We start from the raw sequence: 50,657 nt of genomic DNA, 5'->3' as shown, positions 1-50,657 counted from the left end.
GAACAACTCACCGCGCGCCACCTGCTGAGCGAACATGAACAAGGGGCTGGCGCAGTTCCCGCGGGCGGCGTCCTCGGTGTCCGCGTTCCAGAACATGACAGACGTCCCGGACACGGTCGGTAAACAAGCCCAGGACGTACTGGTCACAGTCCCAGACGGACATCACGGGCAGGACTACGGGCGGTCGGTAAAGTCGACGTCCACCAGTAGCAGGGGTTTTGTGTCCGTCATCGCCCGTCCTCCTCCGCCGCGGTCGTCTCCTCTGCGGCGTCCTCGACGGCCAGGTCGACGGTCAGTTCTGCGCCTTCCTCGGGCCGCAGGAGTTCGGCGAGTGTACCGAGGGCGGCCGACAGTACGTCGTCGTCCAGATCGGCGGTCGTGGAGGTGTCGCCATTCTCGTCGTGCAGCGTCACGTCGTGGACGCTGTAGTCGGCGTGCCCCATGCCGAGCTTGGAGTCGCGGGCGTCGAAGACCGCGCAGGTCCATCGAGGGGCGGCCGGCGTGAGGAGCCGGACCTGGCGGGCGATCACGTCGCGCAGCGCGGCCTCCTCGGCGTCGGCGGCGGTCTCCCGCAGTTCGGTCAGCATCGCCGGGCCCATGGCGTCTAGGAGACCGCGCAGCGCGGTCTTGCGGGCCTGCCTGCGGGCGTGGTCGGCGGCGACCTGGGCGCAGCACTGCGCGCGCCAGCACACGCACCGGTGGCAGTCGGCGCAGGTCTGGGTACGGTCGCAGCCGCACCGGCAGTCGAAGGGGCGGCAGTAGGCGCCGTGTTCCTTGCGCGGCGTGGAGGGGACGGCGGCCAGGGAGCGGGACAGCTCGGTGACGTCGCGGTCTTCCTCCACGAGATCGGCGGCCAGGGTCTGGCCGTCGGCGCGGAGCATCGCGGCGAGACGGTCGCAGGTCTGCCGGTCGACCGCGAGGGCGTACGCCTCGACCTGGGCGCCGATGAGCAGCGGGAAGGAAGCGGTGGCGTCGGGCGCGTTGCCGGGGGTGGTCATGGTTGTCTCCGGTCGGGAATCGCGGGTCGGGATCATGGCGTGGCGGGGCCGGGGAGGATGAACTCCCCCTCGAAGAAAGCGCCGAGAGCGAGGCGCTCTCAGACCTGCATCGAGCGGCTGCCTTCATCAGGCCATGGGCACCACCCCGTGACGACGCCTCCCGGCGTTTCGGCATTGCGTGTTACGGCTTGTCGACCTTGGTCATGCTGTGCCAGTCCCAGGACTCGCCCACCGGGACGTCCGGACCGTCCAGCACGACGCCCGTCGGGCACAGTTCGGACCCCCAGTACGTCGGACTAATCTCCTTGATGACGGCGCGAAAGGTATCTGCGTTCTCGCCCATCGGACCGATCTTCTGCACGTCCACCGTGTCTCCCACGGACAGGGTGTTGCCGCCGTACGTGAACCTCGGGACGGCGCCTATCTGCGACTCGTCGTCGGTGTAGTACATCGACTCCTTCAGGGCCGCCCGGACCGTCACTGGTCCACGCTCCGCCTCCAGCCACGCCGACATGGCGGCGATGGCATGACCGATGAGCTGTTCGTCGTAGAACGGGCCCAGGCTGGACATGCAGCGCGGCTCTCGCATCAGCCCCAGGCTCTCGGCGAACTGCACCAGAGCGGCACCCCTCGAATACAGCGTCGTGGGATGGGACTCCGCCCTGTCGGCGGTCGTCCAGTCGGACCACGTCGGCATCTTGATGCCAAGCACGTTGGGGTCGACCAGGTAGTAACCCAGGCAACCGACCGCTACGCTGGAGCCGACCATCACGTGATCGCCCGCATCGGAGGGAACGACGTGCTCGTCGCACTCCGTGCAGACAGGCGTCAGGTATCGCTCGATGAGCCGGAAGGGCGCCTGACGAATCGCAGTCAGGTACGCCTCGACGTTGCTGTCCATAACTTTCCTCTCTCATAACTGACTTCAGCGGCTGCCTTCATCAGGCCGTGGGTACCACCGGGTGCCAGCCGGGGCCGGGGGATCGCCACCTCGCCCGTTACAGATAAACTATTCTCTGAACAGTTGCTATTCAATACTTGCCGCTGTTCGCCCTTGCCTCCGCCGGTGCAGTGCCCTCGGCCGCAGCTCACGCGCAGAGAGCAGGCCAGCAGCAGCCCCGCCGACCGCTCCCCTCCCTTCCTTCCCGCTGACGCGTTCCGAGACGGCCGGCGTGCCCCCGGTCGATGCCGAGTCACGCGCCGGAAGCGTCCCTCCCGCACCGGGGTCCGAAGCACTGCGGCGGGACGTACACAGGCGGGGCGGGGCCGGGGCGCACCGGCCGCGTCTGGCTCCTCTCGCCTGGCGCAGCGGCTCGGCGGGGCACCAGACGCGGCACGCGGCGGAGAGGGCTTCGTTACCTAGGGCGGCGGCTCGGCCGGCTGCGGACGGCCTGCTCGTCACGTATGGCCATGGGCAGCATGGCGGCGGCCTGCGACCGGTAGGCCTCCAGAGCCTGGGCATACGTTCCGGCCGAAGTGATCCAGCCGAACCGAGCGGCGTGCAGGCGGCCTGCCCGGAACGTGTAGCCGATCAGTCGGCCGTGTTCGGTTCGCTCGGCCTGAAACGCCTCGGCGTGCGGGTAGGTAACGGCCACGCGGGTCCGGGCCTGGTCCTCGCTCATCTCCCCCGGCCGGGGACGGTCGCACAGGCCGCAGGTGCGGGTGTTGGGCACGCCGTCCACCGCCTCGTCCACCTCCATGACCACATACACACTGCACCAACGGCACGGCACGTCCACGCGGCGCACGCGTCGGCGGTACTCCAATCTGTCCTCCAGGGTGAAGCGCAGCGGTCCAGCGCTCACCCCGTCCAGGACCAGCCACACGTGGGCATTGGTGGTCTTGTCCACCTGGAGGCCTTTGACCTCCATCGGCTGGCCGTCGACCACCACCAGGTCGCCAGTCTTGGCGTGGCAGGCCAGGCCCTGGGGACGCAGCGGGTTGGAGAAGACGGCCGTGGTGTCGCGCATGGTCAGCTCCTCGCGGCTGCCGCGAGCGGGGTGACAGCTCCCCGAGCACACGCACATGACGCCCTGCTGGCGGTCGTGCCGGGCGAGCTTGCCGGAGGGCAGCAGGGACGCGGTGTGGCTGTCGTAGCCGCACAGGCCGCTCGGGCCGTCGTATCCGGCCGGGCCGTGGAAGGGCATCTCCAGGCGTCGGCGCACCTCGGTGGCGGCGGCCTGGGTCACCCGGCTGTCCGCGCCCGTGTACGCCTCAGCGCGCACAACTCCACGGCGGCCCTCGGCCTTCCAGTCCTCATCGACCCGCTCGGCGGTCTCCAGCACCTGGGTGACCGGTATGCCTAGCTCCCCGGCGATCTGCGCGACCTCCACAGGCCACGCCTGGGCCACCGCGTCCTTGGCGGCGTCCAGGTCGTGGTGGAACCCGGCCTTTCCGCCTCGGTGCCCCCCGTAGGGGGACCAGGCGGCGTAACGGCCGCGGCGCATGCGGGCGCCCTCGTCGTGGACGGTGCCCAGGAAGGTGCCGCCGCGCACGACGGCCCAGCGGCCGGCGCCGTCCGGTTCCAGGCGCACGGTGGCCGGGTCCAGGGCTGCGGCCATGCGCTCGAGGGTCTCGGTGGGCTCGGCGGTCACCAGGGCGATGTGCTTGGCCATTGCGGCTTCGTCCAGGCCGGTGCGACGGGCGAGGCGGGCGGCCTGGTCGGCCTGCCACCGGTACTCGTAGCCGTCGCCCCGGCCGATGACGTTGCGGACGGATACCCAGCGGTAGCGGGCGCGGGCGCCGTGGTCGGCGCGGAACGTCCAGGCGATGCGCTCGCCGTCCGGCAGATCGACCGGCTGGAACGCGTGGGCGGTGATGTGGGAGCCCTGGACGAAGATGCGCGCGGCGACCTCGGTCACCAGCTCCTTGCGGCGGTCCTCGGCGACCTGATGGGCGCGGCGGCGGGGGGCCACCAGGTCGGCGGCCACGGTGTCCTCCGCCGGGGCAACTGAGGCCTGCTCGGCAATGTTGCGGGCGGGGGCCTCGCTCTCGGCCGACGGCTCGGCGGGGTTGGCGGCCGGGGCATCGCGCTTCGGGTCTGGCTGGATGTGGGGCATGAGGGAAGTCCTTCCGGTGGAGGGGCGTGGCCGGGGTGCCACACCCGCTTTAACTGCAAACTATTTCGTCCGGGAAAGCCATTCAATTGATTCAGGTGTGGCCGTCCTGCTGAAGCCCCAAGGTGGTGGAGGTCAGCTAGCGGCGGCTGCTGCTGGGCGCATCATGCGGTGCTCGAAGTCGGGGTGCTGGTCCTCGCGGAAGCCGTGGCGTGCGTACCAGGCGGCGAGCACGGCGCTACTAAGGCCGGCGTCGAACTGTTCGCAGCTCAGGGCGAAGTCACCGCTGTAGGCGTCGAGTACAGCCGTGAGGAGTTGACCTCCGTAACCGTTGCCCTGGTGTTCGCGGCCAACGCGGATCTCGTATATCCAGTACACGTCGCCACAGTCGGCGACAGTGGCATGGCCGATGTACTCGCCCTCTAGACGGAGTTCGAAGACCTCTTCGTTCTCGGAGTCGTTGTGCCACCGCGCAATGACCGGGGCATCGGTGGCGGCCGGCGCGGTCAGGAACGTCTGCTCGGGCACGTGGGGTCCTTTCGCAAAGTCATGGCGGACCGTGCCCCGGACCGACGGTGCACGCCGGGTCGGACCGCGATTCGTGCAGCAGCCCGGAGCGAAGCGTGCCGGGCGGGGGTAGCAGGGGCACTTCAGGCTGCGTTGGGCGGATCGGCCCGCAGCAGTTCCCGGGTCTGCGTCAGGGCGAAGCCCAGCAAGTTCAGGCCCCGCCAGCGCGCCGGATCCGCGCAGCACGGGTCCTGCGCCGCCCGTCCGATCCCCCAGATACGGTCGTAGGGGCTGGCCTCCACGAGTAGGGCGTCGCCGGTGCCGAGCAGGATCTCCCGCAGGTCGGGGTGCTGAGTGAACTTCAGGCGCGTGCCTGTCAGGACGATGCCGTACCGTTCACGGCTCCAGACCTGCTCGTTGAAGCCCCGCACCGCTCGCCCGGCCTGTTTGGCCGTCACGGGGGAGTCGTCGGCGAGCACCGTGCGCTCAGCGTCCGCGTCTCCGAACAGCCTGGCTTTGGCCACCATCATCCAGTGCTCGGCGCTGGCGTAGTACACGCCTTCATGGGTGAACGGCGCTGGCCACCACTGGCTCAGACATCCGGGTCCCGGAGTGCCGTCGGACTGTTTCCGGTGTCCGTAGAAGGGCAGCACACGGGGACGTACGTCCTCACACCAGCTCACATCCCCGGCCCACTGCGGAAGGCGTCCCTTCCAGGACCGCCTGTTCCCTTCGCAACTCGCCCCGGCGGGCCGGGCACTGGCGCCGTCCCGGGCTTCGGGGGCTCCGGGGCCAAGCTGTGGAGTGACGGCAATCGGCCTGGTCGCGGCCGTAGTCGGGGTCATGACGGGGCCTTTCATGGAGGCGGAGATGGGCGGGGCGCGGCGGAGTTGAAGTCGGAAGCCGGGCGCGGCGGCCCGGGGCCGAGGGGTGGCGCGGTGGGCGCGCGGCCCGGTGGCGGGGGCGGGTCGTGTTGGTCCCGCCCCCCGCCGGGAGCGATCATCCCTTCCAGAGAATCTTCCGGCCGCCGAACAGGTAGGACTCGATGCCGGTGTCGTCCAGGACGTGCGCGTCCCGTGCGGCCTGGGCATACCCCCATCCGGCGGCAAGCTCCTTGGCCGCTTCGACGGCCTGCTCGTCGGTGGTGAAGTCGGTGTACTTCTCCGAGGTCAGCGTGGCGCGGCTCTCACCGTTGCGGCCCTGTACCTCGTAGCGGTGGGTGACCCTTGCATCCAGGGACACCGGAGCGAAGCGGGTCCAGAAGGGCGGCATGTAGCGGTTGTCGGCGTGCTGGACCTCACCGCCAATGCTGCGGGCGGCGTCCCGGGCCTCCTCGAAGAGACGGAACGAGTTCGGGACGCGGCCCTCGCCGGCGAAGATGTAGAACCTGCCCGGCGCGGCGGTTGGTGCCCACGCCACGTGAGTGGCGACGATGGCGTCGCTGTAAATCACGCCGTCGCTGCCGGTATAGAGACCGGCCTCGCCGAGGGTGATCGCACCGCCAAAGGGGTGGGCGTAGTCGCCCAGAATCTGCGCCATCGGGGACGGGCCACCGGTGGTGATTCGCACCGGCATCAGCTTCCCCGCCGCCCGCATATGCCTGGCGACCTCCGAGTGGCCGATGCGCATCAGGACGGTGTCCCCGGGCTCGACGGTGGTCTTGCGGTTCAGGAGCGAAACGGGCATGACAGCCTCCGATAGGTGCCTCGACATGAAGCGGCGGACTTCACTGCGGGGACCTCTCGGCACCCCCTCCGCACACCTGCAAACTATGCTTCTATACGCTCTCATTCAATAGAGGCATTCCGGGATGGACGATCCACAACCGCGCAACAGACCCTCCAGCCACACCGGCGGCGACACACGGACGGGCGAGAGTGACATCCAGCGCAGACCAGAACCACAGACGAACAAGCAAAGAAGGGCGGCGCCCGCCCCTACCCGCCCCCGTCCTGGTGCGTCGTGTCCTCTCGAACACCGACCACCGGCAGGCAGAAGGGCAGAAGGGGTGGGGAGGACTGACCGACAGGCAACGCCCCAGGGCCGCCCGCCGCGTGATGGCCGGGAGTTCCCGGTTACCACCTGATGCGAAGTCCCCAGGCGGCTATTCGAGGAGCGTGCTCAGCAGCTCGCGTACCTGCATCTGCGAGCCTCCGACCTGGACGAGGCTGGCGCGGAGTTGGGCCGAATCCTTCCCGGGCATCGACTCAGGCTTTGCGATGGATGCAATCGCTGCGACTTGGCGAGATGCATCCTTGTAGGTCGCTCCGCACAGGTCGATCGAGGCAAGTCGATCCCCGTCCAGGTTCTCCGTCGCACAGGTCCACGCCGGCCACGGGTAAAGGTGCAGTCCGCGGGCGCCATCCAACGGAACGTAGACAGCCCAGCAGTCGCCGCCCGTGGGTCGGGTGTCGGCCTGGACGCCAACAGCGTCCAGTTCGGCAACCATCAGCTCGCATGCGGCCCGCTCAGACAAGGTCTCGTCGTCAAGGCGAAAGCCATCCATCACAACTCCAGAAATAGGGGTCGGCGGGTCCGCCGACGGATCGGTGCGCCCCGGGTAGCGCCCGGAGCGGCATTGCGGGCCGCTCTGGGCCCGACGTGTGCTGGGGTCAGCGCGTGCGGTGCTCTCCCCTGCGATGTGTGCGCCCGCCGTCCAGCAGGAATCGGCTAGACGGCGGGCAAGGGTGGCACGCGGGAATCGAGCCGACGCTCAGGTCGTCGGGTAAGTGAACTCGGGCTCATCACCTTCCGGTTGGTATCCACCCCCGACGACATCTGTCCAGGAGTAGCCGCCCGGCCCGCGGGCGGCGTCGATGCAAAGCCGGTCCGGGTCGAAGGGCAGATTCACGGTGCCACGCACCCGCACCGTGTGCCCGGACCCATTACACCGGTCAAGCACGAGTAGTTCCGGGTCGGTCCACTGAACGGTGATCACCGGCGCGGAATCACTCCCCCGCACCCTCTCCACGGCGTCGTAAATGGGCTTGATGTCGCCGCGCCACAGGACGTGCAGGTCACCGCCGTAGCTGGCGTTCGCCACCAGCTCCCGCAGCGCCGCACAGTTCTCCCAGAAGTCGAGGCTGGCCGCAGCCGCCAGACCGCGGGCAACGCTGGTCAGCTCAGCGTCTGAGAACTTCCAGGCGCCCGGCTCGGCCTGCCCCTCGAGGCGGTATCGGAACAGCTTCGAGCCGGTGCCGCGCATGAGATCGCGGATCGGCTGCGACGCGTCGCGCTCCTCGATCGCCTCACGCAACTGGTCCAAAGCCGCGTACTCGTCAAGGAAATCGCGGTCATCCTGATTCAGCAAAGCGTCCAGGACGGCATTCACACCGTGCCACCTATTCTCGCTCACCCAGTCCTCGTCCAGGACTTCTTCGTCACCGGCGATCAGTTTCTGAACCTGCTCATCGGTCAGGCGGTCGCCGTGATCGACGTAGACCAGCTCGTACTCATCATCAAGTCGAGAGATGATCAACTCGACCGCAGCCTGCGCGAGATCAGCCGTCAAGACCTTAGCCATGGGATTCCTTTCCTCAATGCCGTGCAATTACCTGCAAACTACTTTTTCACTACTACAGATTCAATGCTCTGGTGCAGCGAAAGGTCCGGTGTGCTTGACCTAGGCGACTCTGGCGATCGCCGACCAGCGCGACGGTTCCTTGCCGGCAGCCCGACGCGGGGCGGCCGGCGCGTCTCTGCGGCGGGGCCAGGGGTGACAGTGTGCGCGCCTTCAGAGAAGGACCTCGCGCGGGCAGAAGCAGGCTGTCGCGTCGTGAGGACACGGACGCAAGCGGGAGCCATCAGGGCTGCACCGACAGCACATCATGGGTACGTTCAACATCCCTCCCGTCGAGCCAGCCAGCCGACGGACTGAGGGAGAAGGTCTGGCCGCTCCCTGGCGGAGACAGGGCCTCGATGAGACGGGGCGTACAGATCGCGTAGAGGCGAGTTGCGGCCAGGAGCGCGGAAGGCGCGAGCGGGCTGGAGCGCTGCCAGATTCGTGCGCGGGCGGCGAACCTGAGGCTCGTCGCCCGCGCACGCAGTGTGATGGTCAGTCTTCGGCAAGGAATGCTGTGTCGCTGAGAAATCGACGGGCGGCCTCCTGTCCGTGGTGGGCCTCCACTTGATTCAGACCGGCCTGGAGAGTCTTCGCCTGCTTGAGCCAGCGGTCCTTGCTGACTCGGGTTGCCACGATGCGCTCGGTGACCTGGGCGTCGGTGTAGTCGCAGTTGCCGTTCCCGTCGAGGAGCAGGGCGGCGTGGTAGATGGCGTAGAGAGCGCGGGTGGCGATGAAGTTGTCGTGGTGCTGGATGTCGAGGTCGAGGGGCCGGTTGGCAGCGAGGTCGGCCAGCCGCTCGCGTGCTGCCTCGAATGCGGCGTGGGCCTTCTTGGCGTATATGCGCGTGTTGGCTGCTGCGCCGTTCGTGTACGGGGACATGAGGTGATGCCTTTCGTGGGTGGAGGGGCCGCCGTGTGGCGGCGGGTCGGGTGCTCGCGCAATTCCGGGCGCCACTGAGGGCGGCGCCCGGAATTGTGATCAGGGGAGGCAAAGCCCGGTGTGGTCAACGGGCTGGGAGCATCCGTCAGCGCACTGGTGCCCGGCCTGGGCCTCCTGTGTGCGGAGCGTCTCGTGGCAGGCGATGCAGAACGCGGGACTGCCAGTCCACTGGGTGGCGCGTGCGAGGAAGTCGGTGCTCCAGCAGCGCTGGCACGCGTCGCCTGTCAGCGGCGGCCAGTAGACGCCGAGGTAGGTGTAGACCGTCTCGACGGCGGGGGTCCCGGTCGTACCGACATGGGGGGAGGCTGCCAACTCGGGAAGGCGTATGGCTGGGACGATGACGTGGTGCAAACGTCGGTCGCCGTACGGAGCGACAGGGGTGAGGTTGAGGGTGCCTACGATGCGCCGGATGTCGTCGCTGGCGCGCATGTTGCCGGGGTAGACGACGGCGGCCTCGGCGAGGCGAGGCACGTAGCGGTGCCCTGCGGCGGTGGTCCACACACCGCGGTCGTCGCGCCAGAAGGTGCTCGGCTCGGCGGGTTCGCGGGCGTCATGCCAGCCGGCCACGATGAACCGCATCGCCGTGGCGCTAATCCCGTATGTGCCGCTGCGTCGGGAGCCGTTCACGAGGAGATCGTGGGTGATGCCCCATGCTCGGCGGGCCTCCCAAGCTCCGGCCCCGGAAAAGTCGCCGTCTGCGAGGCTGTATGCAGCCGCGTACGCCACCTCCCATTCGATGCTGGGCGCACCGTCGGCAAGCTGATCCAGCGCGGCGACGATCTGCTCAGGCAGGATGCCCTCGTCGAACAGTCCGGCGGCGTCTTGCTCGGAGATTCCGAGGGCTTCGCGTGCGGCGTCGGCGACGTCGCGGATCTGTCCGTCCTTGCGGGCGGTGAAGCCGGACTCGGCATCGTTCACCAGGGTGTGCCCGCTGAAGTGAGCGGCCCATCCGGCAGTGCACAGAGTGGTGTCGGAGTCGGGTTCGCTGTCGGGGGCAAGCCGGAAGTCAGGGCCGGTCATCCAGTACTTCTGGTCGTGGGTGGAGGGTTGGTTGATGATCTGATCGCGGGTGCGGCGGGCGAGGGCTGCGTTCGGCAAGGGGGGTTCCTCCGTGGAGTGGAAAAATGCGCGGGCTGCGCAGGGCGGCAGTCGGGACGTGTCACCGACTGCCGCCCTGAATGCATGCAAACTATGTAGCCAGGTTGATTCATTCAATACTTGGGGGCGGCAATCCGCGACACCGCTAAGGGCGAGTGGTGACCGACCGGTGAGTTCCGCACCTGGGGCGAGGCGTGTTCAGCCTCTCGGAACGTCCGTTGATGTGCGGTGGCACCGGTGGCACCGGTGGCGCTCCGGCGGAGTGCGCGGGCTGCGGACTGGGGGCCGGCTCAGGCGACAATGACGCCGCGCGAATCCTTCATGTGCTTCACCAGGCGCGCGGCGCCGGTCGTGTTCGTCGAGGGCCAGTAACCCACGTCGATCTGTTCGCCGTCAGAGTGCAGGGTCCAGCTCCACGGCTCATCTTGGGGGTGGAACACCTCGAGGTGGAGCCGCGGGGAGAGATGCACTACGGCCACCCAGCAGTTGGAGCCGGTGTTCGCGGTGTCTGCTTCGACGCCGATCCGGCGCAGTTGCCGGGCCATCTCTTCGGCCTGTTCCTTCTCTCCGACGGTGCGGCCACACTCGGCACCGTCTTCGTCGTCAGCAACCGGTTCGCTGCGGAGCCAGTCGAGGAGAGCCGGGGTGTGGCGTGCGTGGAGGGTGACGGTGAGATCGGGGTCGACTGTGGTGCCGGTGGGCAGCTCCTCCGCGGGGCCGCAGGCGTCGAGGAGGAACGTCGAGACGAAGGCGAGGAGTTGGCCGACGGCGCGCCCGGTCGCGGAGAGCGTGAGGCCGAAGCGTTCGCTTTCCTCGTCTCGGTGAGCATCGATGCGACATCCGGGGATCTGGTGGTGCAGGTTGTCGGCGAGCGTGTCGAAGTCCGCGATCGCCGCGCGCTGCGCGACGGCTTGGTCTCCGATCTCGGCCAGGCCTGCGAAGTAGTCATTCACGAGCGCCTGTGCGGCCGCGCGCTGCCGGGCGGGGACAGCGCCAAGGCTGCCGTAGACGTGCGCAGCGGTCGGCTCCTCGTGGTATCGGGCCTGAAGGAAGTCACTGCTGTCGTCGTGCCGGGCAAAGGCGGTCAAGCCGAAGACGGTGCGGGTGTGGATCGTCCAGCCCTCCGGAAGGATCCGGTCAGCGGGCTGGTGGGCGTCGTGGGTGGGTGACACGGGTTGCTCCTCGCGGGCCGGGGCGGCCCCGTGGGCCGCCCCGGCGGATAGTTGCATCGGCAGGTGGTGGGAGAGGAGAGGTGCGGCGCCCTCCTCGTATACAGGTCTGGTCAGGCGAAGTGGCGTTCGGCAGCAGCAGCCGTCAGGTACATGCCTGTCCTGGGCATTTCACTGTCGGCGAGTTCGAGTGGGTCGCACCGGATGCGGCCCTGCGCGGTCACCCACCGGCCCCGGTCGACAGCCTGGGTGTACACCTGCGTGCGGCCGCGCAGCACGCGGGAGACATGCCCGGTGTGTGGGTCGTAGGCGATCCGCAAGAGGTAGCCGGCGGCGATGAGCCAGCGCGTGAGGGCTTCGGCCTCCTCGATCGTGATGCCGAACGTGCAGGTCAGAGCCCCTTCGATCGCGTTGCGGCCAGGAAAGGCGTCCCAGGAGAAGGTTCCGTTGAGGTAGCGCATGGCCTCCGCGTCTGTGGGCAATCCGCTCGGTGTGTGTACGACGGCGATGCTGTCAGCGTCAGCATCGTGGGACTGAGGGTGAGTCTGGACGTCCTGGCCTTTGATGGGCACGCGGGACTCCTTCCTTCGATGGGGAGAAAGTGGAACTTCAGCTACCCGCAAACTAGTTACATAGATCGGCACATTCAATAGTGGACGTGGCGGGAGGGTGCGACACAGCGCCTGTTCGGCCGGGCCTCCGCGGGTCCAACGGCCGGTGATGTAGTGGATGGCACGGGACACGCTTAGCGATCATGTCCAGGCCGTCGCGAGAGCCGACGCCCAGCAGGTACACCCCTATGTCGAGCGGGAGATGTGGTCGTGCTCGTTGCTGACGTGTGGGCTGGCCGAGGTCAACGGGTCTCGGCGAGCATGCTGGCCAGCGCTCGGTCCAGGCTTGCGAGGAATCCCGGTGCTTCTTCCTCGCGTCCGTAGGGGACCAACTTGGCGGTGCTCCGGAGGAAGTCGCCGAGAGCCTGCCGCGGGAGCCTGAACTCAGCGCTCCCGCCGGGAGAGTAGAGGCCAAGCAGGAGCGTGCGGGACTCCGGAGCGGTGAGGCCTATCTGCGCATCGCCCATCCCCGCGGGCGCGCTGAGTCCGTCCCTCAGCAGATCCCGTCCGAGGGTCCAGGTGACGGGGGCAAATTCTTCTCCGAGGTCGAAGATGATCTCGACGACGAGAGGGGTAGCCGGCGAGTAGCGCAGGCGTGCCCTAACGCGGGCGGGTGCCGGGGAGACAAGGCGCATGTCGAACTGCGTTTCCATTGGGTACTCCAAAGGTACTGGTCAGCCGCCAAGGCATGGCCAGAGAGGTGCCTCGGGCGCCTTCGCGCGGGCGGAGTTGAGGGCTAGGTGCAGCCGCCTCGTGCCCTCCGACGGACTACAGGGGGCAGGTGGACTTGTCCATGTCACGGGTCGGGTTCCGCCAGCTCCTGCGGCAGAACAGCTTGGCGCGGCGGAGCCCGGCACTCGCGTCGGCGCGGGTGCTGACACTCGGCACGGGTGTGCGACGGTGGGCCGCTCCTCGGTGCTGCCCGTAGGCCGCACCGAGGAGCGAATTGCCGCGTTCAGAGCAGACGCGGCCTGGTGTTGCGTCAGGAAGTCACCCAGTGGATACGGGGGTGAGCGTGACCTTGGCAGGGTCCACGCGGTCATCCCAGACGAGGTCCTGCTGACCGTTCAGCCAGATGTCGTGCCCATCGTGGGTCCGCGTACGGAAGAGGGTGCCGCCCTCGTAGGTCGCAACATCGCCGGGCTTCCAGCCGGGAGCCAGCACGGTAAGGTCGCTCAGGGCCTCGTGCCCGGGCAGTTGGGTACCGTTGTCGAGCGTGATGCTGCCGCCGTAGTTGCTTTTGACGCGGGCCGTGAAGTTCACGCGGATGAGCGCGCCTGCCGCGAGTTCGTCGCGGGTGCTCTTGGCAGGGTGTCCGAGGAGCTCCTCGTCATAGTGTGCGGGGCGCATGAGTTGGTCATGGGTCCACGGGCTGCTCGTGATGAGTTGAGCAAGGATGGGGTCACGCTCCGCATCCCAGTCCAGGACCGCGTTCCAGTCGATGCGGGGCTCCCCTTGGGCGAGCTGGTGGAGAGCGTCGAGTACGACGTAGGTGGCGAGGTCGGGCCGGAAGAGAGCGTTCGCCTGCAAATTGTCCAGGTCCAGCGCGCTGGCGGCGGCCAGGTAGACGTCCGTGATATCGCCCTCGTCGTTTTCGGCCAGCACGGAGGCCTGACTGATCCGGGCGTAGCCGCCCCACCGGTTGTTCAAGAGGGTGTGGCCGCCAAGGAAGGCGGCCCATCCTGCGACGCCGAGCCGGGTGATGCCTTCGGCCGGGTCGCTCTCAGGCATCTCGCCCGGAGCGAGCTGGGCGTGGGGGCCGTTCATCGCGGCGCCGGTTTCGTAGTTGATGGGGTGGTCCAAGATGTGGTCGCGGACTTGCCGGGCGAGGTCGGCGTTCGGTTGCATGCGTCCAGGTCCCTTCGGGTAGCTGCTATCGATTGCGCCTTGCAATCGATGGAGGCTTCTTAGATGCAAATTATTCTGTTCGCGCCACTCATTCAATGTTTTGCGTGAAGCGGAGGGCGCGTCAGGGCTGGCCGCAGGCAGCGGGGCAGGAGGGGTGGTTCGGGCAGTTGCAGTCGGGGGCGAACTCGTTCTCGCTGCAGCCACACGAAGGGCACCGCTCTTCGCTGTTCTCCGGGTGGTCCACGCCGACATCCCGCTGACGGTCCTTCTGCGCCTGCTCTGAGGCGTCGAGGGCGCTCATGACCTCTGCGGTAGCGTGCGGCCCGATCTGGTCGATCAGCACCGTCTGGAGGAGGACGGGGTCGACGGGGCGGAGGGACTTCTGCATGGACATTCTGGGCCTTTCAGGGGTAGGTCTCAGCCCCGCGTAGGGCGGCCGGTACATCATCTGACTGCACCAATGGGCTGAGTCAGCGACTTCAGTTGGAGATCCGGCCCCCAGCCGTCGCCGCCTCGGCGGTGCCTCCGAGGGACAGGTCCGGGTAGGTGCTGGCCCGGAGCAGGGCGGCGCAGGCCCCTGCGGCAGCAAGGCCTCGTCCCGCTACGGCTGCTTTGCCGACCGCGTGTTCTGCCTCTCCGCCTCAGCCGGGGGACGGTCGCAGGTACCTACTGCAAGCACGAACCAGACACAGGCGGCGATCAGTTCCAACGCGGAGTTCCGCCGGAATGCCAAGCCGGCGAGGCCAGCGATGGTGAAGGCAGCCGAGGTGGCAAGGAGCCAGCGGCGGGCGGACTTGGGGCCCCACACTGCGAAGGTCACGAGGGACAGGCCGAGAAGTGCGCCGGTTAGTAGAAGGATCTGGGCGGTTGTCATCGATGCCCTGTTCATGTGCGGTCGTCGGATTGAGAAGCAAGCGCATCGGCCTGCGGGCTGACCCACGGGCCCGCTGAGGATCCTCAGCGGGCCCGTGGGCCGCGCTCGTCAGGAAGCAGGGTGCGCGACGATGTTGGGGCAGGAGTTGCCGTCAGAAGTCCCGCTGCCCCCGCAGTGGGCGCACTCCTTGGCCAGTTGGACCTGGTGCAGGGCGCAGAGGCTGGTGAGGGCAGCGGCGTACCCGGAGGCGGATCGGTCGTACCGCCGGTTGATCGCATCGCCGAGAAGGCCAGCGGCTTCGAGGGCCAGCGAGTAGGTAGCGGCGGCTGACGTAGGCTGGGCGGTTTCCTTGGTGGCCACAGAGATCTCCTCTTGGGGTGGGTGCATGGGTGAGCAGCCCTGCTCACAACTGCAATCTATGGATGCACCGTCTTCCATTCAAGAGCACTCTGTTGCGGCTTCCTCGACTTCTTGGGAGCCCGCCGCGTCTGTGCATCCGAGGCCGAGGCATCGGGTGTCGAGCAGGCGCAGCAGGGCAGTGGCAACCGCGCCCTTCTTGCCGCTCTTTGTCAGCAGGCGATGAAGGACTCGCGGCTGCCGGCCTTCGGCGGCGCCGTCCTCCGGGTTCGAAATCGGACCAACCGGTGGCTGTCGACAGGTATGCCTGGGTCGAAAGACGATGCCGCGCCGAGAGCGTTCACTTCGTCGACGTGGCCTGACTCATCCAGGGGCGGGTGGGCGTCCGCCGCCTCTGTCCATGTCAATCTATTCGAGACGCCGTTCACTCTGGTCGCCCGATGCTTCGGAGCGCAGCTCAGGTACTTGCCGCTGCAGTGCAAGAGGCATCCATTCCATAGGGGTCGAGGATGGCGTCCCAGTCGATGGCATCGGCTCCGTTAGCCAACTGGCTGAGGGCTTCGAGGGTGGCAGCGCGTGTGAGGCCGGGCGAGAAGAGCTGGGTCGCGTCGAGCGGATCGAGGCTCAGCGCCTGGCTGGCATGCTGCGAGGTCGCCATGGTGTGCCCGTCGTCGGCCTGGCCGTCGAGAGAGTGCGCCTCGCGGACGGTCGCCTGGGCAAGATCATCCGTTTCAGCGAGGGCGTCGTGGAGGCGGGCGTGGATGCGTCGTGCAAGGTTGGTGTTCGGCATGGCGGGCTCCTCTGATGCGTCGGTTGGTGCTGGTGGTGGTTCGAGGTCAGGATCTGTCAGCTCACAGACTCACGGGGCTGGTCTCACGGAGGGGTCTGGGTGTGGAGGCGGGGGCTGCTGGGGCTGGATGGGCCGCTCGAGCGTCACCTGGGGCAGAGCGAGCCGCGCAGCTGCACGTTCGTATGCCTCGGCTCACTTGCGGGGGCCGACAGCCAGCGGCTGAAGCCGCGGTCGGCGGGTTGCGGGAGCGGATGACGATTCGGGGATTCTGCCTATTCGGTGGTGTGCTCAGAATGGGATGAACGTCGAGCAGTTCACACCAGTGAGCCTGTGCTCGTGGTGCAGGTGGGCTTCGCAGCCAGCGCACCTGCCGTCGGGCAGGTTGTCGGGCGCGCCGCAGGATGATGCGTCACATACTGCGCAGGCCAGGTTTGCTGGGTTCAGCGGCGACATGCTGATGAGGAGGCGGCCGGCGATCATCTCCGCCCCGACCTCGGTCAGGCCGATGAGGGTGGCATTGAACGCGCGGGTCTGCTCGGCATTCAGGGTCAGGGTGCGGGTGGCTCCACTGTCGTAGTGGAGCACTACATGTCGGGGCCGGTCAGGCTGGACCAGTGCACGTCTCAGGCCGCCCTGGGGAGGGTGGGGTGGCTGGAGGAGATCGCGCAGTGCCCTCGCGGCGGCCGCCTGTCGGCGTGAGGCAAGTATCTGGGTGACGTATGCCCTGATGGTGGCAAGTTCGGTGTCGCTTCGGCTTTCGAGGTCTCGCAGTTCGGCTTTCGCGAGTGCGTCGGCGGTGGCGTCGAGTGGTGGCGTCGAGGGGTCCATTTGGTGGTTCCTTTAGACGGGCCCGGGCGTCGTGGTTGCGCGCCCGGGCTGTGAGTTGGTTCGGTGTGCTTGCGGCGGGGCTTCACTCACGGAGCGGGATTGGTCAGGTGTCCAGGCGGTGAGCCCGTGCCTCTTGGCTGATGAGCGTCTCCCACTGGTTGCCGGTGAGGGAAGCCAGGTTGACGGCCTCGCCTGCAGCGGCCCGTCGGAGCAGGTCTTCGACGGTGGTGGGGCAGAGCCACACGTGCCCATCCTCGTCACAGGACAGAGTGCGGTGACGCTCTGGGAATGACCCGAGGTCCGGGTGGTAGAGGTTGAGCTCGCCCATGAGATGATGTCCATCGGCGGAGCCGATGCCGCTCCAGAAGCGCCAGGACGCCCCCGGCGCGCAGGTCATCAGCTTGTCCACCATGCTCGTGTGGGCGAACTCCCCCTCCCCCGCAGGCTCGTCGGTCCCGACGGGGAAGGAGTCGCAGGTGTACAGGGAGTCGTCGCGAAGTTGTGGTGGCATCGAAGTTGCCGGGGCCTCTCGGAATCCGCGGCTGGTCAGCAGGGTGTGCAGTGGCTGCTGCTGGCCGGCTGGGCAGGACGCCAGGTGCAGGTATGCGCGGCGGGTTTCATTTCCCATGGGTCAAGTCCTTGCGTGAGGTTCGAGTGCGGCATGTGTACAGAGGTGCAGGTGAAAGAGGGGCGAGGAGAACGTAGGGAGGCAGTCGGGCGCATTCAAGAGCCTGCGGCGCCTTCTCTCCGATCTGGCCCGATCAGGCAGCCGCCCGCTGTGGTGTAAAGGGCTCGCCCGCGGTCGGTGCGGGGGCGAGCCCTGGCTGGCTGCGCTTAGCAGCGGGCGTCACAGGGGGCGCTCGGTTCGGTCAGCAGGGGGAGGCGAGGTCGGTTCAGGGTGGCTCGGTCGATCTCTTTGCGGGGCGGGCGGGAGAGAGCTGCTCGCACGGCCTTCTCCATCGCCTCGAACTCGGGGGTTTCGTCATTGAGGACGACCCCTGGGTCTGGCCCTCCCTTCTGCTGTGATAGCTCGATGAGGTCATGCATCGACCGCCCGGCTTGGAAGGTGTCACCGCGGACCGCCTCGACGAGGGCAATGAGGGTGGCGAGTCTGGGGCGGCGCCGAACTGCGATGATCAGGTCACGCTTGGAGCTCAGGACGCAGAAACTGCAGGAGCAGCGGCTGGTTCCTTCCCAGTCCCCCGCGCCGGGGTACGAGTCGTAGGTCCAGTGGTGTTGGAATCCAGAGGCAGCATGGAAATCCTTGACGTCCTGGGTTGTCCAGTCCTTGGCCGGGCACCATTCGTCGGTGTGCCGAATTGAGTTGCTGCTGATGTTGCGGTACGCGGGGCGTTCCGCTCGGTCGCGGGATTCGTCGCTGCGCAGCCCGAGCACCTTGAGGCGGCGAATCGGGCGGTCGATTTTGCGGGCGGTCGGTGTGGAGGCCAGGCCAAGGGTCACCTTCAGCTGGTTGATGATCGGCGTCATGGCGGTCTCTTCAAGCTGCTCCTTGTATGCCTTGGTGCAGAAGCGTGTGCCGAGGCGGGGGAAGCGGCCGTAGGCGGCAACGTAGGTGAGCAGGTCGTAGACCGTAGGCGTGTCGTCTTGGGTCATCTTGGTGCTCTCCAGGTGGCGGTCTGCCGGTAGGCCAGATGCGCTGCTCTGGAGGGCTGCGAGGGTGCTGACGCTGGGGAACATTTCGGTGCCGACTTGGACGGAGGGCCATTCGAGAGCTCCCAGGGTTGCGTGGAAGCTGTACACGCGTTCTTCCACGTCTGCTTCGCGCGCTTCCTGCATCGCGAGGCAGGCCATGAGCCAGCTGTCCTTGCCGCCACTCAGGTTGTTCGTGATTACGTCGTACTGGGTCAGGTCAGGGGCGGGGCCCTCGGTGATGGTTCTGCCCTGTTCCAGTGTGGGGCTGTAGAGCGTCTCTGATGCCACGGGTGCTCCAGCGAGTAGTGGGTGGACGGCCGCCTCAGCGACCTATTAGCGTCAATCTATGTTCACCATTATTTACATTCAATGAATGTTGTCCCTGACCTCGGAAAGCCTGGCCTCCGTCAGGCCACCACGGCCTTGGAGGTCCTTCCCATCAGGCGGGACCGGTGGAATGAGCCTTCCCGCCTCACAGGAGCTGCCCAAGTTTCGGACTGCGGGACCTTGTTGCCCCCAGGCCATTTGGGGAGCGTCGACTACCGCGCTCTCCGACCTCCGGTCCAGGGCGGCCTACGCCCAGCCCGTTGCAGCCCGAGGTAAGGAGTTGACGTGAGCAGACCGGACCACCATGACCGTCATCGGAGTCGTACCGCAAAACCCTCCGACGTCAGCTATCTGCGTCTGCTTCGCGGGCCCTACGCGGCACGACTGCTGTTCTCCACCCTGGTGGGTCGCCTGCCGAATGCAATGGCCCCGGTAAGCCTGCTCCTCGCAGCCCGAGCCGAGCATGGCTCACTCGCCTTCGGTGGAACGCTCTCCGCTGTATATCTGGTGGCGTTCGCCGTCGGGCAACCGGTCCTGGGACGCATAGCGGACCGGATGGGCCCGACCCTCCCCATCGTCGCCGGCACCATTACCGCATCCAGCGCCCTTGGGACGCTGGCCTTCATCGGGACCGGCAGTCCGGCTTCCAGCGTGCTGCTGGCCATCGTGACCGGCCTCTCGAACCCGCCTCTGGAGTCCAGCCTTCGCACACTATGGCCAAGAGTTCTGCCCACCCACCCTGAATATCTTCGCGCCGCGTATGCCCTGAACAACGGCTCCCAAGAGGCCGTCTACGTGACGGGCCCCTGGCGGCCGCGCTGCTTGAGGCCGTCTCCCCTGGGGCCGCGCTGGCGGCGACCGCGGTCGTCGGACTGGTCGGAGGCCTGTCTCTTGGGCTGTCTCGACCTGCTCGAGAACTTCGCCCTCTCACCGTGGCGTCGCGTCACTGGCTCGGCCCACTGAACAGCCCGAATGTGCTCATCCTCCTGGGCGCCCTCGTGTGCGCAGGCGGTGCAGTCGGCGCGGTGCGGGTCTGTGCTGCCGCTCAGGGCGAGGCCTTGGGCGTAGCGTGGTTCGCCGGCGCTCTGCCCGCCGTCATGTCCTTCGGGGGCCTGGTCGGGGGGGCTCGCCTACGGTGCGCGGGGCTGGCCTGGCGGCCCGTTGACCCATCTCGTGCTGCTGGCCGTCTGCCACGTGGTCGCATGGGTGCCGATGCTGTGGGGGTTGGGGGCGGCACCGTCGGCGGTTCTCGTGGTGCTTCCTGGGGTCTGCTTCTCGACCCTGGAGTGTGTAGCTTGTCTCGTTGTCAACTCGGTCGCGCCGACCGGCACGGCCACGGAGGCGTTCGGTTGGCTGATAGCCGCGATCAACTTGGGGATCGCAGCTAGGTCAGCTGCAGCTGGTTGGACTGACGACCACTACGGTGTAGCGCTCGGTGCCTCAGCCGCGGCCGCACTGGTCTTGGTCCTCGCTCGCAATCGGCTTCGCGTCCACGCGACCGCTGGTCCAGCGGCCATTGCGGTGCCGCCTCCTGTGCCCGACCGGCGGCGCGATGCGGTCGCGCCGGCCTGACGAGGGTGTCCCGCCTCCACGGAGGTGGCAGGGGCCGGTCGTAGTCCCCTGCCACCTCCTGTCCGCTCGCTAAGCGGCCAGATCAAGCCGAACGATCGGGACGGGCCCGTTGAGGCGCTCGCTCGCAGTGGGGGCGTAGTCCCGCAGGGGCGGGTACCAGGGCCCCGGGCGTCCGGTCGCCTTCAGCCACTTCTCCTGGAACCCCGGGCGCTCCTTATCAGCGACTCCCACGGGGGCCGCCACGAGGTACGCCTCGGTACACGGGTAGCTGCTGCCCCGGCGGAGGTAGTGGGCGCGCTCGATGCCAGAGGTCGCTCCGTGGTCCAGTTCGGCTCCGCGGCGAGCCGCGAACTTCCGCACCAGGGCTTCTGCTTCTCCCTGCGGGCCTTCGAAGAGGGTCCGCACCGACCGCCAGGCGATCCCCTTCTTTGCCTGGCCCCGGCACTGCTCGGGGCCCTCGCACCACGGCGGATCGAACCGCAGGTGCGGGACGCCCTGGCCGTCGTGTCCGACGACGTGTTCCAGAGGGGGGTGGTCCCGTCGGCAGGTTTCGGTGCGGGGCTCGTGGCACCACCACCGGGGGCTGCCGCACTTCTTCCCGTGGTGCTGGCGGCAGTCATCCGTGCGCGCGGCGTCGTAGATTCGGCGCACCTCGTAGACGGCGTGCGGCGCCGCCTCAAGGGATCGGCGGTAGGTCTCGATGATGGCTTCGTTCGCGGGGTCCTCCAGCAGTCGGCTGAGGAGTGTGGCGGTCGCGTACAGCGAGGAATTCTCGTTGAGCGCGAGCGAGGCCTGTTCCATCCTAAGGACGTACGCGGCATATTCCGGGTATTGTCGCAACCTCGCCTCATGACGCTCTCTGGATGCCGCTACGCCCGAGAATGGGCACATCCAGCAATATGACTTCTTGACTGCAACCCCCGCATTCTCGTACACGTACCGTTCCACGCCTGCACGCCCCATTTCATCATTAATGAGCGGATAGTACGGGGTGCAGATTATTCGCCCAGCTGCCTCGTTCACCTGATTTTGAATCTGAGTGTCCTTGAGCATCCGGGGGATCTCGTCGTGGTTGTATCCGATCGCGCGGCGACATTCCTCCCCGCCAAGGACGTGGTCAAGGATGTTATCCAGTACCCATCCCTTCGAACGTATCGAGCAGGTCCGGCGTCCGTTGGCCACCTGGGGAACCGTTCCGGCCCGAGTGAGCCAGTCCGACAGACGCCACGGGCCCTGCTGGAACACCTTACGCGGCTGCCGGGTATCGGAGAGGATAGCAATCCCATCCCGGTCGGAAGAACTCATCCGACTAACCTGAATCATCCGCACATTGGCTTCCCGAAGGCGCGGCATCAGGTACTTCTCTGCGGTTCCCAGAGTGTCTGGAAACTCGTTGCCCGTGACCGCATGGACGAGTACCAAGTCCGAGAGGTCTGGCTGTAGCCCATACCTTTCCGGGTTTTCGAGAAACTTGAGCGTGATGGCCCAGCTATCCGCTCCGAGCCCGGTCGTCTGTACCGTCTTCACTGCGAATTCCTCTCTAATATCCCGCAAGTCCTTACAGTTCGAAAGATATCCACAGAGGCGTCGCCATTCAATAAAATGGGCACCATCCACGCGACACTCCAAGGCGCGAATCTTCGCGCGCACCTCACCTCTTCTTGTAGCATCCCTCCGCTTTCTACCCCCCGGTCCGAGGCATTCGAATGCGTCGATCTTGGGACAAGGGAAGCTATTCTTCAGCACGGGTTGCTGACGCTTGGAGGGGCGCAGCCGGAGGGCGTACCGGTGATTTCCGTGGTGCCGAATTTTCGTTGCACCGATTTGCGGGAGGATCTCATCCAGCCAGCGGTTCCCCGGCTCTCACAGATTTCGTGGACGCGCACCTAGAATCTGGAGACGCTTTTCCGCGCCAGTGTGGCCCGAGTGATCTGCTTTAGTCTTGGCCAGAGTTCTTTCGGCAAGACCGGATCCATCCGGGAGTACGGTCAACGTGCGGGCTCGGGTTCGCTGCAAATATTGCGTGTTGAGGGCCTCATAGATGGCGCCAACGTGCCAGCGCCGGCTCGACAGTTCAGGTCGTTGCGGAGGCGGGAGCCCAAGTCGTTTGCTTGCAGCGTCCGTAGCTCGTTCTGAACCACGTGCAGGGTCCGTTGCAGGGCGGCGCTCTGTTCAGCAGGCGGCGGACGGATCAGGCCGTTGGGCGGCCGGGGCTATGCGGTAGCCCCGGCCGCGACGCGGTTGTGGCGGTGGGCTACATGAGTCGGTCGGTCTCTGCCTTGATGAGCGCGGTGACCGGTTCCAGCCACTTTCCCTCGGCGTCGTAGGGCGTTCGACCAGCGGCCATGGCCTCGATGGCGTCTGCCTGGGCGACGTACACGTCGCCCAGCTCGCGCAGATGGCGAACAGCGCTCTCGGCCCCTGTGGCGAGTGGCTGGCGCCAGGCCCGGTTATGATTGACCTGCCTTTTTCGGGTGTTGTAGAGGGGGCCCTCCACGGCGATGTGGGCCAGGTAAAAGACTGGTGGGTGGATACCCAGCAAGCGGCCGAGTGCTTCGGACTTGGCGTACTCGGGGAGCGTGGCGAATCCTCTGGCTCGCCGGTATCCGGCAGGGTGGGGACGGGTGATGAGCCCGAGGTGTGCGTTGGAGAGAGCCAGGGACTTCATGAGCTCCGACAGGGTCTTGCCGGTCTGCTGCCGGACGATCGCAAGACGCGCGACGGCAAGGTCGGCCAGCAGACGGCGCGGCTCGGGTGCCTGTGCCTTAGCGTGTTCGCGCCGCAAGGTGGCGGTGCTCACTGGTTTGGCTCCTAGCGGGGGGAGGGTGAGGTAGGACCCGACGGGCAGATCGTTCTCGTCCCAGACTTCGCGATCGACGAGTGGGATCATCCTCTGCTCGCGGCTGCCAAGCTGGGTAAGGGCGATAGACGCGGCGGTGCAGAGGGCCGTCTCGAAGTCCCGAGTGCGGTCGGCGTAGGTCTGGAAGCCGGGTGTACGGGCTGCGTGCCGGTGTCCGTACTCGTGGAACAAGGTCTGGAGGGTCTCACCGAGATCGTCCAGGACTTGGTCCTGTATGCCGACCTTGTCAGTAGTGGGCCAGTAGGCGCCGCGTGCCGAGCAGCCGTTTTGTCCCGCCTCGTGGTGGGTGAAGACTCCCAGGGTCCCAAGGCAGCCTCGCCCGAAGGTGGCTTCCATGATGCCTCGGGCTAGGTCCAGGTTTCGGCGGCGTGAAGGGCCGAGGTGGGTGACAGTCGTCCAGATGGTGGTGCGGGCGGGAGCTTCGCGGATGCGGGAGGCCGCCTCCGCCTGGGGCGGGTCTCCTACACCGAGCAGGTTCATCAGGGACCGGTGCTGGGTGGGGTTGAGTCCGCTGGTAACGCATTTCCACCCCCGGTCTTGCAGGCCGAGCTCGGCTTCCTGAGCGAGGTCACGGGCGTTGTGGTAGACCCGGCCATCGGGCCATCGGTTCTGTCCGATCTGGCGGAACGTCTGTCGGACCTCGTAAGAAGTCACGCTCGTGAAGAACGCCTCGGGCCCGGCGAGCCCACCATCGTTGAGGGCGTGGTCGACGAATTTCGTCAGAACTCTGAGGTCCGTGCATTGGGCGAGCGTGGCGTGGACGTGCCGTTCCAATGCCTGGCTGCTCACGATGGTGCGGTCGCGGTTCTGGTACTCCTTCGCGGTTGCGAGAGGGAGGTCGTAGCTGGCGATCAGGCGGGCGTCGGTGGTGACCAGGATCCCTCCGACCCAGATTCGTCCCGGCTCACCGTCGAGGACGATGGAAGCTCTGTCACAGGGCGGCGTGTAGTTCGGTTCGTTGAGGTAGCGAATCTCGGAGAGGAGTTCGTCGGCGAGCGGTTGGTCGCACTCCACTGTGATGCGTGTGCCTCGGGCGCGCTGGCTGTCCGAGAACGTGAGCGTCAGTACTCGCGTGTTGCTGGCGTTGCCGGACCCTCCGATGTTCTTGAGCAGGTCGCTGTGCTCCATTTCAGCCTTGAAGGCGTACCCCACGGTGTCCACTGCGACGGCACCAATCTGGGGGTCGCGAGCGAGTACGAGCAGGGCCAGCTTCTTGCCTTCGCCGAACTGTCCGATGTGACGGGAGTCTTTGGTCGATCCGCCGAACAGCAGCCCCTCGTAGGGAATGCCGGGTCCGTCGTCCTCGATCGTCAGGACGCCTTCTGACCAGATGACACTGTAGGTCGGAGACGCGTCGATCGCGTTGGAGACGAACTCCTTGAGGGCGCGGTTGGCGGTCCAGTCCTTCACGTAGTCAGACGCCATGGGGTACTTGAGCTTGCGCGCCTTATCGGGTGCAGGAGCAGCCGTGGTCGTGGGCATGGATTCTCCAGGTGGGAGTGACCAGGAGTTGGTTCGGTCCTGGTCCGATCCGTTCGGACTCCCCTAAACTATGTTTTTGAGGTTCTCCATTCGATACCTGGAGCGCGTGAATACCGCCCATCACGGTTGCAAGACGTCGAGGGACTCCGCCCTCATGATCGAATCAGGTCACCGGCGGCGCGGCTCGCGATGGCTGGTTCATCCTCTTGTTGAGACAAGACGCCTCTCGACGGAGCGCGCTGCAGCGAGGGAGGATGGCGTCCCCGACTGCGAGCCGACCCGGGGCGGCCGGCGCAGTTGAGCAGCCGACGGACCGCAGATCACCGCCATGACCCCCTGATCCCGGACTTTGGAGGGAGAGGGTCCGGATCAGCCGTGTGAGGGGCAGCGCAGGTGCGGTCCCCGGACGGACTGCTCGAAACCCTGCTCGTCTACTCCTTGATGGAGAACTCGCCCTTGAGCCACTCGACCACCGTGGTGGTGTCGTACTCGTAGGCACTGCGGCCTACCTTCAACTGCCGTCGCCCCAAGGGGGTAGGAGCGCCTTCGCTCTTGAGTCGTTTGGCGACCCAGTCGTCTGAGCGTCTCGCCACTTGGGCCATCTCGCTGCGGAGGCAGGTCGCACCGACCTGCTGCGCCCACTGGTCAAGGTGGGCTGCGGTGAGGGGGCCCATGTACTGGCTGCCTCCCTGGTGCTCACCCCGGTAGAAGCGTGCAACTTGAAGTGCGTCGTACTCGTACTCACCCTCCCCATGACCGTCCTCTACCGGGTCGTTCGCACGACCTTCGGCGGTCAGGCTGTAGGTAACCCTGGGGACCAGTTCCGCTGCACCTCGAGCAACCATGGCGGCAAAGTTGGTGCGGGAGACACCGACCTTGATGATGTCGTCGATGGGCAAGGAGTGCGGGTAGCAGCCCCTGAGCAAGGCCCAGGCGAGGTGCTGTTTGGTTCCGTCGCGTGGCGGATTCTGCCGCCCCGCCGGCGTGAGCCGGTAGCGGACTTCCCGGGTGCGCTCGAGCATTCCATCGTGGGCAAGCCGTTCAAGGCTGAGCTTCTTGACGCCGTGGTTGATCAGCGTCTCTTCAGGGACGGGCTCGGACTGGCTACCTTCGATGGCGGTCTTAACCGTCCGCCATACGCTGCGTACGCCAGTCGGCTGAGGAAAGCCGTCGCTGGATGCGGCCTTGTGAACTGCGGCGATGCTGACCTTACGTAGGTTTGCGATCTCGCCAGCTGTAAGGCTGAGCCCGGGAGTGTCGGGAATCTGCCCGAGTGCGTCGATGATCTTTGGCCCGGGTGCGGTGCCGGCCTCGTCCGCGGCGAGCTTCGCCGTGGTGTAGAAGGCGGCGAATTGGTCTCGGTTGAAGCGACGGGCTCCGCGGGGGCCTTCGAGGTCGACCTCTGGGGGGAAACCGGGCAGATTCCGCCATCGCCGGACCGCGTCAACGTCGCGCAGCGTCACGTCCGCGATCTCCTGAAAGGTGATGCGTTCGGGCAGTGCACGGAGCCGCCGAGCGAACTGGTCACTCAAGCTCGGAGTGCTGGACATCGTGTGCTCCGTGTGCCGATTCGTCGCTTGGGAGGGCAATTCTGTCCGCCGGCGGTGGCTCGATGCCCTGGCGCCGCTGCGCCCCTGCACCGAGCCGTAGGCCTGCCTTCGACGCGCCCATATCAGATGCAATCTAGCTTGGCACTGGCATCTGGTGCAATGACGGGACGCGGCGTGGTCGCACGCGACTTCGGTGCTGCAGGTGCAGCCTGCCGAACTGTCGAGTCTGGCTGCTCAGTCGCGCGGCTCCCGTGAAAATGTGTCTGTCACGCGGCACGTCCAGGTCCCCCGGGCGCAGCGGCGGGCTGCGCTGCCTGTTGCTGCTGCTCTGAGAGTTTGATGGCTGTGCGGCTGTCCGTGCGGAGCGAAGCTCCGCTTGCAGCTGTGCGGGCGGCCCGCGAGGCCGTCTCGTCAGCCAGGCGACGCGCGGCAGCGCACACGTCTGGGCGGTCTGCGACGTGGTGTGATCGGGGGGTGGTTGGTGACTGCTGTGGGGCCAGGTTCGGGGGCGACTGCGGCTCGTACGCAGCCGCCACGGTGACCAAGAGCTCCGCCTGGGCAAGGGTCGCGGGTACGGCGGCGAGATCCGTGGCCCGCCTGCGGAGGTGGTCCCCCAGCTCTCGGATGACCTCGGTCCGCCGGGAAGGTGTAGTGGGGTAGCCGGCGACACGGCTCCCGTCGGGGATGAGTCCCTCGGGGGGCTCGCCATGGTGGATCTTGTAGCGATTGTGCCAGCGCGCTCGATTGAGGATCCACTCCTCCTGGAGGGAGTGTCGCTGGGCCAGAGGGAGGCCGGGTGTGGCCAGTTGGGTCTCGATGAGGCGCTGGGTGCTGGCGTAGATCTGGAGTCGCCGGTCGCCGCGGGGGGCGAGCAGAGGCGCGGCAGGTTGTAAGCGGCTACCACGCAGGCGTTCTGTGAGTTCCTCGATGCGTTGGCTGGCTGCCGGAGCTTGCAGCCGGGCGGCGAGTTCTCTGAGCCATTCCGCGGTGCGGACTAGGAGGTCGAGGGCTCTGTTCAGGAACGTGGCACGCTGACTGGCGTGGATTCGGTCCAGCTGAGGCAGTGTCTGGTCGATCTCCGCGATGAGTGCGCCGAGTTCCGTGCGAACCTGTGGAGTGGTGCGCGGGGAATTGTTGATCTCCCCGATGGGGGCGTCGAGGTCCGCTCGGGCACGGGTCAGGTCCGTGGACAAGCCCTGTCGGACTGGCTTGGCTTCCTGCACTGCAGGTGCGTCGGATGAGACGATGTCGGCGCCGCTTGCCAAAGCAGCCAGCGCTTCGAACAGTTCACGGAGGGCGGCGATGTGCCCTTCGGACGGGTCGAGGAATCCGTCGGCCTGGTCCTCGGTAGTCGGGGGCGAGGCCTGGAGGTCTTGTTCCTCCGGGACGGCGCCGCCGTCAGCTGGCGTGTTGGTTCCCTCTGGACTGAGAGCCCATTCAGTGCGCGGCGGCTCCGGGGTGGGGTCGGCGGGGGCCTGGAGGCCGGACTGAGGCGCTTCAGTGCCAGCGGGCCCAGGCTGGGGGACGGGTTGAAGGGTGCCCTCGCGCAGTGCGGGGGGTTTCGGCCGGTCTGGGACTGGCGCCTGACGCTGGGAACCCGATTCTTCTCGGGCCAGGGGTTCAGACGTGACGCGGCCGCCGTCATCCGTTTCGGTGGGGACTTCGGTTGCGGGGACGGCCGGCTGGGGTCCGTCGGACAGACCTGTTCCGCCGTGGTGAGGTGCGGCGTGGCGGGCTGTCGCGGAATCTGCGTCGCCGCTGGCGCTCGCCGGATGCTCGTCGTCGGCCTCCCTCTGCCCGTACGGCTGGAGGATGCGCGCTTCGACTTCATGGTCCTGCCACTCCTGCTGGCTGTCATCGCTAGCGGGCGCTGCGTTGCCGTAGAGGTTGACCAGTACGGGTTCGGCGAGGTGTGCCCAGGTAGAGACCGCGTGCTCGAAGTCTAGTGCGGTGATGCGGGAGAGGTCCGAGTCGGAGATGACGGCGATCGGGATGGAGGGGTTGGTGGTGTCGTCGGTCAGACCCAGATAGAGCCACCGGGACCCACTCCGGGGGTCAGTTTCTCCCGGCGGCTCGGTGCTGACCACGTGGAAGATGGTGGTCCCGTCGAGGTCCGCGAGCCGGGTTGGCGCCGTGGGCGCGTCCTCGCTGCTGAGGGCCGATCGGGCGAGCTCGTACAGTGCAGCTTCTTGAGTCGGATCGGCTTGGGTTGTATCCGGGCCGTCGGGTTCAGGCCGCTCTCCTGCGGCCGGCGGCGTTTGGTCGGGCGATGGTTCGCGAGGTTCTGCGGTGGGCGCGGCGTCTGTCGTGGCGGCGAGTGCCACCAGGTCTTTGCCTCGGGCTTCAAGGTAGGGCAGGAGCGGCTTTGCCCCATCGGGGGTGTCGACCCAGGTGTCCGGGGGAAGCGAGGCACTGCGGGCGGATTCCCAGAGGTCTCTGACCTGTTCAGGGAGGGTAGCGGCGGCAGCAGCGTCGGCGATCTCCTGGGCACGATGGTGCTTGTCTGGTTCGGGGCGTTGCGAGGAAGACGCCGGTGTCGCGATCTGTTGGCCCGTGGTCGTGCGGGGGGCTGCGGGCTGGCCTCCTTCGGGAGCAGTTCCGTCCTCTCCAGGGCGGACCGCGCCGCTGTCATAGGCGGCTTGCTGGTCTGCGGGTGTCACGACGGTGTGCCCGTTGCCTGCGGACTCCGGTGCAGAGTCGGAGCTGGCAGGTCCTTGACCAGGGATGGCCGTTTGTCCCTCTGACAGGCGCTGGGGCTCCTCGGCGGATGCCGTGGATGGGCGGAGCCGGACCAATACATCGGGCTGCTCTATGACCAGGTCCTCGATGAGAGGGTGACGCTCTTGCTCCGCTGTTACCAGGCGGATCTGGCAGAGGCGGATCGAGTAGGTGTCGTCGTCGCGTGCGCTGAGCTTGGCTCGAATTCGGGATCCGGGTTCGTGCAGTCGTGGATGTTCCAGGGAGTTCAGCAGCTCGGGGTCTAGGTCCGTGGCTTCGAGTTCCACCCAGGCGCCCTCGGGGACGGCCCAGCCGGCCTGAAGGTCTGCGTAGGCCGGTCCGTTGGCGGTAATCGGCTGTGTGGTGTCGCTTGGGATGGTCATGTTGCGTGCGAGGAGGACGGTGTCGTCCGTGTCGAGGACGAGTGTGACGAGTCCGCTCGTGCTGATGGTCCGGCTTCGGATCTCGAACTGCCTGAGTTCGTCGTCCATCTCGAGCAGGACCTGGTCACTGGACTCCAGTTGGTCCGCCCACTGGTGGCCGATGGCCGCCTGCGGCCGTCGCATTCCTGATTCGAACTTGAGGTATTCCGTGGAGACGTGCGAGTCACCACGACCGTGGGATCGGTCGAAGCCGGCACGTTCGCCGAGGAGGGCGAGGTACAACGGACCTCCGTCCTCAGCCCGCCAAGTCTCTGCTGACGCGGGGAAGGCGGGAGATGCAAAGTCGACGGTCCCAGGACCGCCATGGCAAAGGAGGGTGGTGAGGCGCTCCGCGAACTCCTTCGCCTGGTCGGCATCGGGGAATCCCGCAAGGGGCCATGGCGGCTCACCGTCGAAGCCGTAGATGTACTCGTTGGGCCAGATGACCGTCGCGGTGGTGGCGGGGAGGAGCTCCCAACTGCGGTCGTTCAGCTGGTGCAGCGCAAACTGCCCGTCCGCGATCAGTCGGAGTGTGCCCGGGTTGTGGACCTGTCGGCCTTGTGGGCCCTCGGCCCAGAGCTCTCGGAGCAGGCGCGTGGTGATGGGACGACCGTCCGCGGGGGCCGCTGCGGCTGGGTGAGCTGTCGGGTGCGTGATGGTGACGTTTGCAGTTGGTTCGTGTGTGACCTTCCTGGCTCCGCCGCGGGGTCCCGCCAGGGTGAATTCCAGTTCGCGGCTGGCCCGCACCCCTGGGCCGGCGGTGCGGACGGCTTTGACCTCGAGGTACTCGGTGCTCTCCTGGCCTTTAGTACTGCGGGTTACACCCAGGTGGTCACCGGGGCGCACGTGCCGCGCATGAAGGACGGCGCCGTCTTCGCCGATCGCCTCGGACCTGTCCAGGGCTTCCCAGCGCGCCGCCTCCTCGGGGTCGTCAACGCCGGGATAGCGGGGGGTGTCCCGGCGGCTGATTAGTGCCGGATGAATGATCATCCGACTGCCTCGCTCGTCGAGCACGACCTGCCACTCGCCGGTCCCGAAGGGAGGGGGAGCCGCCCCGTGCGCTGTAACCGGATGCGAGGACGCCGCCTTGCCGGGAGAGGACTGGTGCAGGAACAGAGGCGTGCCGTCGGCGTGAAGCAGCCTGCCGGGACGTAGCAGTGTGTCGGCCGGTCGGGCGAGTGGCACTGGTGTCCCGGAGTCCTCCACCGGTGCGGTGATATCAGCCGGAGACACATCCCCAGGGGTGGGCGCTGGGTGCGGGCTCGGTCCCGAGTCTGCCTCTTCGTCTACCAGCGGTTCGCTCGCATGAGCTCCGAGGGGATTCAGCGCTGAGTGGTTCCTGTCATCACGGATCGCCCCGTCCCGGACATCGGCATCGGACGAACCGCCCTCGCCGGTGTTCGGTCGGTCTCTGCCTGAGCCGGGTGTTACGACCTCCGTGTCGTTGGGGCGACCGCCTGCGTCAGTTGGGAGCCGATCCGCGACCCTGCGTGCTGTCGCAGTCTCCTCCTGCTCGAAAGCAATGTCCGGGGCGGTGACAGGCCTCGGGGCGTCCGGCTGAGCAAGGTCGAACAAGGCGCCCTGCTCCTTCTCGCGCTTCGGCGTCCCGTCCAACTTCAGGGCGCGGCCGGATCGTGTCGCCACAGCGGCCGGGGACTCAGCGGTCTCGGTCTGCGTGACGTCAGTTGCCGAGACGGGTGAGGCATCGTCACCCCCGGATGCCTCCGCCTGTACCTCCAGGTGGGCGGCGAGCGCGGACAGCCTTTGGGCCTGGATGTCGAGCTGCTGGCCAAGGTCGTGGAGGGGGCGGCCGATGTGCCCCTGGTAGCGGGCGACGGGACCGGCCTGGGCGAAGACCGGTCCGAGTGCATTCCGGGCCGCAGTCATCGCCTCGGCATTGGATCGATACGCCTCCGCTCCCCTGCCCTCAGGGGAAAGACGCCTCATGACAGTGTGCAGACTCCGAAGCTCAGGCTGTGGTCCGCCCTCGTCAGGCCACTGGAGTGCCACAGCCTCCTGAAGGGCCTGGTAACTCTCCAGAACGGTCTGTGTGTCCGCCAGCACCGTGTCGTGGCTGGTGTGCTCGCCGAACAACGGGGCTACGTCCTTGGGTAGACGGCGCTCCCTCGGCACCACGGAGAGCCCACTGCTGTGGAGTCGGGTGAAGCTGTTCTCGGCGCCGGTGACGACATCGCGGGTGAAGAACGTGGTCGCTCCGCGAGGGTGACTGGCGTAGGCGACGGCAGTGACGGCCGCACCCCTAGCGCCGACCTCAGCGACCAGGTCGCCGACCCTGATAGCCGTGATGCCGCGCAGTTCCGGGTAGAGGTCCTTGCGGTGGCCGGCGGGGGTGAGCAGGACCTGCTCGGGCATGGCCTGTACGGCGATGTCTCCTGCGGCAACTTCGTCGCCTGCCGAGTCGCGGACTACCGCGTCGAGGAGGATCGCACTGCCGTTCGTCCCTAGTGAGGCTTGGTAGCCGGGGAAAATGTGGCCGGTGATCGTCAAAGGGCTGGGCGGCTTCCGGTCGGCGATCTGCGGCTCGTCGATGTCGTCCAGTGTGAATGTGACCAGGCTGCCAGGCCACAACGTGCCGCGGTGGACGGTACGGCTCTCGCTCGACGACGGTGCTGGCGGTTTGAGGCTGTCCTCTAGGTTTGTACCGAACAGCCCGAGCTGTTCCGTCTCGCCTGTGTCCTGGGGAACCTCGCCTTCCCCTGCCTCGAGGAACTGCAGGCTGGTGCGATCCCCATTCGTCTCACTGCCGCCGGCCGCCATCTCCGGCTCTACCGGAGAGGTGTTCTCGCCTTGGGTTTCCCCATCCTCTGCGGCTGATGGCGGTTTGGAGTCTTGGATTTGCCTCGCGCCTGAAAGCTGTGGGACCTCTTCGGGGGTGAGGTTGGCGGTGCCGTCGTTGTCTTGCCCGCCGGCTACCGAGCTCGGGGCGGCAGCGTCCCGCTCCGTGCCGCGATTCCTCAGCTGGGAGGCGGCCTGCTCGATGCGTTTCGCGTAGTTCCGGTAGGCCCGTGCGTCCTCCGGGTCGGACTCCAGCCCTTCGCCGCCCTCCAGCATCCACGCCCATTTGAGGAGAGCCTGGTGGACCTCGATCGGCCCCGTCACCTTGAGCCCACCGTTTCGGCTTGGCGAGGCCTCGACGAGGGCCTTCCGGGTGTCCGGGTCCTCCATGGCTGCGGTTTCTTCGACGTGGAGGAAGTCGGCCAAGGGCCGCGGCATCGTCAGGGTGACGAAGTCCTCGGGCTGATCCCATGCGTGCCTTAGAGGTTCGCCCTTGTGATCGCGGCCCTCGGCGGGCGGCTGCTTCGTGTCCGCGGGGGCTGGTTCGGCGTCCAGCTCGGCGATCGCGACAACGTCGATTGCGGACATCTCCTGGTGGTGGGCCTGACGGTGCGCCTGAACCAGTGCCTCTCCGGCGGGGGCGCGGTCGGCGTACTTGGCGACGCCGGTGCGCTCGGTCCAGCCGCACACACACCACGCCTCGACCCACTCCTGGGTCGGTCCGCCGTGGGTGACGGCCACCGCGTGCGACACCCCGTCGGCGACCGCCGTAGCGTGGAGGCGGAGCCGTTCCAGCATCGGCGCCCATGCGGACATGTAGCCGTCGACGGCGGTGCAGGATGCGACCAGGGCCCCCGCCTGGTCCTCGATCAGGAGCGGCGCCAGGCCGCCGGAGGCGGTGCGGCCTTGCCACTCCCGGCGGACCGTGTACGGGGCGCCGGTCTCGGCCGTGATCGTCCAGGAGCCGTCAGGGTGGTACTGGATCGACTCCGACTCCCCAACGTCCGGCAGTAGCCACAGTCCGGCGTCGTACTCCATGCGGCGGGCGGCGGCGAACCCGGCGGCCACGTCTCCGCCGGCCTTGGCAGCGTGCTCAGCGACGGCCACCAGTGCCGCGTCCTTGCCCTCACCGGAACCGATGCTCATAACGTCCCACCGGCCCGACGGCTCTACGCCGTGCCACCACGCCTGCCAGATGATCCCCCGCGCGCCCTTGCCCTGACAGTCGTGGGAGATCTCGTATTCGCCGACGGTCAGCCCGGGGCCGATGACGGTGAATTGGTACGTGGACGGCTCCCCACTGCGGGTCTGCGGGGTGACAGCCAGCGCATTGACGTCGACGACCTCGGGCGCCTCCTCAGCAGGCTCCGGCGCCGCGTCGCTCTCTTCCACCCCCGAACCGTCGAGCCCGAGGGTTGCGACGGCCGCGCAGGCGGCCTCGTTCGCCGCTTCCATGTCCGCGCGTGCCGAAATCTCCGTCGGCTCGTAACCGGCCGCAATCGCGGCTTCGGCCGCTTCACTGGCGACGGACGCCCACTCCGACGCCTCACCCGCTGCTTCCTCCGCCTTGGCGCGGTCTCCCGCCTCCAGCTGCCGGACGGTCTCCTTCCCTGCCGACTCCGCCCAGATCCGAGCCGAGAATGCGCGCCCGGCCGCGCCCTGCCCGGCGACCAGCGCAGCCCGGTCCTGGCGGGCCGCGACCGCCTCCTCCGCCGCCCGCTTCTGTGCCTTCGCGTCCCCACCCGTGGCCTTCACCTCCGCTCGCGCTTCACGCTTGGCGCGATCGTCCCCCGCTTCGCACGCCTCGGCGACGATCTGATCCGTCAAAGCCTGAGCGGGCCACGGGGCGGTTTCCCCAGCATCCAGCGCGGCCGAGAGCATCTGTCCGGCAACCTCGGCGATTCGGTCAGGCCACTGCTCCCAGTGCAGGTTGACCACCTTCGGGTCCCCCTTGGCCAATGCCTGAACGAGGCTCTGAACGTCGCGGTGACCGATGCGCCCGTCCTTCTCGTTCAGGAGCCGGTGAGACAGGCATCGCGCGCACACGGTGTAGCGGCCGAGTTCGACCTCCTGGTCGGTGACGACGGCGACCGTGTATCTGGCGCCCGAGCGCTTCGCGCTGCACTTGCCGACGTACGGCGCCGACGCATCACAGTAGGCGTCCGGCGTGTCGGCCATGTCGTCCGTGAGCTGGGCCACGACGCGCAGCCGCCCGTTCGGAATGGCGTCCTGGGCCATGTGCCAGATCTGCCACTCAGCGACGTACTGCCGGTGGTCGGGGCCTCTGCGAGACCAGTCCTCGCCGGTGTGGCCTTGCGCGCCGTCCGGGTCGGTCAGGTGCTCCCAGCCCCACCGCCAGGCCGCGATGAGGCCGATGCGGCCGAACCGCCGGACCAAGAGCACGCCTTCTTCGAGCTGGACGCGGTCCGTGGTCGTCTCGAACTGGGGGGTCTGCGCGGTCAGATGCCCGTACTGGGCCCACAGCGACGCGAACCGTGTACGGGTCGCCGAGTCCTCACGGATCCGTGCCAGCACGTTGCTGAGGGGCCGGTCGTCTATGTTTGTGGCCCACCAGTACGAGCCGTCAGCGTCGTGGCCGGCTTCCCACTGGTCCTCTTCCGGAAGGCTGTACGTCACGGGGCGCAGCCGGAATGTATGCCCGCCCGGTGTCGTCAGAATCCAGCCGGCCGCCGGTTCGCGCTTGTCTGTGAATGTGACGGGGACGATCGTCTCGCCAATGGTGAGCGCTGCCCGAAGTTGCGCCCCGCGCCCGTCTGTCTCCGCGTCCCCGGCCGCCTCTTGGCCGTCCGGCACTGCGTCTGCCTGGGGGGTGTCGTCGCGGCTGGCGTGTACCCCGGCTGCTGCCAGTTCAGCCGCCGCCGTCTGCCGCTCCAGCTCACCCGACGGCGCTGAGGCGTCTGCCTCTGTCGGGATGTCGTTCGCCTGCTCCATTTGTTCGGCCGCCATCTCAGTGCCGGACAGGGATGCGGTCCGCTCGCGCTCCGTCGCCCGGGCCGCCTCGTCCTGGGGCGGCAGGCTTGTCGACGCACCCTCCTTGGCTGCCTTTGGGTCGTCCCCGTCCTCCGGCACTCCCTCTTCGAGGGGCGCGGCCTGCGTCGCCTGCTGCCGCGCCGCGCGGCTGGCCTCATACGCCTCGGCCGCCGGCTGGTCCCTTGTCACCGGGATGCGGATAGCGAAGCCGGCCGTGCCGTTCTCGGACGAGACCAGGACGCCTCGCGACCACTGGTCGCGGTCGACTGAGGCGGCCAGGCCGCGGACGGCCAATGCGTCGTCAATGTCCCAGTCGGTCAGGTCAGCCATGCCGGAGGGCTGCTCACCGTTGAGGCCGCGGGCGCGCAGCGGGAAGTACCCCTCGTGCACGGCGCCGCACTGGCAGACGATACGGCCAACGACGCCGGGCGACTGGTGAAACGCGATAACCTCGACGGTAGCGGCGACCTGCCCGGCGACGTCCGCAGTGCATGCCGTTTGCCGGGCCTCCTCGGCTCTCGTGGCGTCCTCGAAAGCGCACCCGTAGAGGTTCAACGTCTCCTCACGCCCAGACTCGGCGCGCTGCGCAGCGTCTTCCACCCGCACGCACTCGGCCACGTAGTCCTCGAGCCGTCCGGCATCCCGGTAGATCTCCGCCGACTCCGCGTAGCGGTCGGCGTCGCGCTTCGCACGGTGGACGTCGTCGTATGCCTCACGGCAGAACCCAACGGCCGACCACACGTCTTCCGCCAGTGCGTCAGACTCGCGTACGCACTCCCCGCACGCTTCGGCCCGCTCCACATCCCCTGCCGCGAGCACCGACGCCTCATGCACCCGCACACGTGCCGTGGTGAACCGCTCGACGGCGGCCGCCCACGCCTCCTCCTCACGTCCAGACAGCCGACGCGCCTCTCGCGCTGCCGTCAGACCGTCGAGCCCCTCGTCGTCCGCCTGTTTGATCTTCTCGGCCCGCTCAGCCGCGTACTTCCGATCCCACACGAGGGCGTTCCGGTAGTGGTCCACACCTGCGTAGGCCCGCGCCGCCGTGTCGTACGCCTCCCACAGCTCCGGCGCATGCTCGGCGAGCCCGGCCGCTCGGGGGCGGTAATGGTCGCCGTGCGGGTGCTTGACCCACTCGGCAAGGTGCTTGCGCTCGTTCGCCGTGGCGAAGCCCTCCGGGTTCCGGCGCAGGGCCGCGATGTCGGCAAGCAGAGCACGAGTACCTCGGCCCACTGGGGTGACGTCGTCATCGTCCGGGGCGACTATGTGCTCACCGACCGCCAGGGCGAACGCGACGGCTGCCGCGTCCTGCCGGTCGCTCGCCAGGTTCGAGGCGGACGTGTACCGCAACGGGAACGACACCTGACGGCCGTTCGAGCGGGCGGCCTTTTCGGCCCCCCATGCGTCGTACTGCGCGACCATCGAGAGGGACGCGTCACCCTGGGGGGCGTGGGCTACGTCGTGGTAGTCCGTGTAACCATCGAACCAGGCAGCCCAGTCGCGCGCCGGGTCCTCGAACATGTGGATCAGGGATCCGTACCCGCGCGCCGTCGGTTCACTTCCCTCAGTCGCAAGACGCTCACGCCATGCCGCCTCTTGCTCATTCAGCTGCTCCTGAGCTTCCGCGATCACGGGAGCGGCGAGTTCCTCGCACTCGGAGCGGTCGACGGCGCCGGCGACCGTCTCGGCCGCGTCGGTCACGCATTTGGTGGCGAGAACGATCAAGCGCCGCCAGGCAGCACAGCCGCGCGCATCCTCGCCGTTGGAGTTCGCGAGCCAGGCCCGGGCAGCCTTGACGGCGTCGCTGGCACGCCGCTCCGCTTCCGCGGCTTCTCGGTACGCGGCCCCCGCGATCTCGACGGCCCGGCGGCCGACCGGACCAGTACCGTCCAGAGCGTTATACGCGTCGCGGACATCCCCCAGACCGGTCGTGATCTTCGCACCCGCCGTGTTGAGCTCACGGACCCAGATGGCGGCATCCCGCCCCCACACAGTCCGACCGGATTCCTCCGCCTCACGACTCACGGGCATCTGAGCCGCGACGGCCGATCGGACCTCCTTGAAGCCGGCGGACGACGCCGACGACATGAAGCCGCCCTTGTCTTCCGACCACACCGCTATGTGCTCTGCCTCCTCCACCCCTTTTCGGACCATCACAAGCCCTGTGATCACGATCCGGCGTGTCCATGCGCGACCGGTCCAGTGCCGCTCCGCATGGACGTCCCAACCCCGTTCGGCCGCCTCATGGAAGAGCACGCCCGCATTGCGCGGCATGCCTGCCAACACCTGAGCGGACATTGCCGCGGGCTCTCCGCCGGTCGACTGCTCGGCCACCGTGGCTCCCTTCGTGATCTTGTCCGGCGACTTCTCACTGCGGTCGCCGGAGCTGGCGGTGGTTTCGACGGTCGGGGGGGCGGGTGCGGGTGTTGGTCCCGGTGTCGGCTCGGCGGGCGTGCGCAGTTCCGGGTCGTGGGCCGGGGTCACGGGTGAGGAGTTGTCTGAGTCCCATGCGCCGCGGCGCTCCCATCCGTGCGAGGACAGGACGGCATCTGCGGCTTCGGGTGTCAGAGAGGCAACCTCGAACGCGGCGATACTGTCGCTGGTCGCCATGTGTTCAGCAGCGCTGGTGTGCTCGTCTCGGGGACCGGTGACATGTACCCACAGTCCGGCCTTCCCTGCGTTGAACAGGTACGCCCGCTGGCTGGTCGCCTCGTCACGGATTGCCGGCGGGGGAAGCTCTTCGTTGCGGCCGGTCGCGGCCGGCAAGATTTGCCCGTCGTCCACCGTGGCACTCGCATCTACTCCAGGGTCGCCCACGGGTGCAATCTCGCCGTCGGCCAGGGCGCCCCCTTCACCCTCCCATCCCTCCATGCCACCTGGGTCCGACACCCCGGCGGGAGCAGGTGCCGACCATCCCGGCGTGCGCACCCCGAGTGTCACCGGCTCCGCTTTGTGCTGCACTGTTGAAAGGAGCGACGGTTCCTGATGAGTACCCGAGCCCCCAACCTTGACCGGCGCCGACCACAGCAACGCCCTCTCGGACGTCACCCGCCGCCCGGACACCCACGCCGCCGAGCGGTCCTCACTCCACAGGCCGTCAACCCACACTGCGAGCAGCTCGTACGGCAGCGGCTTACCTCTTTTGTCCGCCGTTCCCGCCACTCGCACCGCGACCGTGCCCCCGTCGCGCTGCATGGCCACGGTCCATCCGTTGGCCATGGACACTTCCGCGAGGCCCACGGCAGCCATGGGCAGCCACACCCCGGGGGCCGCCTCGGTCTCCGCCAGGACATCCCCCGCCGAGTCCCACGTCGCCAGGGTCGCGACATCCAACGGCGTTCCGGCCTCCGGGACCTTCGGTGCCTTCCAGGGCTTGGCGTCCAACCCTTTGGACGCGTTCACGATGGCGCGCCGCAAGTCCGTATCTGGGCCGTGGCCACCCATGCGGTTGCGGCCGGGAACGTCCTTTGCCGTCAGGGCGCGCCGCTCGTCCCGCGCGGCCACAGCGTCCCCGAGCACATCGACGAATGCCACGTACCCCGTGATCTGATCCGCTGGCACTCCTCCCGGAATCTGCTCTACGTCGTGGGAAGCGTCCCACGGCAGCGTGAAGACCATCGCCGCCTCGCCGTCCTCGGACAGCCACGCACCACGACCGGCCTGGACCTCCCCCGCATGCAACCGCGCCAGATGCGCTTCTCCCGCCGCTACGCGTTCCGGCGCCAGCCCCTGCTCCGTCACGATCGCGGACTCTTCCCGCTCCAGAGCGCGTACCGCGTCCCGCGCGTTCCGTGCCGCACGGTCTGCGGCAAGCGCCACGTCGTACGCGCGCGTACGCCAGTCACCCGCCTGCTCTGCGCCGAGCCACACGTGATCCCCGAGCACACCCGCGCTACGGCGCGCCTCCCGATCCACCTCCCGCATGTCCGCCGACCAGGCGGCACGCTCCCGCGCGATGAACTCCGCCGACTCGAGACGATCCCGCGCCGCCGCAAGCTCCCCGCGCACCGTGCGCAACCGCACGTCACGCGACAGGCGCACCATGCCCTCATACGGGCCGCGGAACGCAATGGGGAAAACGCCGCCCCCCTTACCGTCGCAGATCAGCAGCGGCCGGCCCCCGCCCGCCTGGAAGCCGCCTTCGGATTCCCACGCATCCACCCCGCCTGGATCCGACACAACGTCAGCCGCGTACAGGACTGGGGCGCCTTGCTCCGCCCGTACTGCGCCGCGGATCCACCCTGACGGCAGCACCGTGTCAGCGCACTGCCCGCACAGCAGGCGCCCATCCTCCACGGTCCACATGTCGGGAGCGTCCGACCGCATGCAGTGCGCACAACATCCCGGGACGGGCGTGTGCCCCTTCGTCACGTCCCTGTCCACCGCCAGCACACGGTGTAGACCTACCAACGCCGCCCACTCCGCTACCGGCGCCCTGCCGCCCTGGTAGGCACGCTCGTACGCAGGCCGCACTGCATCCGGGCCAGCAATGACCGGCCTCACCTGACCGGCGTCCGCCGCTCTGAGGCTGTGCTGGCGTGCTTCCTCTGACCGGTGCGCGTCATACGCCTCGACCGCTTCACGCGCCGACACGATCGCGGGCAGCACCTCGCGACGGATCATTTCAGCGGCGCCCTGAGTGTCTTCCACCTCAGCCGAGCGGCTCATGAGTCGCCTGACCTCACGCGTCGCCGACTCGGCCGCCTCGCGCGCGAGCACGCCACCGTGAGGCACGTGCCCACGCTCCATGCGGTCAACTAACCAGAGCCGAGAGATCACCTCACGGTGAGCCCGGCACTCGGCCATCACTGCCGCATACGCCTCAGCGGCCTCTGCTTCGGTCGCGGACCACATCCGCCCCGCTGGCGCAAAGTCCCCCAGCCACAGCACGCCGCCACTACTTGCCACCCAGTCGCCGAACCGCTTCGTCTGCTGATCCGTCGCCTGCTCCCACTGGCGTGCGTATTCGGCAGCGCCCGTCGCGTACTCCGCTCGCTGGGCCGCGTCCGCAGTTTCAAGCGCCGCGCGTTCCGCGGCCTCTCGAGCGGCAGTCTCCGCTGCCTCTACCACGGGGTCCACTTGCCTGACCCGAGCCTGAGACAAGGCACGCCGGAAGTCCTCCAGCGTTACGTAGCCGGTCAAAATTCGGCCGCCGAGCTCCGCCCCGGAGCGCTCGGTGTCGAACGTCCAGCGCTTTCGCCCGTCCTCCTGTGTCCACATCAGGGAAAGAACGGCAAGAGACTCCCCGCCTTGTCGGCTGTCGTGCGCCCTACCGGATGCCTCGCACTCCCACACGCCAAGCGACGCTTCGTCGTCCGCAGCGGCGACGGTTCCGGCTCTCAGCGCAACAGACCATCCGGCCGCCTCCGCCTCACGCGCGAACTTGGCCATGGCGGATGGAACACCATTGCGCCCGAGATTGGTTGTGTCCCACTGCCCGTAGGCACCGACCCACCAGGACCGGTCGATTGCCGTGCATGCCGGTGGTGTTACGCGGGTGACGAACCCGGGTTCGGACCCTTCCGGTGTGCTGGCCGGTGGCAAGGGCTGGCCCGCGCTCGCGTTGGCACTCACGTTGCACCGCCGCGCCGTTGTCCGGCGTTGACCCGCTCACGCACAGGGGAGTGGCAATGAGACGGGGACGAAAGTGTCCTGAGCAGCGGCATGTCAGCTCCGAGGTTCAGCGGCCGGGTGTCCGGCGTCCCGGGCCGGGCGTGCCTGGAGCCGGGGGTTCATGACGCGGTGCCTGACCGGTTGGGCGCATGTCGGTGGCTTCGGCCTGCTCTGTGACCTGGTGACTCCTTTCTCGCGACAGAAGCACCGCCGCACTTCCCAGGAGCGCGTTTCGCAGCCCCTCTGCGGCACGGTCCTGTTCTCGAAGCAGACGGGGGTGCGCGCTGCTGCCACGAGCGCGGATGGCGGCTGCGACCGTCTCGGCAAGGCGGTCGAGCACCACGCTCGCGGAGTTCTGGCCAGGTGCCGCGGCGGGATTCAAGGCAGGCACTACGGCCTGGAGAACTGCGGAGGTGGCCGTCCGCTCCAACGATCGGGTCGGTTGAGTAGCGCGGCGTAGAATCTCTGCAGCCTCAGCGGCTCCTGTACTGGGGCTCGCCAGGGCGCATATCGTCAGAGCCGTGGTGAGACGAGGGTTGGTCCCGGTGCTCTGCACTGGCCCCGTCGATTCGGCGCCTGCGGCTGCGGCTGGGAAGAGATGTTCAGTCAGTTCTCGCAGGAGGGTCGCAGCCTGGGCTGCAGCCTCGATGTCGTGCGAGGCCGCGGCCTGCACGACTGCCCAGTCCGCGAAGAGGTGCTCCTGACCGCGTGCGACCGAGACTGCTGTGGGGACTGCCTTAGCCGTAGCAAGCGCTTGGAGCTCGGCTCTGAATGCGTGCGAGGCTTCCCAGTTGCCAGCGTGTGCCCGAGCCCTTCCGAAACCGGGCAGTAGTGCAGGTTGCGCGAGGCGCGTCCAGGCTCGGGCTGCTCGCTGCCAGTGTCCTTCGTCGGGGACTTCGCTCCCGGGGAGCCTGGCCAGGATCCATTCCGCCTCGGCGAGGAAGAGCGGATGGTCGGCTGAGGCCGGGCCCGTGTAGCCCCGTCCGGCACATTCATCGCAGTGCTCTTGCGCTTCGTCCTTCGTGCTTCCTTCTTCCCTTCCACCCGCATTGTGTGCAGATTCTCCGGTGCCTTCACAGTCGGTGCAGGGGTTGATGCCTGCCTCGATCCGGGCCACGGCCAGCAGACTTCGTGGGTCTGCGAGCATCGTGAGGTTGGCGTGCGGCCTTTCAAGTCTCTGCTCGGCCATGAGGGCTGGCGCAGGGCCGGTAGGGCGATCTGTTCGGAGCCACCATTGGGCGGCTGCCAGAGGGGACTGGGTCTCGGTCTCCCCGGACAAGGTGTAGATGATCTCGCCGTCGTAATCGCTGTTCATGTCTGGGACTCCCCCGCTGCCTCGATGGTTCGCGGGGCGGTGGTTGCGCACGCTGACGAGGCCGCGCCTGCAGAACTCATCCTTCGGCGTGGGTACCGTTCAAGGTGCGCCAGGTGTTCTTCCTTCAGCGCGGCGTACATCAATTCGCTGACGATGGTCATCGTGGCTGTCGTCGGCGAGCGACGCACTGAGCTCGCAGTTCGTCGCCCCTCCAGCGTGCCGGCCAGGTCCTCCAGGCGGCGGCGTGCCACAGCCGTCAGCCGAGCCTCGGCCTTCGGATCTCGTTCGAAACGCGCCCTGATCACGCGACCCGCTGCCGCTGCCAATCCCAGGGAGCGCGCCTTGACAAGATCATGGGCATCGTCGTCGAGAGGTGGGCTGCCGGTCGGTGCGAGGGTAAGTTTGGGAAGGCTGTCGATCTTCACCTGTTCTCGGGCATCGACGCCGGCGTGCTGGGAGAGAGCGATAGCTGAGATCAGCCAAGAGTCGGTCTGTGCCTGAGGCGCTGTTCCGCTTACGTCCGCGGGAATGGGTTCTGTGAAGCCGTACAGCCGACGGTCCGAGCCGAGTTGCTCAAGGTAGCCGAACGCGGCGGTGCGCAGCTGCGGGCGTGCGCCATGGTCCATGGCTGCGAGGGTGACGGCGGCCAGGTCAACGAGGTCCTGTCCATCCCAGCGCGTGCTGACAAGCTGCATTGCCTCAAGTAGATCGTCCAGTTCTCTGGTCGCGCTCAGAGACTCCGGGCCGTGTCGTTCAAAGAGCCGGTCCTGCACTGTTCGGGGAATAGGCAGGCCGGTCGCATGGTGCCACTGACGGGCAGCAGCCTGCCAGTCACCTACGTCGAACGCGCGCCAGTCTGGGCCCCACGACTCCAACCACCGAGTGGCGGCGGCATACTCCTGCTCTTCCTTGAGGCCAGCGTCCTGGAAGACAGCCTCGGCATCGGCATGGAATCGCTGCGTCGAACCCGACCAGGTGACCGGGATCTTGAGATGTGGGCCGTCCCACCACGGCGGGAGCCCATGCGCCAGAGCCCCATTCACAAGCCATCGGGTCACTCTCTCAGAGGCCAGGTCTTGGGCGTCTTCGGCCTCGACGAGATGGGAGTGACATGAAGAGTCGTGGCGTGGCCTCGCGGCTGTCATAGTCTCCCCTCTCGTCTCCCTCGGGGCGCGTCAGCTCACAGCTGAGAGCTGCGAGCAGTTCCCGTCATGACTGTCCCCGAGACGCTGGGGTTGGCAGCTACGGATCCCGTGACGCGGGCTGGCCCTTCCTCTCCTCCCGTCTGGCGGAGTGGCACACAGGGGCGATCCCGCGGGGCGGGCGTGACCAGCGAAATGGATGCCCGAGACTCCATCACTGCGATTCCTCAGCGAGAGTGGGCAGTCGTAGGTCGGGAGACGACCGGAAGGGAGCAGCATCAAGGGTGCGTCCTCAGGCAGTCGGAGTTCCCGTGGGACGCCAGACGCACTATCTCCTCGCCCCGCGCGCCGAGCCAGAAACCGAAGTCCTTCACGGCGAGCTGGCCAAGTTCGCGGCCTTCGTTCGTTACTCGCAGGCCCCGCCATAAGGCGGGGCCTGCTGCTTCGATGAGTAAGCATCCTGGCCGTCAGTGCCTACCGTCTGCGGCGGGTCTGACGGCCCGGTCTCAGTTCAGGTGCCGGGTGAAGAACTGGGCCGCGGCGTCCCCGGCGTGCTGAGGGACGCCGGTGTGCCCGCCCATGTTGGCGTGCAGGGTTTTCTCCTTGGAGCCGAACGCGTCGAACAGGTCCAGGGCTGCCTGCCGGTCGTTGCCTTCGTCGTCCCACTGCAACAGGACGTGCAGAGGAATGGTGACCTGGCGGGCCTCCTCGACCATGGCGCGCGGCACGAAACTCCCGGCGAACAGAACGGCGGCCGAGATGCGCGGCTCGACCACCGCCAGCCGGGTCCCGATGGAGATCACTCCTCCCGAGTACCCGACCGGGCCGCTGATCTCGGGCAGTGCGAGGAGGGAGTCCAGGGTGGTCTGCCATTCCGGGACCGCCTTGTCGACCAGCGGGAGGATGAGGGCGTCGATGATCTCGTCGCTGACCGGCTCTCCGGCCTCCATCGCCCGGCGCAGGTCGGCAAGGGCTTGCTCGGCGGCGGGCAGGCGGGGCCGGTCGCCGCCCCCGGGGAGTTCGATGGTGGCCGTGGCGAAGCCGTCCGACGCGGAGTGCCGGGCCCGGGCCACCAGCCGGGGGTACACCTTGCGCAGCCCGAGGGGAGGGGGGCTGAGCAGGATCAGCGGCGCCGGAGCGGACGCGGATGCCGATGCGGGCGTCCACAGGATGCCGGGGATCTCACCGAGGGTGAATTCGCGTTCGAGGACGCCGTTGTCGAGGCGTTGCTCAGAAGTGAAGTGCATGGTCGTGCCTTTCGGGAGGCTCACAGACGGCGCTCCCGGACGACGACCTATCGCCCTTCCGTGACCCCGGAGAGGAGCACCCATGTCGATACTGCGTTCACGGGTACCACCTCCTCGTTCTCTCGCACGGCCTCCGGAAACATAACAGCGGTCGCTGTGGTCCGCTAACGGGTTTTCGCGGAAGCCCCTTGGCTCGCTCCGCTCGACCTGTCCGTCCCGCCTGGTCGGCCCCTTCGACCTTCGATGAGAACCGTTCAACCCACAGGCCTCAGGCGGGCCGGGATGCGGCATGAGCCGGGCGTGAGGCGGCAGGAGCCGGGCGTGAGGGGGCACCGTATGGCGATCATGGAGTTGTCCCTGCTCTGCGATCCCTGGAGAAGCCTGTGCCCGTCGTGCCCGCGTCCGTCATCGACCCGATCCGCGAGGAGTTCCTCGCGCCGCTGCCGGGCCGTGTGGATGATCACCCGCTCGGGTGCCACAACCCGCGGATCGCAGACGCGGTCGTGTTCGACCGGCTCGTGATGGCGCTGGTGTCGGGGATGGGCTACGAGCGGGTCGCCGACCAAGGGTGTTCGGCGACCACGATCCGCCGACGACGGGACGAGTGGATCGACGCGGGTGTCATCGGCCACCTGGTCCTGGCGGTACTGCGGGCCCACGACCAGATGGTGGGTCTGGAACTGGAGGACCTGGCCGCGGACGGGTGCATCACCAAGGCTCCCTCGGGCGGGCAGTGCGCCGGGAAGTCCCCGGTGGACCGGGGCAAGCAGGGCACCAAGCACTCCCAGCTGACCCACGGTTACGGGATACCCTTGGTCACGGTGCCCGCAGGCGCGAACATCCGCGACCACACACTGCTCCCCGAAACCCTCGACGAGTTCACCGAGTTGACCGACCGCCTCGACCGCACCCCGCAGGCCCCTGCCTTAAGCCTGGACGCCGGCTACGACTACCAGCCCGTCCGCACTGACCTGGCCGAGCGGCATCACCGGCCGCATCTCCAAGCGCGGAACGAAGACCCGATCCAGACCGACGGCCGCTGGGTGGTAGAGCGCACGAGCTCGTGGATGAACAACCTCGGCAAGCTCCGCCGCAACACCGAACGACGCCGCGCATGCACCGAGTTCTACCTCGCCCTGGCCACGGCCATCATCACCGTCCGTAGCCTCATCCGACGGGCCTGGTGCACCCCCCGCTGGGACACCCGCCCCCGCAGCCCCCGCATCCGATAACCACACCTCACGCCTACTGGCGGACGCTCTTAACGGGCTCTTCGGCGGCGGCAAAAGCACGACTGCCGAGCAATTCCACCAGCAGCTCCCCACCAGCCTAATGACTGATCCCGAAGAGATCGGCTTCCTGCTGCGCAAGAGCATCGGTGACCACCCGAACCGGCAGAAGGACTGTGGCGCACCATGGTCGCGGGCGTCTGCGCCGAGCTGGACCGTTTCACCCACGGCGGCCTGGTTATCGCCCCCATGACGCTGCTACGCCGTGAATTCGCCGACGAGATCTTCGGCTCCCTCGCCAAGGATGGCATCGAGGTCCGCCAAATTCCCCTGCATGCCGACTCGGACACTATCTGTGCCCGTATTGAGGGCAGTTTGGAGTTCCCCGACAGTGAGGAGCGCAGCGAGAAGGTCCGTGCCTTCCGACGCCGCAGGCTGGTCGACTACGAGCAGGCGTACGCGACCTGGCTGGGCGAGCGGGCCGAAGTGATCGACACTACGACGCTGAGCCCCGACCAGGTCGCCGCCAAAGCACTCGCCCTCCTGTACCAGCCGCATCCAGCAGCGCGGTAGCCCGGATATCCGGGGCAGCTGAGGTAGGCGCCGCTCTTAGCTGAGCTGGTACGTCCACGACGGTGCTCCAACTGTGGGCTGCCGACGGACCGAGCGGTCACATGGAGACGCTCCTGCTGGAGCTTACGGAGCTGGCTCAAACGCCGGCGTAGTGACCGGTCGACTGCGTGGTCTGAGGCTGCTGCGGTTGACGGGGTCCTTGGCCCGGAGTCGGGTTGTAGCGAAGGGCCGACTGAGCTGCCTGCGAGTACTGCTGTGCTGCGATGCCCAGCAGGGCGTCAGTGGACAGTTGCGGGGTGTGAGCTGCCTTCGTGACTACGGTGTTGGCTTGCTCGGCTGATCGTCGCAGGGTAACGGTGACCAGTTGTTGTGCCATGACCCTCGGGTCCTGCGGACTTCCATCCGTCTGTATCGCGGTGCGCGGCGCGTCCGGATAGGCCGCGGAGGCGATCTGCACCATCAGGTCGCCGTTCAGGTCTTGCGAGGTGCTGCTCGTCAGGTGGGCTTCTTGGACCAGGAGGAGCGGGTGCCAGGGGGTGGGGTGACGCTGCATAGCCTCGAAGAGCGCTTGGTGTTCTGGGACAGTGAAGTCTTCCCCGCGCAGCGCCCGGTACTGGTCGGTGTGCATGAAACCGGGGTTCTGGAGCGCTCCGTCGATGATGGCACGCTCACGCGCTGGGGAGGCGTACGCCGCTTCTGGCTGGGTGACTCGTACTCGTTGGGTCTGCGCGGAAGTGGGTGCTGCGGCGGCGTTTGTGCGCTCTCGCAGGCGCTGTAGGGCTGCCACGGAGCGGGCGAGGGCCGCGAGGAGGCCTTGGCCTACTGGGCCTGCGGTCCGGATATCAGTGTTGGTCTGTTCGCCGAGTTGGGCGACGTAGTTGCGGATGTGGGGGTCAAGTACGAGTTCTCGGGCGTGACGGCCGATCTGGTTGGGAGGAAATTGTGCGAGGGAGGCGATCTGGTCTTGCTGCAAGAGGAGTTCGGCCCGTCCTCGGAAGGTGGGATCGTTCAAGGCTTGTGCCGCGGCGGGGTCTGTGGGTGCCCGCTGCGCGAGGATGGCCTGCATGTTGTCGACCGTCATGCGGGTCAGAGTGATGACCCTTTCGTCGCCCACGAGGTATGGGTCGTGTGCGGCGGCGGAGTGGATGACGGCGTTGGGGCCGGTGACGAGCGCCTGCCAGGCTACGTTGAGGAACTCATCGTCGAAGTCTTCGCCCTGGAGCCAGTACGGTGAGGCCGTCGGGTCTTGAGGCTGGTAGCGGAAGGCTTCAGCGTTTCGCGGGTTGTGGACTACGGCGCCGACGATTGAGAGTGCGCCCCATGCTTGCAGGTCGGCTTGGGCGTCTCTTGGTGCGGGTGGTGCTTGGGCCAGCGGCTCTTGGCGGGGGCTCGCGTTCCAGACCTCGACGGCGTGCTCGTAAGCAGTCGAGGGGTGTCCGTGCTGGAGTGCTTGAAGGTGGTTGATGTACTCCCACAGTCCGCCTCTGCCTTCCCAGGCGTTCCGGTCTGCGATGAGCCTTTGTGCGGCTTGGTCGCCTTGGGCTGCCCTTGCCTGGTAGAGGTTCCAGAGTCCGTGGTAGAGCTCGACTGTCGGGGGTTTGGATAGGTATCCGTTGGGCGCTTGCAGTGCGGCGTTGCGCATGACCTCATACATGTCCCCGAGCAGGGGGGTACGGAAGTCCGCCGGCTGGACCCAGGGTTCACCCGGCGTCGCGGGGTTGGTCAGTCCCCAGGTCACGAAGCTGGGGTCCTGAAGTAGGGCGTTGACGACGAGGGCCTCATGCCGTGATACGTCCGGGGCGTTCATCACGACTCTCCGACTGCTTGGTGAGGCGCGGCGTTCGGCATCGGATTGGGTTCGCTGTGGAGTGTCGGCAGGTCTATGGTGTGTGCGGCGCGCCAGCGCTCGGCCTGCGCGTCGACAAGGTTGCTTCCGGCTACGTCCAGGGCGTACCACTGCCCTTCCTCGGACCGCCACCAGCGATCCGCGTAGTGGACGGGGGCACCGGTGAAGTCCGCGAGGGCGTGCGCCTTGCCCTGCTCGATCAGTTCCTTCATGGCGACATCCGGCATGGGGGCAGCCACGATGCGCTCCAGTGCGGCTGTTTGGAGGCGTTGTGCAGCACTTGGTGTTGGCGGATTCGCAGTGTGGTCGGACACCATGCCCCCTGGTGATCGCGGAGTGGCCAGAAGCCACGCTCTGCGAGTGCGGAGCGCTGAGACAAGGGCTGGCGGGGGCGAGAGCCTTCGCTTCCCGTGAGGCGGGCCGGGTCTTGTCATCGGTCCCGTGGGGCGGGCACCCGGGGTGTTTCGGGACGCTGGTGCAGCCCTCGGTTCTCGGCCGTCCTTGGTGGGTCGGTCTGATCGGGGCTTCCCGTGCGGCGGGCCCCGTTTGTCGATTCTGTTGCGCCTGGCGGGAGCAGTCGACGTATTCACCGGGCGGGGGAGACAGCGTGGCTCGGGGTTCTCAGGCTGGGTGAAGACGCGCAGCCGCGAGCGGTGTGCCCATGCGATGTCCCAAGGAGTGCCGACCTGATGAACCTGCCCGATGTCGCTACCGTCTCCCCGCCGCCGGACTACGCGGTGCTGGGGCTCTCCCTCACAGATGAGGTGGAGGCTCAGTGGGTGACACCGGTTGCCGCAGATGCCATGGCGCAGGTGCTGGCCTGCGAGCGCAGGGGGCTTCGAGGGGTCGTGGTAGAGCTCGACGAGCATGGCGCTGTTCCGGTTGAAGTCCGGAAGGTGATGGCGCGGGCGTTGGCGCAGGGGTCAAGTCGCGGTGCCAGGCAGGAGTCGAAGGGTGCTCGCGACCCTCGTGCAGAGGTGGGGAGGTGGTTGGCACGGCTGCTGGAGTCTACGTCAGTGTCGGCCGAGGGGGCTGCGCTTACCTCGTGGTCGACGGGCGCGGCAAAGTGGGCGGCCTACTTTCCGGATCTTCCGTCCAGTGCGGTGCGGACTCTCGCGGGTTTGACCGATGGCGCTGGCTGGGACCAGTTCCGTGCCGAGGCTTCCGAACTCATTGACCTCCTCCGGCACGTGGACAACTTCTACGCCGATCCGAGTGCCAGTACGACGGAGCGGGTGCGTTCGCTGTCGTACTACACGCGTGGATTCCAGCGCCTCCGCGCGGCATGCGAAGCGGCTCCTGAGCTGCGGCAGGCTGCCGAGTTCTACCTGCTGCAAGCAGTGCGCAGCAGTCAGGAGGCGGCGGAGGTCGCAGGCTTCGTGGGGGCCGAAAGCAAGGACATATTCGGCTGGGCGCAGGACCGGTTCGGGGAGGACTCGGAGGTGATGGCGGCAGCACAGGCGCGTGCAGCTCGGTGGCGGACCGCTCGGGAGCTGAGCGTGGCGGATCGGCGCCGGGCGGCGAGGTGGCTGGCCCAGCACCCGAGTGCGCGGCGGGAGACACGCATGATCGGCATCTGGTCTGCGCAGCGCGGCCCCGGGGGACCTGCGGGCGGCGAACGCCAGGTGGCATTGCAAGCAGAGCAGGAGAGCGCGGAGGCCCAGCGTGAGGCCCGCTATGCGCTCTGGGCGTACCTCGATGAGTACGAGGCCGAGCTGAGCGTCCCCGACCCTGTACGTCGCGGCCGCAGCCGAGACCAGTGGCTTCGGCACCGTGAGGAAGCCGAACGGCTGGCTGGTGCCGCCTTTCTGTCCGTGGCCCATGCGGCCGCTGATCTCGAGAGGGTGCTGAGGGCAGTCGGTGCGGCCCTGGAGGCCGGCGAGAAGGGCTTCATGGAGTTCGCCAGCGAATGGAGGGCCCTTCAGGCTGCGTCAGCGGCGTTGCAGGGTTTGCTCCCTGCGGATCCGGCTGAGACCGTCATTCCCGGCCTGGGCTGGGGGAAGTGGCAGCGGCCCGTTCCGATGCTGTATCGCCTCGTCGTCACGACCGGCGTGCCGGAGGACGGTGTGACCAGTGAGCCGTTGGCCGCCGTCCTCTGGTGGCTGCGCAGGGACCGGCCGGAGAATCGTGTCAAGTTGTCATGTTCGGACGCTCTCGGTCAGTGGCAGGCGCTCACCATCCGCTCGCTGCTCCGCCGCATTCGCTACGTGGCGTTGAGCACCCAAGAGCGCGCTGAGCTGGACGGCGCGCTCGCTGTCTGGCTCCTGGCGGAAGGTGAGTGGCACACCGCCGGAAAGGACTGGCATCGCATGGGGCGACGATGGGCCGAGGTGCTGTCGGACGCCCCGCCGCGCGCTTCTCTCCTGACACGGCTTCGGGCTCTTGGCCACGGCAAGACGGCAGATGTGACCGTCCTCCAGCAGGGGGCCGCTCTGTTGGGAGATGAGGAAGACGGCGGCGCCGTGGGTGCTTCGATACCTACCGAGAGCGGGCTGGCGATCCCTCTCGATCGTGATCCCGGCGTGTCACAGAGCGTTCTCTTGGAGTCCGCGCGGGCCGGCGGGACTTGCTACGTTCACGCCTTGCTGCCTGAGAAAGTGTTGGGTAACTGATCAGTCGCATCCTGTGATGTGCTGGTGGTGATCTCCATGGTTGACGCTTGCGTGAAGATCACCGTCATGTGT

31 protein-coding genes and 1 other RNA gene are annotated in these 50,657 nt (G+C 67.5%); 4 read left to right on the top strand and 28 right to left on the bottom strand.

The genetic code is table 11. The features are described 5' to 3' along the window. Positions 1-227 precede the first annotated feature (227 nt). From ACFV88_RS33590 to ACFV88_RS33495, 20 genes are all read right to left on the bottom strand, one after another. Positions 228-998 carry a hypothetical protein gene (locus ACFV88_RS33590; RefSeq protein ID WP_385495926.1) on the bottom strand — a complete coding sequence of 257 codons (771 nt, stop codon included), beginning with the start codon at positions 996-998 and terminating at the stop codon, positions 228-230. Positions 999-1,109: 111 nt separating this feature from the next. Continuing rightward, positions 1,110-1,172: hammerhead ribozyme type II (locus tag ACFV88_RS33585), an RNA gene on the bottom strand. A gap of 7 nt (positions 1,173-1,179) precedes the next feature. Further along, the gene (locus ACFV88_RS33580) at positions 1,180-1,899 is read right to left on the bottom strand and encodes a hypothetical protein (protein WP_385495925.1); all 720 of its coding nucleotides are present in this window, start codon (positions 1,897-1,899) and stop codon (positions 1,180-1,182) included. 454 nt (positions 1,900-2,353) lie between these two features. Then, complete coding sequence (locus ACFV88_RS33575) at positions 2,354-4,057, bottom strand: hypothetical protein (protein ID WP_385495924.1); 1,704 nt, start codon at positions 4,055-4,057, stop codon at positions 2,354-2,356. Positions 4,058-4,189: 132 nt separating this feature from the next. Then, the gene (locus ACFV88_RS33570; protein ID WP_365697160.1) at positions 4,190-4,582 is read right to left on the bottom strand and encodes a GNAT family N-acetyltransferase; all 393 of its coding nucleotides are present in this window, start codon (positions 4,580-4,582) and stop codon (positions 4,190-4,192) included. Between the two features lie 122 nt (positions 4,583-4,704). Further along, the gene (locus ACFV88_RS33565; RefSeq protein WP_385495923.1) at positions 4,705-5,406 is read right to left on the bottom strand and encodes an NADAR family protein; all 702 of its coding nucleotides are present in this window, start codon (positions 5,404-5,406) and stop codon (positions 4,705-4,707) included. Positions 5,407-5,560: 154 nt separating this feature from the next. Continuing rightward, the gene (locus ACFV88_RS33560) at positions 5,561-6,247 is read right to left on the bottom strand and encodes a hypothetical protein (RefSeq protein ID WP_385495922.1); all 687 of its coding nucleotides are present in this window, start codon (positions 6,245-6,247) and stop codon (positions 5,561-5,563) included. Positions 6,248-7,274: 1,027 nt separating this feature from the next. Continuing rightward, positions 7,275-8,084, bottom strand: coding sequence for a hypothetical protein (locus tag ACFV88_RS33555; RefSeq protein ID WP_385495921.1), 810 nt, complete (start codon positions 8,082-8,084; stop codon positions 7,275-7,277). Between the two features lie 531 nt (positions 8,085-8,615). Continuing rightward, positions 8,616-9,002: a hypothetical protein gene (locus ACFV88_RS33550; protein WP_385495920.1), complete on the bottom strand. Its 387-nt coding sequence runs from the start codon at positions 9,000-9,002 to the stop codon at positions 8,616-8,618. 99 nt (positions 9,003-9,101) lie between these two features. Continuing rightward, positions 9,102-10,160, bottom strand: coding sequence for a hypothetical protein (locus tag ACFV88_RS33545; RefSeq protein WP_385495919.1), 1,059 nt, complete (start codon positions 10,158-10,160; stop codon positions 9,102-9,104). Positions 10,161-10,450: 290 nt separating this feature from the next. Further along, complete coding sequence (locus ACFV88_RS33540) at positions 10,451-11,332, bottom strand: hypothetical protein (RefSeq protein WP_385495918.1); 882 nt, start codon at positions 11,330-11,332, stop codon at positions 10,451-10,453. A gap of 110 nt (positions 11,333-11,442) precedes the next feature. Further along, positions 11,443-11,901, bottom strand: a complete 459-nt coding sequence (locus ACFV88_RS33535; protein ID WP_385495917.1) for a hypothetical protein — start codon at positions 11,899-11,901, stop codon at positions 11,443-11,445. A gap of 281 nt (positions 11,902-12,182) precedes the next feature. Then, positions 12,183-12,593 (bottom strand): SsgA family sporulation/cell division regulator, encoded by a 411-nt coding sequence (locus tag ACFV88_RS33530; protein ID WP_385495916.1) that lies wholly within the window; start codon positions 12,591-12,593, stop codon positions 12,183-12,185. Between the two features lie 337 nt (positions 12,594-12,930). Beyond that, positions 12,931-13,788: a hypothetical protein gene (locus tag ACFV88_RS33525; RefSeq protein WP_385495915.1), complete on the bottom strand. Its 858-nt coding sequence runs from the start codon at positions 13,786-13,788 to the stop codon at positions 12,931-12,933. Between the two features lie 121 nt (positions 13,789-13,909). Further along, entirely contained in the window at positions 13,910-14,176 is a 267-nt protein-coding gene (locus ACFV88_RS33520) for a hypothetical protein (RefSeq protein ID WP_385495914.1), read from the bottom strand. Between the two features lie 594 nt (positions 14,177-14,770). Continuing rightward, positions 14,771-15,022: a hypothetical protein gene (locus tag ACFV88_RS33515; protein WP_385495913.1), complete on the bottom strand. Its 252-nt coding sequence runs from the start codon at positions 15,020-15,022 to the stop codon at positions 14,771-14,773. Positions 15,023-15,476: 454 nt separating this feature from the next. Further along, entirely contained in the window at positions 15,477-15,809 is a 333-nt protein-coding gene (locus tag ACFV88_RS33510) for a hypothetical protein (protein ID WP_385495912.1), read from the bottom strand. A gap of 288 nt (positions 15,810-16,097) precedes the next feature. Next, positions 16,098-16,637 carry a hypothetical protein gene (locus ACFV88_RS33505; RefSeq protein WP_385495911.1) on the bottom strand — a complete coding sequence of 180 codons (540 nt, stop codon included), beginning with the start codon at positions 16,635-16,637 and terminating at the stop codon, positions 16,098-16,100. A 103-nt stretch (positions 16,638-16,740) separates the two neighbouring features. After that, positions 16,741-17,265, bottom strand: coding sequence for a hypothetical protein (locus tag ACFV88_RS33500; RefSeq protein WP_385495910.1), 525 nt, complete (start codon positions 17,263-17,265; stop codon positions 16,741-16,743). 206 nt (positions 17,266-17,471) lie between these two features. After that, complete coding sequence (locus tag ACFV88_RS33495) at positions 17,472-18,578, bottom strand: phosphoadenosine phosphosulfate reductase (protein WP_385495909.1); 1,107 nt, start codon at positions 18,576-18,578, stop codon at positions 17,472-17,474. A 324-nt stretch (positions 18,579-18,902) separates the two neighbouring features. On the opposite strand from ACFV88_RS33495, the gene ACFV88_RS33490 reads away from it, so the two are divergent. Further along, positions 18,903-19,580, top strand: coding sequence for an MFS transporter (locus ACFV88_RS33490; protein ID WP_385495908.1), 678 nt, complete (start codon positions 18,903-18,905; stop codon positions 19,578-19,580). A 678-nt stretch (positions 19,581-20,258) separates the two neighbouring features. On the opposite strand, the gene ACFV88_RS33485 is transcribed toward ACFV88_RS33490, so the two are convergent. The 6 genes from ACFV88_RS33485 to ACFV88_RS33460 form a co-directional block, all read right to left on the bottom strand. Continuing rightward, positions 20,259-21,716 (bottom strand): hypothetical protein, encoded by a 1,458-nt coding sequence (locus ACFV88_RS33485; protein WP_385495907.1) that lies wholly within the window; start codon positions 21,714-21,716, stop codon positions 20,259-20,261. A 727-nt stretch (positions 21,717-22,443) separates the two neighbouring features. Next, positions 22,444-24,531 carry an ATP-binding protein gene (locus ACFV88_RS33480; protein WP_385495906.1) on the bottom strand — a complete coding sequence of 696 codons (2,088 nt, stop codon included), beginning with the start codon at positions 24,529-24,531 and terminating at the stop codon, positions 22,444-22,446. Between the two features lie 431 nt (positions 24,532-24,962). After that, positions 24,963-26,081: a hypothetical protein gene (locus tag ACFV88_RS33475; protein ID WP_385495903.1), complete on the bottom strand. Its 1,119-nt coding sequence runs from the start codon at positions 26,079-26,081 to the stop codon at positions 24,963-24,965. Positions 26,082-26,347: 266 nt separating this feature from the next. Then, positions 26,348-40,399 carry a hypothetical protein gene (locus ACFV88_RS33470; protein WP_385495902.1) on the bottom strand — a complete coding sequence of 4,684 codons (14,052 nt, stop codon included), beginning with the start codon at positions 40,397-40,399 and terminating at the stop codon, positions 26,348-26,350. 1,533 nt (positions 40,400-41,932) lie between these two features. After that, positions 41,933-42,994, bottom strand: a complete 1,062-nt coding sequence (locus tag ACFV88_RS33465; RefSeq protein WP_385495901.1) for a hypothetical protein — start codon at positions 42,992-42,994, stop codon at positions 41,933-41,935. 590 nt (positions 42,995-43,584) lie between these two features. Beyond that, positions 43,585-44,325 (bottom strand): alpha/beta hydrolase, encoded by a 741-nt coding sequence (locus tag ACFV88_RS33460; protein ID WP_385495900.1) that lies wholly within the window; start codon positions 44,323-44,325, stop codon positions 43,585-43,587. 383 nt (positions 44,326-44,708) lie between these two features. Here ACFV88_RS33460 and ACFV88_RS33455 point away from each other — a divergent pair, with 383 nt between their 5' ends. Together ACFV88_RS33455 and ACFV88_RS33450 are read left to right on the top strand one after the other, a co-directional pair. Then, positions 44,709-45,557 (top strand): transposase, encoded by an 849-nt coding sequence (locus tag ACFV88_RS33455; RefSeq protein WP_385495899.1) that lies wholly within the window; start codon positions 44,709-44,711, stop codon positions 45,555-45,557. Between the two features lie 183 nt (positions 45,558-45,740). Further along, entirely contained in the window at positions 45,741-46,127 is a 387-nt protein-coding gene (locus ACFV88_RS33450; RefSeq protein ID WP_385495898.1) for a hypothetical protein, read from the top strand. Between the two features lie 136 nt (positions 46,128-46,263). Here ACFV88_RS33450 and ACFV88_RS33445 read toward each other — a convergent pair whose 3' ends face one another. Together ACFV88_RS33445 and ACFV88_RS33440 are read right to left on the bottom strand one after the other, a co-directional pair. Beyond that, positions 46,264-47,934 carry a hypothetical protein gene (locus ACFV88_RS33445; protein ID WP_385495897.1) on the bottom strand — a complete coding sequence of 557 codons (1,671 nt, stop codon included), beginning with the start codon at positions 47,932-47,934 and terminating at the stop codon, positions 46,264-46,266. Next, positions 47,934-48,212, bottom strand: a complete 279-nt coding sequence (locus ACFV88_RS33440) for a hypothetical protein (RefSeq protein WP_385495896.1) — start codon at positions 48,210-48,212, stop codon at positions 47,934-47,936. Before ACFV88_RS33440 ends, ACFV88_RS33445 begins: the two co-directional genes overlap by 1 nt. A gap of 450 nt (positions 48,213-48,662) precedes the next feature. Here ACFV88_RS33440 and ACFV88_RS33435 point away from each other — a divergent pair, with 450 nt between their 5' ends. Further along, positions 48,663-50,585 carry a hypothetical protein gene (locus ACFV88_RS33435; protein ID WP_385495895.1) on the top strand — a complete coding sequence of 641 codons (1,923 nt, stop codon included), beginning with the start codon at positions 48,663-48,665 and terminating at the stop codon, positions 50,583-50,585. Positions 50,586-50,657: the final 72 nt, after the last annotated feature.

Origin of the sequence: Streptomyces sp. NPDC059816 (assembly GCF_042732055.1) — a bacterium.
In the GTDB taxonomy this organism is placed as follows: Bacteria; Actinomycetota; Actinomycetes; order Streptomycetales; family Streptomycetaceae; genus Streptomyces.
This window is presented reverse-complemented; position numbering and strand designations above follow the sequence as displayed.

What these genes read in the sequence shown, in the direction of transcription:
- ACFV88_RS33590 (WP_385495926.1), bottom strand. Translation starts at nt 998, where the DNA reads ATGACCACCCCCGGCAACGCGCCCGACGCCACCGCTTCCTTCCCGCTG.
- ACFV88_RS33580 (WP_385495925.1), bottom strand. Translation starts at nt 1,899, where the DNA reads ATGGACAGCAACGTCGAGGCGTACCTGACTGCGATTCGTCAGGCGCCC.
- ACFV88_RS33575 (WP_385495924.1), bottom strand. Translation starts at nt 4,057, where the DNA reads ATGCCCCACATCCAGCCAGACCCGAAGCGCGATGCCCCGGCCGCCAAC.
- ACFV88_RS33565 (WP_385495923.1), bottom strand. Translation starts at nt 5,406, where the DNA reads ATGACCCCGACTACGGCCGCGACCAGGCCGATTGCCGTCACTCCACAG.
- ACFV88_RS33560 (WP_385495922.1), bottom strand. Translation starts at nt 6,247, where the DNA reads ATGCCCGTTTCGCTCCTGAACCGCAAGACCACCGTCGAGCCCGGGGAC.
- ACFV88_RS33555 (WP_385495921.1), bottom strand. Translation starts at nt 8,084, where the DNA reads ATGGCTAAGGTCTTGACGGCTGATCTCGCGCAGGCTGCGGTCGAGTTG.
- ACFV88_RS33550 (WP_385495920.1), bottom strand. Translation starts at nt 9,002, where the DNA reads ATGTCCCCGTACACGAACGGCGCAGCAGCCAACACGCGCATATACGCC.
- ACFV88_RS33530 (WP_385495916.1), bottom strand. Translation starts at nt 12,593, where the DNA reads ATGGAAACGCAGTTCGACATGCGCCTTGTCTCCCCGGCACCCGCCCGC.
- ACFV88_RS33525 (WP_385495915.1), bottom strand. Translation starts at nt 13,788, where the DNA reads ATGCAACCGAACGCCGACCTCGCCCGGCAAGTCCGCGACCACATCTTG.
- ACFV88_RS33520 (WP_385495914.1), bottom strand. Translation starts at nt 14,176, where the DNA reads ATGCAGAAGTCCCTCCGCCCCGTCGACCCCGTCCTCCTCCAGACGGTG.
- ACFV88_RS33510 (WP_385495912.1), bottom strand. Translation starts at nt 15,809, where the DNA reads ATGCCGAACACCAACCTTGCACGACGCATCCACGCCCGCCTCCACGAC.
- ACFV88_RS33505 (WP_385495911.1), bottom strand. Translation starts at nt 16,637, where the DNA reads ATGGACCCCTCGACGCCACCACTCGACGCCACCGCCGACGCACTCGCG.
- ACFV88_RS33500 (WP_385495910.1), bottom strand. Translation starts at nt 17,265, where the DNA reads ATGGGAAATGAAACCCGCCGCGCATACCTGCACCTGGCGTCCTGCCCA.
- ACFV88_RS33480 (WP_385495906.1), bottom strand. Translation starts at nt 24,531, where the DNA reads ATGCCCACGACCACGGCTGCTCCTGCACCCGATAAGGCGCGCAAGCTC.
- ACFV88_RS33475 (WP_385495903.1), bottom strand. Translation starts at nt 26,081, where the DNA reads ATGTCCAGCACTCCGAGCTTGAGTGACCAGTTCGCTCGGCGGCTCCGT.
- ACFV88_RS33470 (WP_385495902.1), bottom strand. Translation starts at nt 40,399, where the DNA reads ATGGCCAAGTTCGCGCGTGAGGCGGAGGCGGCCGGATGGTCTGTTGCG.
- ACFV88_RS33460 (WP_385495900.1), bottom strand. Translation starts at nt 44,325, where the DNA reads ATGCACTTCACTTCTGAGCAACGCCTCGACAACGGCGTCCTCGAACGC.
- ACFV88_RS33450 (WP_385495898.1), top strand. Translation starts at nt 45,741, where the DNA reads ATGGTCGCGGGCGTCTGCGCCGAGCTGGACCGTTTCACCCACGGCGGC.
- ACFV88_RS33445 (WP_385495897.1), bottom strand. Translation starts at nt 47,934, where the DNA reads ATGAACGCCCCGGACGTATCACGGCATGAGGCCCTCGTCGTCAACGCC.
- ACFV88_RS33435 (WP_385495895.1), top strand. Translation starts at nt 48,663, where the DNA reads ATGAACCTGCCCGATGTCGCTACCGTCTCCCCGCCGCCGGACTACGCG.